This is a genomic window from Vibrio sp. 10N.261.51.A4, assembly GCF_041471945.1.
GTDB lineage: Bacteria > Pseudomonadota > Gammaproteobacteria > Enterobacterales > Vibrionaceae > Vibrio > Vibrio crassostreae_C.
Map to the genome: position 1 here is coordinate 1 of NZ_JBFRPJ010000008.1, position 57671 is coordinate 57671.

The 57671-nt window shown below is 45.1% G+C and carries 54 protein-coding genes and 1 pseudogene (1 of these 55 running past the window's edge); 9 read left to right on the forward strand and 46 right to left on the reverse strand.

Annotation, left to right across the window (positions count from 1 at the left end; all coding sequences use genetic code 11):
- Positions 1-92: 92 nt before the first annotated feature.
- On the reverse strand, positions 93-1646 hold the full coding sequence (guaA, locus tag AB4384_RS02945) for a glutamine-hydrolyzing GMP synthase (protein WP_017059729.1): 1554 nt from the start codon (positions 1644-1646) through the stop codon (positions 93-95).
- A gap of 378 nt (positions 1647-2024) precedes the next feature.
- The gene (guaB, locus tag AB4384_RS02950) at positions 2025-3488 is read right to left on the reverse strand and encodes an IMP dehydrogenase (protein ID WP_017062496.1); all 1464 of its coding nucleotides are present in this window, start codon (positions 3486-3488) and stop codon (positions 2025-2027) included.
- Positions 3489-3732: 244 nt separating this feature from the next.
- Between guaB and xseA the strand changes: the two genes are divergently transcribed.
- Positions 3733-5079 carry an exodeoxyribonuclease VII large subunit gene (gene xseA, locus AB4384_RS02955; protein ID WP_372128858.1) on the forward strand — a complete coding sequence of 449 codons (1347 nt, stop codon included), beginning with the start codon at positions 3733-3735 and terminating at the stop codon, positions 5077-5079.
- Between the two features lie 111 nt (positions 5080-5190).
- On the opposite strand, the gene ureG is transcribed toward xseA, so the two are convergent.
- From ureG to trmJ, 34 genes and pseudogenes are all read right to left on the reverse strand, one after another.
- A complete protein-coding gene (gene ureG / locus AB4384_RS02960; protein WP_004735125.1) occupies positions 5191-5832 on the reverse strand; it encodes an urease accessory protein UreG in 642 nt (213 codons plus the stop codon).
- Between the two features lie 48 nt (positions 5833-5880).
- Positions 5881-6561, reverse strand: coding sequence for an urease accessory protein UreF (locus tag AB4384_RS02965; RefSeq protein ID WP_372128859.1), 681 nt, complete (start codon positions 6559-6561; stop codon positions 5881-5883).
- A gap of 42 nt (positions 6562-6603) precedes the next feature.
- Positions 6604-7200: a HupE/UreJ family protein gene (locus AB4384_RS02970; RefSeq protein WP_372128860.1), complete on the reverse strand. Its 597-nt coding sequence runs from the start codon at positions 7198-7200 to the stop codon at positions 6604-6606.
- Between the two features lie 235 nt (positions 7201-7435).
- On the reverse strand, positions 7436-7888 hold the full coding sequence (ureE, locus tag AB4384_RS02975) for an urease accessory protein UreE (protein WP_017062501.1): 453 nt from the start codon (positions 7886-7888) through the stop codon (positions 7436-7438).
- A 77-nt stretch (positions 7889-7965) separates the two neighbouring features.
- Positions 7966-9669: an urease subunit alpha gene (gene ureC, locus AB4384_RS02980; RefSeq protein ID WP_010440581.1), complete on the reverse strand. Its 1704-nt coding sequence runs from the start codon at positions 9667-9669 to the stop codon at positions 7966-7968.
- A gap of 39 nt (positions 9670-9708) precedes the next feature.
- The gene (locus AB4384_RS02985) at positions 9709-10044 is read right to left on the reverse strand and encodes an urease subunit beta (RefSeq protein ID WP_017062503.1); all 336 of its coding nucleotides are present in this window, start codon (positions 10042-10044) and stop codon (positions 9709-9711) included.
- An 11-nt stretch (positions 10045-10055) separates the two neighbouring features.
- Positions 10056-10358 (reverse strand): urease subunit gamma, encoded by a 303-nt coding sequence (gene ureA, locus AB4384_RS02990; protein WP_004735119.1) that lies wholly within the window; start codon positions 10356-10358, stop codon positions 10056-10058.
- A gap of 133 nt (positions 10359-10491) precedes the next feature.
- On the reverse strand, positions 10492-11439 hold the full coding sequence (locus tag AB4384_RS02995; protein ID WP_102394412.1) for an urease accessory protein UreD: 948 nt from the start codon (positions 11437-11439) through the stop codon (positions 10492-10494).
- A complete protein-coding gene (gene urtE, locus AB4384_RS03000; protein WP_239940666.1) occupies positions 11436-12131 on the reverse strand; it encodes an urea ABC transporter ATP-binding subunit UrtE in 696 nt (231 codons plus the stop codon). Before urtE ends, AB4384_RS02995 begins: the two co-directional genes overlap by 4 nt.
- 1 nt (position 12132) lies before the next feature.
- The gene (gene urtD, locus AB4384_RS03005; protein ID WP_017056203.1) at positions 12133-12975 is read right to left on the reverse strand and encodes an urea ABC transporter ATP-binding protein UrtD; all 843 of its coding nucleotides are present in this window, start codon (positions 12973-12975) and stop codon (positions 12133-12135) included.
- The gene (gene urtC, locus AB4384_RS03010) at positions 12972-14144 is read right to left on the reverse strand and encodes an urea ABC transporter permease subunit UrtC (protein ID WP_017062507.1); all 1173 of its coding nucleotides are present in this window, start codon (positions 14142-14144) and stop codon (positions 12972-12974) included. Before urtC ends, urtD begins: the two co-directional genes overlap by 4 nt.
- Before the next feature lie 10 nt (positions 14145-14154).
- Positions 14155-15783, reverse strand: coding sequence for an urea ABC transporter permease subunit UrtB (gene urtB / locus AB4384_RS03015; protein WP_372128862.1), 1629 nt, complete (start codon positions 15781-15783; stop codon positions 14155-14157).
- Positions 15784-15943: 160 nt separating this feature from the next.
- Positions 15944-17230: an urea ABC transporter substrate-binding protein gene (gene urtA / locus AB4384_RS03020; protein WP_004735113.1), complete on the reverse strand. Its 1287-nt coding sequence runs from the start codon at positions 17228-17230 to the stop codon at positions 15944-15946.
- Positions 17231-17524: 294 nt separating this feature from the next.
- On the reverse strand, positions 17525-17752 hold the full coding sequence (locus AB4384_RS03025; protein WP_372111261.1) for a zinc ribbon domain-containing protein: 228 nt from the start codon (positions 17750-17752) through the stop codon (positions 17525-17527).
- A gap of 36 nt (positions 17753-17788) precedes the next feature.
- Positions 17789-18777 (reverse strand): annotated as a pseudogene (locus tag AB4384_RS03030) (sensor domain-containing diguanylate cyclase).
- 289 nt (positions 18778-19066) lie between these two features.
- The gene (locus tag AB4384_RS03035; protein WP_372111264.1) at positions 19067-19969 is read right to left on the reverse strand and encodes an alanyl-tRNA editing protein; all 903 of its coding nucleotides are present in this window, start codon (positions 19967-19969) and stop codon (positions 19067-19069) included.
- Positions 19970-20100: 131 nt separating this feature from the next.
- Positions 20101-21582 (reverse strand): ribosome biogenesis GTPase Der, encoded by a 1482-nt coding sequence (gene der / locus AB4384_RS03040; RefSeq protein WP_017062511.1) that lies wholly within the window; start codon positions 21580-21582, stop codon positions 20101-20103.
- Between the two features lie 158 nt (positions 21583-21740).
- The gene (gene bamB, locus AB4384_RS03045) at positions 21741-22901 is read right to left on the reverse strand and encodes an outer membrane protein assembly factor BamB (RefSeq protein ID WP_372128863.1); all 1161 of its coding nucleotides are present in this window, start codon (positions 22899-22901) and stop codon (positions 21741-21743) included.
- Positions 22902-22911: 10 nt separating this feature from the next.
- Positions 22912-23526: a YfgM family protein gene (locus AB4384_RS03050; RefSeq protein WP_017062513.1), complete on the reverse strand. Its 615-nt coding sequence runs from the start codon at positions 23524-23526 to the stop codon at positions 22912-22914.
- A 79-nt stretch (positions 23527-23605) separates the two neighbouring features.
- Positions 23606-24874 carry a histidine--tRNA ligase gene (gene hisS / locus AB4384_RS03055; protein ID WP_017062514.1) on the reverse strand — a complete coding sequence of 423 codons (1269 nt, stop codon included), beginning with the start codon at positions 24872-24874 and terminating at the stop codon, positions 23606-23608.
- Positions 24875-24944: 70 nt separating this feature from the next.
- On the reverse strand, positions 24945-26066 hold the full coding sequence (ispG, locus tag AB4384_RS03060; RefSeq protein WP_009848294.1) for a flavodoxin-dependent (E)-4-hydroxy-3-methylbut-2-enyl-diphosphate synthase: 1122 nt from the start codon (positions 26064-26066) through the stop codon (positions 24945-24947).
- A 7-nt stretch (positions 26067-26073) separates the two neighbouring features.
- A complete protein-coding gene (gene rodZ / locus AB4384_RS03065) occupies positions 26074-27030 on the reverse strand; it encodes a cytoskeleton protein RodZ (protein WP_017062515.1) in 957 nt (318 codons plus the stop codon).
- Between the two features lie 440 nt (positions 27031-27470).
- Complete coding sequence (locus tag AB4384_RS03070; protein ID WP_017062516.1) at positions 27471-28613, reverse strand: bifunctional tRNA (adenosine(37)-C2)-methyltransferase TrmG/ribosomal RNA large subunit methyltransferase RlmN; 1143 nt, start codon at positions 28611-28613, stop codon at positions 27471-27473.
- Positions 28614-29054: 441 nt separating this feature from the next.
- Positions 29055-29489 carry a nucleoside-diphosphate kinase gene (gene ndk / locus AB4384_RS03075; RefSeq protein WP_016797173.1) on the reverse strand — a complete coding sequence of 145 codons (435 nt, stop codon included), beginning with the start codon at positions 29487-29489 and terminating at the stop codon, positions 29055-29057.
- A 106-nt stretch (positions 29490-29595) separates the two neighbouring features.
- The gene (pepB, locus tag AB4384_RS03080) at positions 29596-30891 is read right to left on the reverse strand and encodes an aminopeptidase PepB (RefSeq protein ID WP_017062517.1); all 1296 of its coding nucleotides are present in this window, start codon (positions 30889-30891) and stop codon (positions 29596-29598) included.
- 206 nt (positions 30892-31097) lie between these two features.
- Positions 31098-31298: a Fe-S cluster assembly protein IscX gene (gene iscX, locus AB4384_RS03085; protein WP_004740335.1), complete on the reverse strand. Its 201-nt coding sequence runs from the start codon at positions 31296-31298 to the stop codon at positions 31098-31100.
- A gap of 134 nt (positions 31299-31432) precedes the next feature.
- Entirely contained in the window at positions 31433-31771 is a 339-nt protein-coding gene (fdx, locus tag AB4384_RS03090; RefSeq protein ID WP_010440525.1) for an ISC system 2Fe-2S type ferredoxin, read from the reverse strand.
- A 20-nt stretch (positions 31772-31791) separates the two neighbouring features.
- Positions 31792-33642, reverse strand: coding sequence for a Fe-S protein assembly chaperone HscA (gene hscA / locus AB4384_RS03095; RefSeq protein WP_372128865.1), 1851 nt, complete (start codon positions 33640-33642; stop codon positions 31792-31794).
- A gap of 22 nt (positions 33643-33664) precedes the next feature.
- A complete protein-coding gene (gene hscB / locus AB4384_RS03100; protein WP_010440522.1) occupies positions 33665-34180 on the reverse strand; it encodes a co-chaperone HscB in 516 nt (171 codons plus the stop codon).
- Positions 34181-34264: 84 nt separating this feature from the next.
- On the reverse strand, positions 34265-34588 hold the full coding sequence (gene iscA, locus AB4384_RS03105; RefSeq protein ID WP_010440519.1) for an iron-sulfur cluster assembly protein IscA: 324 nt from the start codon (positions 34586-34588) through the stop codon (positions 34265-34267).
- Between the two features lie 98 nt (positions 34589-34686).
- A complete protein-coding gene (gene iscU / locus AB4384_RS03110) occupies positions 34687-35064 on the reverse strand; it encodes a Fe-S cluster assembly scaffold IscU (protein WP_004735094.1) in 378 nt (125 codons plus the stop codon).
- A gap of 33 nt (positions 35065-35097) precedes the next feature.
- Complete coding sequence (locus AB4384_RS03115; RefSeq protein WP_010440514.1) at positions 35098-36312, reverse strand: IscS subfamily cysteine desulfurase; 1215 nt, start codon at positions 36310-36312, stop codon at positions 35098-35100.
- A 27-nt stretch (positions 36313-36339) separates the two neighbouring features.
- Positions 36340-36861, reverse strand: coding sequence for a Fe-S cluster assembly transcriptional regulator IscR (iscR, locus tag AB4384_RS03120; RefSeq protein ID WP_010440512.1), 522 nt, complete (start codon positions 36859-36861; stop codon positions 36340-36342).
- A 116-nt stretch (positions 36862-36977) separates the two neighbouring features.
- A complete protein-coding gene (trmJ, locus tag AB4384_RS03125) occupies positions 36978-37706 on the reverse strand; it encodes a tRNA (cytosine(32)/uridine(32)-2'-O)-methyltransferase TrmJ (RefSeq protein WP_017062835.1) in 729 nt (242 codons plus the stop codon).
- Between the two features lie 181 nt (positions 37707-37887).
- On the opposite strand from trmJ, the gene suhB reads away from it, so the two are divergent.
- Positions 37888-38691, forward strand: coding sequence for an inositol-1-monophosphatase (gene suhB, locus AB4384_RS03130; RefSeq protein WP_017062836.1), 804 nt, complete (start codon positions 37888-37890; stop codon positions 38689-38691).
- A gap of 260 nt (positions 38692-38951) precedes the next feature.
- On the opposite strand, the gene secF is transcribed toward suhB, so the two are convergent.
- The 5 genes from secF to queA form a co-directional block, all read right to left on the reverse strand.
- A complete protein-coding gene (gene secF / locus AB4384_RS03135) occupies positions 38952-39899 on the reverse strand; it encodes a protein translocase subunit SecF (protein ID WP_017062837.1) in 948 nt (315 codons plus the stop codon).
- Positions 39900-39913: 14 nt separating this feature from the next.
- Positions 39914-41770: a protein translocase subunit SecD gene (gene secD / locus AB4384_RS03140; RefSeq protein ID WP_081324517.1), complete on the reverse strand. Its 1857-nt coding sequence runs from the start codon at positions 41768-41770 to the stop codon at positions 39914-39916.
- Between the two features lie 20 nt (positions 41771-41790).
- Positions 41791-42120 (reverse strand): preprotein translocase subunit YajC, encoded by a 330-nt coding sequence (gene yajC / locus AB4384_RS03145; RefSeq protein WP_010440492.1) that lies wholly within the window; start codon positions 42118-42120, stop codon positions 41791-41793.
- Positions 42121-42231: 111 nt separating this feature from the next.
- Positions 42232-43368: a tRNA guanosine(34) transglycosylase Tgt gene (gene tgt, locus AB4384_RS03150; protein ID WP_017056177.1), complete on the reverse strand. Its 1137-nt coding sequence runs from the start codon at positions 43366-43368 to the stop codon at positions 42232-42234.
- Between the two features lie 190 nt (positions 43369-43558).
- Positions 43559-44611 (reverse strand): tRNA preQ1(34) S-adenosylmethionine ribosyltransferase-isomerase QueA, encoded by a 1053-nt coding sequence (queA, locus tag AB4384_RS03155; RefSeq protein WP_372128866.1) that lies wholly within the window; start codon positions 44609-44611, stop codon positions 43559-43561.
- Between the two features lie 334 nt (positions 44612-44945).
- On the opposite strand from queA, the gene AB4384_RS03160 reads away from it, so the two are divergent.
- Positions 44946-45392 (forward strand): CBS domain-containing protein, encoded by a 447-nt coding sequence (locus AB4384_RS03160; RefSeq protein ID WP_372128867.1) that lies wholly within the window; start codon positions 44946-44948, stop codon positions 45390-45392.
- A gap of 66 nt (positions 45393-45458) precedes the next feature.
- Here AB4384_RS03160 and AB4384_RS03165 read toward each other — a convergent pair whose 3' ends face one another.
- Positions 45459-46364: a hydrogen peroxide-inducible genes activator gene (locus AB4384_RS03165; protein WP_017062525.1), complete on the reverse strand. Its 906-nt coding sequence runs from the start codon at positions 46362-46364 to the stop codon at positions 45459-45461.
- Positions 46365-46574: 210 nt separating this feature from the next.
- Here AB4384_RS03165 and AB4384_RS03170 point away from each other — a divergent pair, with 210 nt between their 5' ends.
- From AB4384_RS03170 to AB4384_RS03190, 5 genes are all read left to right on the forward strand, one after another.
- Positions 46575-47183: a peroxiredoxin C gene (locus tag AB4384_RS03170; RefSeq protein WP_017062526.1), complete on the forward strand. Its 609-nt coding sequence runs from the start codon at positions 46575-46577 to the stop codon at positions 47181-47183.
- 298 nt (positions 47184-47481) lie between these two features.
- Entirely contained in the window at positions 47482-48225 is a 744-nt protein-coding gene (locus tag AB4384_RS03175) for a copper homeostasis protein CutC (RefSeq protein WP_102320717.1), read from the forward strand.
- A gap of 99 nt (positions 48226-48324) precedes the next feature.
- Positions 48325-49254, forward strand: a complete 930-nt coding sequence (locus tag AB4384_RS03180) for a LysR family transcriptional regulator (protein WP_102320718.1) — start codon at positions 48325-48327, stop codon at positions 49252-49254.
- Between the two features lie 128 nt (positions 49255-49382).
- The gene (locus AB4384_RS03185; protein WP_050653343.1) at positions 49383-49934 is read left to right on the forward strand and encodes a porin family protein; all 552 of its coding nucleotides are present in this window, start codon (positions 49383-49385) and stop codon (positions 49932-49934) included.
- A 148-nt stretch (positions 49935-50082) separates the two neighbouring features.
- The gene (locus AB4384_RS03190) at positions 50083-50574 is read left to right on the forward strand and encodes a hypothetical protein (RefSeq protein ID WP_102320719.1); all 492 of its coding nucleotides are present in this window, start codon (positions 50083-50085) and stop codon (positions 50572-50574) included.
- 9 nt (positions 50575-50583) lie between these two features.
- Here the strand turns inward: AB4384_RS03190 and phoU are convergent, their stop codons facing one another.
- The 4 genes from phoU to AB4384_RS03210 form a co-directional block, all read right to left on the reverse strand.
- Complete coding sequence (gene phoU / locus AB4384_RS03195) at positions 50584-51282, reverse strand: phosphate signaling complex protein PhoU (RefSeq protein ID WP_009848270.1); 699 nt, start codon at positions 51280-51282, stop codon at positions 50584-50586.
- Positions 51283-51356: 74 nt separating this feature from the next.
- Positions 51357-52175 (reverse strand): phosphate ABC transporter ATP-binding protein PstB, encoded by an 819-nt coding sequence (gene pstB / locus AB4384_RS03200; RefSeq protein ID WP_009848269.1) that lies wholly within the window; start codon positions 52173-52175, stop codon positions 51357-51359.
- Positions 52176-53885, reverse strand: a complete 1710-nt coding sequence (pstA, locus tag AB4384_RS03205) for a phosphate ABC transporter permease PstA (RefSeq protein WP_372128874.1) — start codon at positions 53883-53885, stop codon at positions 52176-52178.
- Between the two features lie 111 nt (positions 53886-53996).
- On the reverse strand, positions 53997-56213 hold the full coding sequence (locus AB4384_RS03210; protein WP_102320720.1) for an ABC transporter permease subunit: 2217 nt from the start codon (positions 56211-56213) through the stop codon (positions 53997-53999).
- Positions 56214-56413: 200 nt separating this feature from the next.
- Between AB4384_RS03210 and ppk1 the strand changes: the two genes are divergently transcribed.
- Positions 56414-57671, forward strand: the 5' portion of a protein-coding gene (gene ppk1, locus AB4384_RS03215) for a polyphosphate kinase 1 (protein ID WP_372128869.1). 839 nt of this gene lie beyond the right edge of the window; 1258 of the gene's 2097 nt are visible here — the first part of the coding sequence; the start codon lies at positions 56414-56416; its stop codon lies beyond the right edge, outside the window.

Sequence of the window (57671 nt, forward strand, 5' to 3'; positions counted from 1 at the left end):
CACATTTCAGGACGGGACATCGAAAAGAAAAAAGCCCCGAACTGAGTTCGAGGCTTAAGATCTTAATCAAAGCTGGTTAAATCTCTAAGAGATTATTCCCACTCGATAGTTGCTGGTGGCTTACCAGAAATATCGTAAACAACACGTGAAATGCCGTTAACTTCGTTGATAATACGGTTAGAAACCTTACCTAGGAAGTCGTATGGTAGGTGTGCCCAGTGAGCAGTCATGAAGTCGATAGTTTCTACGGCACGTAGAGATACAACCCAATCGTACTTACGGCCATCGCCCATTACGCCAACTGAACGTACTGGTAGGAATACCGTGAATGCTTGAGATACTTTGTGGTAAAGGTCAGCAGCGTGAAGCTCTTCAATGAAAATAGCATCTGCGCGACGCAGTAGATCACAGTACTCTTTCTTGATTTCGCCAAGAACACGAACACCTAGACCAGGACCCGGGAATGGGTGGCGGTAAAGCATGTTGTATGGAAGACCAAGCTCAAGGCCGATCTTACGTACTTCATCTTTAAACAGCTCACGTAGAGGTTCAACAAGACCCATTTCCATATCATCAGGAAGGCCACCAACGTTGTGGTGAGATTTGATTACGTGTGCTTTACCTGTCTTAGATGCTGCAGACTCGATTACGTCTGGGTAGATAGTACCCTGAGCAAGCCATTTAGCATTAGATAGTTTCTTAGACTCTTCATCGAAGATATCTACGAATACGTGACCGATGATTTTACGCTTAGCTTCTGGTTCAGCTTCGCCTTCCAGAGCTTTAAGGAAACGATCTTCTGCATCGACTTTGATGATGTTTAGGCCGAACTGGTCACCAAACATATCCATAACTTGCTCAGCTTCGTTTAGACGAAGAAGGCCGTTATCAACAAATACACATGTTAGTTTGTCGCCGATAGCGCGGTGAGCAAGCATCGCAACTACAGATGAATCAACACCACCAGAAAGACCAAGGATAACTTCGTCGTCACCTACTTGTTCTTTAATACGTGCAACTGCATCTTCAATGATTGAAGCTGAAGTCCACAGACCTTCACAACCACATACGTTAAGAACGAAGTTCTCAAGCATTTTCAGGCCGTTTTTAGTGTGTGTTACTTCTGGGTGGAATTGAACACCGAAGTACTTCTTCTCTTCGTTTGCCATTGCAGCGTATGGGCAAGTGTCTGTTTCAGCGATCTTTGTGAAATCAGCTGGAATCTCAACTACTTTGTCGCCGTGGCTCATCCAAACATCTTGAGTAGACTCAAGGTCAGCGAAAAGTGCAGATTCGCCAGTCACTTGTACCGCTGCGTAGCCGAACTCGCGCTCAGTAGACGTTGCTACTTTACCGCCAAGTTGCTCAGCCATAGTTTGCATGCCGTAGCAGATACCGAATACAGGAACACCTGAATCAAATACGTACTGAGGTGCACGTGGAGAGTTCTCCTCCGTTACACTTTCAGGACCACCAGATAGGATGATGCCGTCTGGATTGAATTCACGAATATCCGCTTCTTCTACGTCCCAGCTCCAAAGTTCACAGTAAACACCGATCTCACGAATACGACGAGCTACTAGCTGTGTGTATTGAGAACCGAAGTCTAGAATTAGAATACGTTGGTCATGAATATTTTTAGTCATTGTAAGCAGTCTTATTGGCTATGTGATAAAACGGAGGTGAGTTTACTCACCTCTGATTAACTCTTCAAGAAATAAAGCAAACGTTTTCGTTAGATATCTTTAACCACGTGTTTTGAGAAAATCGGACTTTTAACAAAACAGGCGGTAGATATAATAGCAATCACAGTAAGTAAGTGTTCAGGAATAGCGTAGGAAAAAAGCCTGAGAACGAGGCTGCTCTATTCGACAAAGAGTTCTGATAAGTAGTTATTCTACAATCAAAAATTCTAACGAAGTTATCGAGGTTTTTAACAAGCTAGGATGACCAGTTATTTACTACGATTGGTATATTAATGTGCCGACTAAATCAGCACATTATTCAAACGTTTGGACGTATTATTAACCTAAACGGTAGTTAGGTGCTTCTTTCGTGATTTGAACATCGTGTACGTGAGATTCTTTCATGCCCGCACCAGAGATACGAACAAACTCAGCTTTAGTACGCATGTCTTCAACAGTTGCAGAACCCGTTAGGCCCATGCTTGAGCGTAGACCGCCCATCTGTTGGTGAACGATCTCTTTTAGACGACCTTTGTATGCGATACGACCTTCAATACCTTCTGGAACAAGCTTGTCTGCAGCGTTGTCAGATTGGAAGTAACGGTCAGAAGAACCTTGAGACATAGCGCCAAGAGAACCCATACCACGGTAAGACTTGTAAGAACGACCGTTGTAAAGAATAACTTCACCCGGTGCTTCTTCAGTACCCGCGAACATTGAACCAACCATCACACAAGATGCGCCAGCAACGATAGCTTTACAGATATCGCCAGAGAAGCGGATACCGCCATCTGCGATTACTGGAATACCGTATTCGTTAGCTACTTCAGCTGCGTCTGCGATTGCTGTTACTTGAGGAACACCAACACCAGTAACGATACGAGTCGTACAGATTGAACCCGGGCCGATACCTACTTTAACCGCACTAACACCCGCTTCGATAAGAGCACGAGCGCCAGCGCCAGTTGCTACGTTACCACCGATGATTTGTAGATCAGGGTATGCAGCGCGAGTTTCGCGGATACGGTTAAGTACGCCTTCAGAGTGACCGTGTGAAGAGTCGATAAGTAGAACGTCTACGCCAGCTTCAACTAGAGCAGCAACGCGCTCTTCGTTACCAGCGCCAGCACCAACAGCTGCACCTACACGTAGGCTGCCGCGCTCATCTTTACAAGCGTTTGGTTTACGTTCTGCTTTGTGGAAATCTTTTGCAGTGATCATTCCAGTAAGTTGGAAGTCATCATTTACAACAAGAACTTTTTCAACACGCGCTTCGTGCATTTTCTCTTGAACTTCTTCACGAGTTGCACCTTCTTTAACAGAAGCAAGGCGAGCTTTAGGTGTCATTACTACATCAACTTTCTTAGAAAGGTCAGTAACAAAGCGAACGTCACGGCCAGTAATAATACCAACAAGTTCGTTTGTTTCAGTAACAACAGGGAAACCGGCAAAGCCGTGTTTTTGGGTAAGGGCTACAACATCAGCGATTGTCGCGTCAGGGCTTACTGTTACTGGGTGAGAAACCACACCAGCTTCGTAAATTTTAACCTGGCGAACCATTTCAGCTTGCTGCTCGATTGACATATTCTTATGAATAAAGCCAATACCACCTTCTTGCGCAAGGGCAATTGCTAGGCGTGCTTCCGTAACAGTATCCATCGATGCAGAGATCATTGGGATGTTTAAAGAAATGTTTTTCGTTAACTGAGTGCGAAGATCAGCTGTGTTCGGAAGAACGGTTGAGTGTGCTGGGACGAGTAAAACGTCATCAAAAGTTAAAGCTTCTTTTGCGATTCGTAGCATTTGCAATATCTCACAACAAAGGTGTTAAAAGGAGTAAACCCAACTTTATCGTTTCGCATAATAAAGTTATTTGGATTTGATATTGCAGACGGATTATACGCACGGCGAAATCGCTTGGCTACACATTTTTGTACTTTTAATTTGCATTTACCCCCTTGCTATGTATTATATTGCCGCTATCTTCCATACTCACGCCCTGTGAGATTCCAAGAAAGACCTTCCTTCAAGGAAAGATAGTGCTTCTATGACTAATCCAAACATCTTTACTGTTTCTCGCCTCAACTCAGAGGTTCGTCTCCTATTAGAAAACGAAATGGGAATAGTCTGGCTCGTTGGTGAAATCTCAAACTTCTCTGCACCTGTATCTGGTCACTGGTACCTCACGCTTAAAGACTCTCGCGCTCAAGTTAAGTGCGCCATGTTTCGTGGCAATAACCGCCGTGTCACCTTTAGACCTCAAAACGGCAATCAAGTATTAGTTAAAGCTCGTCTGTCTCTTTATGAACCACGCGGTGACTACCAACTTATCATCGAAAGCATGCAGCCAGAAGGTGACGGTAAACTTCAGCAAGAGTTTGAAAAGCTGAAGATGAACCTTGCCGCTGAAGGGCTGTTCGCTCAATCGAGTAAGCAAGCTCTTCCTGAGCATCCAAAGCGCGTTGGTGTTGTCACCTCTAAAACCGGCGCCGCTCTCTACGATATCTTGGACGTACTTAAGCGTCGTGATCCTTCGTTACCTGTGGTGGTTTACCCGACCATGGTTCAAGGCGAAGAGGCGGCAATTCAGATTGCCCAAGCGATTGGACGTGCCAATGAGCGTAATGAATGTGATGTGTTAATCGTCGGCCGTGGTGGCGGCTCACTGGAAGACTTATGGTGCTTCAATAACGAGATCGTTGCTCGCACAATTGCAGCAAGCCAGATCCCGATTATCAGCGCAGTTGGCCACGAAGTTGACGTCACTATCGCCGATTTCGTCGCAGATATGCGTGCTCCAACGCCGTCAGCTGCTGCAGAATTGGTTAGCCGTGACAACAGTCATAAAGAGCAAGCTTATGCCTCTAAACGTGCTCGCTTGGTGAGTGCGATTCGTCATGTGTTAATCAAACAAGCACAATCCACTCAAACGTTAAAATACCGCTTGGAGAAACAGCACCCGAGCTACCAACTGCAAAAGCAGAGTCAGCAGCTTGATGACCTAGACATGCGTTTGCGTCGTGGTATGACTCAATACCTAAAACAACATGCACAGCGTGTTGAACGTAAACAGCACCAACTTCAGTTGAACTCACCAGTGAAGCGCCTTGGTGAACAAAAACTGCATCTGCAACGTTCAGAGCAAAAGCTATTAGATGCGATGGATAAAACACTGCTAACCACTCGCCATCAGCTCGCTATGGCTGCAGAGAAGCTAGAAACCGTTAGTCCACTGGCAACCCTAAAGCGTGGCTACAGCATTACTCATTCCGCATCGAGCAAGACAGTATCATCAATTAACGATGTCGAAGTCGGTGAAGTGATCACCACTCAAGTTGAAGACGGTGTGATTGAATCGCAAGTGACAACAAGAGTCGCTAAGAGTGAGCTTTAGGTTCGACTAGAGCGTTGAAAATCATTTAAAACCAGAAAGCCCTATCGATAATCGACAGGGCTTTTGTATATCTACTGGCTGTAAAAGAAAACAACCTGATTCAAACCTTACTCACGACTCCGTCGTAGAAGGCTCCTTCATGGTCAGCATCCCTTCCGTCACAATAAAGTTGATGATGAAATCTAAACCTTGGCTCTCTTTGAGGTTGGTGAACACGTATGGCTTAGTTGGTCGCATGCGTTGAGTGTCTTGCTCCATCACTTCAAGTGACGCGCCAACATACGGTGCTAAATCGATCTTGTTGATGACTAACAGATCGGATCGTGTAATACCCGGACCACCTTTACGTGGGATCTTCTCCCCCTCAGCTACATCAATCACGTAGATGGTAAGATCGGCTAATTCAGGGCTGAACGTCGCACTCAAGTTATCACCGCCACTTTCGACGAATACCACATCGAGGTTCTTATGCAGCTTGGCAAGCTCTTCTACCGCAGCTAAGTTCATCGACGCATCTTCACGGATCGCCGTGTGCGGACAGCCACCCGTTTCAACACCAATGATACGATCCGGTTCTAGCGCTTCTGCTCGCGTGAGTATCTTGGCATCTTCTTGCGTGTAGATGTCGTTGGTTACCACGGCAATGTTGAGCTTGTCGCGAATCGCTTTACAAAGCACCTCTAACAGAGCTGTTTTACCAGATCCTACTGGGCCGCCAATACCAATTCGAAGGGGTTGCTTATAACTTTCCATTGTCTACTTCCTTATATTCTTTTCTTGCTACCTCGTTCGCGCTGACCGCTACGAACGAAATAGTCGTGTGTATTGTGTTTCGTGCAGTGAACTTGCTAATGCCATTGATGGCGAAAAACTGCCTACCATCCAATCTTCTATCGCGTGGGCCTTTTCGATCACCTCAGGAAAGGTGTTGGTGATATTAATCAATGCCAACTGCCCGTCGGTTTGACCTAAAGGCACCAGTTTCACGCCTGCGGTAACGATATTTTCAAGCCAGCTCCATAAGTAACCTTGCTTGAGGCTTTCTAAATCAATGCCCCAATACAGAGCCGCCATACACATGCCCAACAATTGGTTTGGGTGACTATCAACAGAGTCCACCAGTGAAATATCGATATCTAAGCGCTTCAACAAAGTATTCAATGCTTGCCCACGCTGTTTCTCTTCCGCTCGCAATTCACTGGTTTCACGGCTTGAGTACAGGTAATTACACCAGTGCTCAATCTCATCGAGTTCACCCTTTTCTAGAGCGTGGTAAAGACGCTCTAATATAGGCAATTCCAAGGTCGCGACACTGGAGTTGACGATGGTGTTGAGCCACTGTTCCATGCTGTTGCGATCGGTCACCCACCCCGCTTCAACCGCTAACTCTAAGCCTTGCGAATAAGTGAACCCACCAATCGGCAACGATGGACTGATCAATTGAAACAGACGATAGACGGCTACATTTTCTGTTGTGGTCATAATCGTGCCCTCAGTCTTCCAGAATCAAATAAGTTCGAGAGCCTACGCGCCTAACAGCAATAGTGCGCTTGCTGAAGCCACGCCGACTGACAACCATTTAGAGTAAACCGCGCGACCAACAAAAGTACCGATAACCATCAGAGCCAAAGCACTGATACTCATGCCTGTTGCGAACTGAGTCAGGTTGCTCGCGGCTTCAACGCCGTGTGCGTAACCATGGAAAAACAACATAGCAATTGAAGCAACTAATACGCTGTTTACACGCTTGGTTGATGGTGAGAATACATGCCATAAACATAAGCTGACGACAAACAGAGAAGCGATAATGGCAGGCTCAACAATCACAGAGAAACCTAGGGCTTGGCCTGCGATAAGCCCTACCACTAAAGACACCAATCCACCGCCAATCAGAGATGCTTTTGTCTTGGTGGAAAATGACAGTGCGCCAATTAATAAACCGAAAGCGATCAGCATGATCAGATGATCCATGCCAGTCACAGGGTGAGTTAAGCCAGACATAAACGAGTGAGACTCATGAACTGAATGCGCCCCATGTCCTGGGTGAGCGAAAGCCATCGTTGATGTTGTTAGAGAAGCTATTGTGAAAGTACATAAGCCAGCAGCTGTTTTAAAGTTCATCGCGAGTTCCTTGCTTTATACCAATCGTAGTAAATAATTGCTCACCCTAGCTTGCTAAAATGCTCGATAACTGCGTTATAATTTTTGATTGTAGAATAACTACTTATCGAAAAATTATGCCTTGTTCTCAAGCCTTTTTCCTGCGCTATTGTTGATCACTTACTTACTGTGATTGGTATTATTGTTATTAATATCGTTGTTATATAAATCGTTTAGTGAGTCATCAATGACTCGATTAATGATGGTGATGATGTCCACCAGAGCGACCGCCATAAGCACCGCCTTCTGGTTCAAACGGTTGTTTCTCAGTGGTCACTTTCGCGCCTAAGCCTTCAACCATTTCATCTAAAACATGGTCGTGTTGATAACGAACCCAACCCGCTTCCACTTGCAGCGGAACATGACGGTTACCAAGGTGATACGCCACTCGCGTTAACAGGAGCAAGTCTTCACAGTAAACAGTCGAAACGGTTTCTGGTGCCGCTTTCACTTCTACGACTAAACCGCATTTACTTGAGAGTTGTTCGCCACCACGCAAGATATGACCTCGTGGTAGAAACAGTCCGGCATTGCGCCCGTCATCGAGCATCACCTTAAGACGGCTCTTAATGCGGCTATCGATCGGCAGGCTTAAGTAGCCGTCCGGTGCATTTTGTATTTGAGTATTCAGTTGAGTCAGTTCAATCATGCTATTACCTCAATCTCCTTGTGATATTTATAACGTTCAAAATAGGGTCACTAAAATAGGAGCCTTCAGCCTAGCTCTTAAAATAGGAAGTACCGCTGTGCCATTGGCAGCTCTTCTGCAGGCTCACATGTCAGCAGTTCCCCATCGGCGCGTACTTGATACGTCTGAGAATCCACCTCAATTTTTGGCATCCAATCATTGAGCTTCATGTCGGCTTTACTGATATTTCGGCAGTTGCTCACTACACCAATCAAACTCTGCAAACCCAATTGCTTATCGATGTTCTGCGCTTTGGCTTCTTTAGAGACAAACAACATCGATGTGTTCTGACACGCCTTGCCATAGCTACCAAACATAGAGCGATAGTGAACAGGTTGAGGGGTTGGGATAGAAGCGTTTGGATCGCCCATTGGTGCCATGGCAATCATGCCACCTTTCAAAATCACGCTGGGCTTCACACCAAAAAAAGCGGGCTTCCACAACACTAGATCAGCTAACTTCCCTGCTTCGATAGAACCGATTTCATGAGACATACCATGAGTGATCGCTGGGTTGATGGTGTACTTAGCGACATAACGTCTTAAACGAAAGTTATCGCTGTAATCAGAATCTTCTTTTAGGCTGCCACGCTGAACTTTCATCTTGTGCGCGGTTTGCCAAGTTCGAGTTATTACTTCACCCACTCGCCCCATAGCTTGTGAATCCGAAGCGATCATCGAGAACGCGCCTAAGTCATGAAGAATGTCTTCTGCGGCAATGGTTTCACGGCGAATACGCGATTCGGCGAACGCGACATCTTCAGCAATCGATGGTGAAAGGTGATGACAGACCATCAACATATCCAAATGCTCATCGACGGTATTGATAGTGTAAGGACGTGTCGGGTTAGTTGAGGAAGGCAGAACGTTCGGTTCACCTGCTGCGCGAATAATATCGGGAGCATGACCACCGCCTGCACCTTCGGTGTGATAGGTATGAATCACGCGATCACCGATTGCACCAAGTGTCGATTCAACAAAACCCGATTCGTTCAGAGTGTCGGTATGAATCGCAACTTGTACGTCCATCTCGTCAGCAACACTCAAGCAAGTATCGATTGAGGCAGGGGTTGTTCCCCAGTCTTCGTGCAACTTCAAACCCACAGCACCCGCTGCCACTTGTTCACGCAATGCTTCCGGTTGGCTCGCATTGCCCTTACCTAACAAACCAAAGTTCATTGGGAATTGGTCGAGTGATTCCAACATACGGTGCATGTTCCATGGACCCGGTGTACATGTCGTCGCGTTAGTCCCTGTGTTTGGCCCCGTACCACCGCCTATCATGGTCGTAACACCAGATGCTAAGGCTTCTTCAATCTGTTGCGGGCAGATAAAGTGAATATGCGAGTCGATACCACCCGCGGTGAGAATCGAGCCTTCACCGGCTAAAATTTCCGTGCCCGGGCCAATTACTATATCGACGCCCGGCTGAACGTCTGGGTTACCTGCTTTGCCTAAAGCTTGAACTCGGCCGTCTTTGATGGCGACATCGGCTTTTACGATGCCCCAATAATCCAACACAATCGCATTGGTGATCACCAAGTCAGGTGTTTCGGCGCTTGGACGTTGGCTTTGCCCTTGTCCATCACGGATAACTTTGCCGCCGCCGAATTTCACTTCGTCGCCGTATACGGTGTAATCTTTTTCAACTTCTAGCCATAAATCAGTGTCAGCAAGACGCACTCTGTCACCGACTGTTGGCCCAAACATTTCGGCATAAGCCTGTCTGGATATCGTCGCCATGTTCAATCCTTTGTTATTTTCATTATTCCGTGGGAGCGCTTAGAGCTTGCCCATCACCTTTCCTTGGAAGCCATAGATCTCTAACTTACCGGCGTAACGCACTAACTCGACGCTGCGCGACTGACCCGGCTCAAAGCGGGTTGCAGTACCCGCAGGAATATTGAGTCGAAAGCCTTTAGTGACTTCTCGGTTAAAGATCAGCGAAGGGTTTGCTTCATAGAAGTGGTAATGAGAGCCAATTTGGACAGGACGATCGCCAATGTTTTGCACCTTAACGGACGTTGTGTCTCGGCCTTCATTGAGAGTGATGTCACCCGGTGCGGTTTCTACTTTTCCGGGAACGAATCCTGAGTATTGTTTTGTGGAACCAGCCATATTACTTCTCCCTACACGATAGGTTCATGAACGGTCACCAGCTTGGTGCCATCAGGAAAAGTGGCTTCGACTTGTACATCAGGGATCATGGAAGGGATCCCCTCCATAACGTCATCGACAGTAAGAAGTGTGCGTCCAAAATCCATTAATTCTGAAACGGTTTTACCCTCGCGGGCACCTTCGAGAATGGCACTGCTGATCAGTGCGATAGATTCTGGGTAGTTGAGCTTTAAGCCTTTTTGTTTGCGCTGCTGTGCCAGCATTCCTGCGCAGAAGATAAGTAGCTTATCTTTTTCTCTTGGTGTTAATTCCATTTAGCCGCCCGCTGTTAGTGTTGTTTTCTTATTGCTCAAAAACGCATGAGCAGTAAGTGGGATTCAATCACAGCAAGCTTGAAAAAATGTACCTAGGGTCGGAAGTCACCCTAGGTACAAAAAGGGCTAATCGCTAAGTCGCCCAAATCCTAGGTAAATCAGGAGTCGTACCACATAAATGAGAGCGAGTTGCTTGCCATATCTGACCAAAGGCCTGGAGGATATCTTCACTCCAATTACCCAAGGCTCGCACCACAATCAATCCTTCTATCTGAGTCGCGCCCAATATTAATGTGGGTTCACTCGACATTTTTGATGTAACTGATTGCTGTGAAGCTTGCTGTGTAATAGATAAGAGCAAGCTCTGTACCAACTCTAAATCTTGCTTCTCATTTGAAGTGATATAAAAGGTTCCCATCATTGAATAATCAAGTAACCCCATATTTATCATTAACTTATCGCCACCATGAAAATTAAAGCCTTCAGTCAGAAGCCTTTGATTATCAAGATAGATTTCTGTTTTCCCAACGAGATGACCATGCTCGAATCCCTCATTCTGTGCAGGGCGTCCAAAACAGTGCATCTCCCAACCCCAAAACTGTGCACCCTTTTCTAGGCGAATTTCAGTATCTAAACGAACGTGTGCATTCGGGAAAAAGATGTTCTCTTGCGGCATCCATTCCAAGCGTGCATCTTTCTTCACTCGTAGGGTCTGCTTCTGCTTGGCGTACTTGTTGTTTGAGCGATAAAACTTGGTCGCACCGGGTGTGGTGATCAACGCATGCGCACCGCTTTCGATGGTCGCTTCAATATTGAGAGTGTCACCACCTACCACTCCGCCGGGGGGATGGAGTAAATAGGTGTGACACGTTTCCCCATCAGGATACAGGGGGCGTTGCACCGCAAGCGGACCAGACTGCTGACGATTCTTTAATACGGTTTTATCACTGCGGTCGACAAAAGTGAGGTTTAAACTCGCTTGCCAACCATCACGAATATCTTGTTCGATGGTCTCATTCAAAGATAAAGCTTCTACTAAAGAAGCCTTGCTTACTTCATTCGGAGAAAAGAGAGAATTCATACGGTTAGGTACTCCTTTATCAAGGACTCATCGAGCCCTGTCATTTCACCTTCTGCCACTTGGCGTCCACGGTCGATAATGCAAAAACGGTCACCGACCTTTCTTGCAAACGGCAGCTTCTGTTCAACCAACAGAACCGTGAGCCCCATTTTCTCGTTGAGCATGCGAATGATGTCGCCAATCTCTTGCACAATATTGGGTTGAATACCCTCCGTCGGCTCATCCAAGATCAATAGCTTTGGATTAACCACCAGCGCACGCCCAATCGCTAGCTGTTGCTGCTGGCCACCCGATAAATCACCACCGCGACGATGTAGCATCTCTTTTAATACTGGGAATATATCGAAGATGAACTCAGGGATCTTACGGTCGCCCTTTTCGCGAATCGGCAAGCCTACTTCTAGGTTTTCTTGAACAGTGAGCATTGGGAAGATCTGGCGACCTTGCGGTACATAGCCGATCCCTTGGCGTGGACGGTCCTCGGCATCGGTTTTCAAAAGTGACTCACCCGATAAGGAGATGTCACCGCTTTCGACCTTAACCAACCCCATGATGCATTGCAGCAACGTCGTTTTACCGACACCATTTCGCCCCATTAGCACCGTGCATTTACCTTCTGGGATCTGCATATCCAAATCCCACAGCGTGTGGCTCTCACCGTAATATTGATTAACTGATTTAACCTCTAACATCCTATTCTCCGAGATAAACTTGTTTAACTTCAGGGTGAGCCTGCACTTGATCCATAGTGCCTTCAGCCAACACATGACCTTGATGAAGCACGGTGACATGGCTGGCGATAGAACGAACGAAATCCATATCGTGTTCAACGACCACAACCGAGTGCTTACCTGCCAGTGAGTTAAGTAACTCAGAGGTGCGATCCATTTCTTGGTGAGTCATACCTGCCACGGGTTCATCCACCAGCAATAGCCTAGGGTTTTGCATCAATAACATGCCTATCTCTAACCACTGTTTCTGACCGTGAGACAGGTTACCTGCCAAATTCGCCGCTTCGTCTTTAAGGTGAATAAGCTCTAGTACCGAGGTGAGTTTGTCTTTCTGCTCGCCAGACATCACGGCAGTGAAAGTTGCCCACACCGAGCGATCACCTGCCATGGCTAATTCAAGGTTCTGCCACACAGTTAAACATTCAATCACGGTCGGCTTTTGGAACTTACGCCCAACGCCTGCGTTAGCAATTTCAGCTTCGTTCATCTTGAGTAGATTGATGTTCGAACCTAACCACACTTCGCCAGTATCTGGCTTAGTTTTCCCGGTAATGATGTCCATCATGGTTGTTTTACCTGCGCCATTAGGGCCGATGATGCAGCGTAGCTCTCCCTCTTTGATGTAAAGGTTGAGGTCGTTTATCGCTTGGAAACCATCGAAGCTTTTGTTGACGCCTTCGACATACAACAGCACGTTATGTCGAGTATCGATGGCAGGATGAATATCGGGTTTGAGGTAATCAAAGACTTCGTCTCGACGAGTGAACGCCTGAACCGATTCCTTTACGCTATTAAATGTGGTCATGCGATCACCTCCTTGGCCTTGTGCTGATCATCCTTATCTTTATCTTGGTTTTTCCCATTTGATGCCTTGCGCAGCTGCTGCCACTTTTCACTGACAAAGCCAATCACACCTTGTGGGAAGTACATGGTTGAGAGTACGAATAGTCCACCCAGAGCAAACAGCCACACCTCCGGGAACTCAACCGTAAACCAACTCTTGGCGTAGTTGATGATCAATGCACCGACAATGGCACCAAACAGAGTGGCACGACCGCCTAAGGCTACCCAAACCACAATCTCAATCGAGTTAAGAGGAGCAAATTCTCCCGGATTGATAATACCCACTTGAGGGACATATAAAGCCCCGGCAATACCGGCGATAACCGCAGAAAGAACGAAGACCCACAGCTTGATGCCATCGACGTCATAGCCCATAAAGCGAGTGCGTGATTCCGTATCACGAATCGCTAATGCCACACGACCTAATCGACTGGTCACCACCATGCGACAAGCTATGTAGCTGAGAATAAGCGCAATACCAGTCGCGACAAACAGACCTATCTTGACCGCATCACTCTGCAAGCTCAGACCTATGATGTCTTTGAAGTCTGTCAGTCCATTGTTACCACCAAAGCCCATCTCGTTGCGGAAAAATGCCAGCATCAATGCGTAAGTTAACGCCTGAGTCATGATAGAAAGGTAAACCCCTGACACACGAGAGCGAAAAGCCAGATAACCAAACAAGTAAGCCAACGCGCCCGGCACTAGCACCACCATCAAGCAGGCGAACCAGAACTGATCAAAACCCTGCCAGAACCACGGCAACGCAGACCAATCAAGGAACACCATGAAATCTGGTAAGACTGGATCACCATAAACCCCACGGTCACCAATCTGACGCATCAAGTACATACCCATCGCATAACCACCAAGCGCAAAGAAAGCACCGTGGCCGAGGCTCAATATTCCGAGATAGCCCCACACAAGATCGAGCGCCAACGCCAACATTGCGTAGCTCAGGTATTTGCCCATCAGCGAGATAGTGAAAGTCTCGACATGAAGCGGGTGCCCACTTGGTAACATGGTGTTAGCCAGTGGGATAAGAATGACGGCCGCAAGAATGGCAAGGATGGTCAGTTGGCCACCTTTGTCACCACGCATTGCCGAAAGTACAAATGATTTTGACTGCATGATGTTGTCCTTAACCTTCAGCCGCACGACCACGTTGCGGGAAGAGTCCGCGTGGGCGTTTTTGAATAAATAGAATGATGAAAACCAGTACCAGAATCTTGGCGAGAACCGCACCAGCCCATGGTTCTAAAATCTTATTGAACAGACCAAGGCTTAAGCCTGCGACTAGCGTGCCCCATAGGTTGCCGACACCGCCGAATACCACCACCATGAATGAATCAATGATATACGCCTGCCCCATATTTGGACCGACGTTAGTCAGTTGAGAAAGTGCCACACCCGCGACACCCGCAACGCCAGAGCCTAAACCGAAGGTCATCGCATCAACTCGCTCAGAACGAATACCCATCGCACGAGCCATGCCACGGTTTTGAGAAACCGCACGAACCTGCAAACCTAGTGGTGTCTTTTTCAGAACCATTAATAAGCCCATAAACACCAAACCACAGAAGAGAATGATGTAAAGGCGGTTGTAGGTCAGGGACAACATTGGGTTTAATTGAAGTGCTCCAGACATCCATTCAGGCGTGCTCACTGAGCGGTTCAAAGGAGAGAAAATAGAACGAACAGCCTGCTGCAAGATTAAGCTAATACCAAAGGTCGCGAGTAAGGTTTCCAATGGGCGACCATAAAGATGACGAATCACACTTCGCTCAATCGCAATGCCCACTAAGCCAGAAACAATGAATGCCGCTGGAATGGAAAGTATCAGCGCTAGGCCAATATGATTCGGCATCAACAACTGCAATACGTAGGTGGTGTAAGCGCCAATCATGATCAGCTCGCCATGAGCCATGTTGATAACGCCCATCACACCAAAGGTAATCGCTAAGCCAATGCCTGCCAGTACCAATACCGAGCCTAAACTCAAGCCAAAGAATACGGTTTCAACACCTGAGTACAGAGCTTGGCTTTGTTGATAATCGTCCATCGCACGCTCTGTTGCAGCCAAAATGCTTGGTTCTTGCTCACCGTTAAGTAGTTGGTTCAGTGTTTTTAGAACGACTGAATGCTTAAAGTCGCCCACTCGTTCAATCGATGTTACTCGAGCTTCAGTTGTTGCACTGTTATCAAGCGAGGTAAAAATAGCTAATGACAAATCCATTAGTTCAGCGACTTTACCATCGGTCTCATTTTCTCTAAGTTCGGATAAACGATCGATGATAGTGGCATCCTTAGTTCCCAGTAGATCGAGAACCGCTTGATAACGCACATCTGGGTTACTGCTATTTAATCCAATAGAGGCAATTTCACCCCGTAAGATCCCGCGAAGTTTGTTGTTTACGCGCACCTTTTTAAACAGCTTAGCATTGTCGATATTGAGAGTTGATTCATCCCATACAGACTGAGCTGAAGTGGCTGTTTTGGTGTTTTGAATGAGATAGAGCTGTTTATAATGTTCGTTTTTTTTATCATTGAAGTAATAGAGATTGCCGTTTAACCATCCATATAAAATAGCTTTCGACACGTCTCCCGTTTGCGTCTCAATCACCCAATCGATAGCTAATTCTTTATCCGATGTTTTCTTACCAACTAGCGCCTTGGTAAAGCTAGCTTCATCCGTTATTCCAGCAAAAGCCAACTGAGCACTGACTGCCATGAGCAACAGCGCTTTAAATACGTTTAATACGTTTTTCATCCCTGCTTCCTTAACCAACCAAGTTAGATATTGTTATTTTTACTTGGAGGATGTGTGGATAGTGGTTATTACCTGAAACGATGAGCCTTCCGTTCGCTTCGCCCGTTAAACAGACGCGTTCTTCCCAAACCGGAAGGCTCAATATTCCTGAATTGACGCTCTAGTTACCGCCAGAACACTTCTTCGTTTCGACGTTAAACGCACCACATGAGAATGGCTTCGACCAGCTAGAGAACAGTTTTGCCGATTCAGGTAAGTAGCTCGACCAAGCATCACCCGCAACGAGTCCAGTGGTTTCCCAAACAATGTCGAATTGACCATCATCTTGGATCTCACCGATCAGTACTGGTTTGGTGATGTGGTGATTTGGTAGCATGGTAGAGTAGCCGCCAGAAAGGTTAGGAACAGACACACCAATCAAGGCATCTTGCACAGATTCAGGATCGGTTGTGCCTGCATTAGTGACCGCTTGAGCCCACATGTTGAAGCCAACATAGTGCGCTTCCATTGGGTCATTGGTGACACGCTTTTCACTCTTGATGAACGACTGCCACGTTTCAACGAACTCTTCATTGGCTTCGGTATCAACACTCATGAAGTAGTTCCAAGCCGCTAGATGACCCACCAGTGGTTCTGTGTCCATGCCTGACAGTTCTTCTTCACCAACAGAGAATGCAATAACTGGGATATCTTCAGATGAAATGCCTTGAGCGCCTAGCTCTTTATAGAAAGGTACGTTCGCATCGCCATTCACAGTAGAAACAACAGCGGTTTTCTTGCCCGCTTCACCGAACTTCTTGATGTCTGAAACGATAGATTGCCAATCAGAGTGACCAAATGGCGTGTAGTTGATCATGATGTCTTCTTCTGCGACACCTTTATCTTTTAGGTAGGCTTCAAGGATCTTATTGGTTGTACGTGGATAAACGTAATCGGTACCTGCAAGTACCCAGCGCTCGACTTCAAGCTCTTCCATCAAGTAATCCACTGCTGGGATCGCTTGTTGGTTTGGCGCGGCACCGGTGTAGAAAACGTTTTTAGAAGACTCTTCACCTTCATACTGTACTGGGTAGAAAAGGATGCTGTTGAGTTCTTCAAAGACAGGTAGCATGGATTTACGTGATACCGACGTCCAACCACCGAACACCACATCCACTTTCTCTTTTTCGATAAGCTCACGCGCTTTCTCAGCAAATAGCGGCCAGTTTGACGCAGGGTCAACCACGACAGGCTCTAGCTTCTTACCAAGCAAACCGCCCTTTTTGTTCTGCTCTTCGATGAGCATTAGCACGGTATCTTTTAGCGTTGTCTCACTGATCGCCATGGTGCCAGAGAGTGAGTGTAGAACACCGACCTTGATGGTCTCATCAGCAGCAAACACTGTTGCAGAAGAAAATGAAAGTGTTGTACACAGTGCAGCTAGCGATAAATTGAACACCTTGTTCATGATATTACTCCATAATTGTATTTTTGTTATTCAATTACAGAGTTACAATAAGAGTGCCAAACTTATAAACCAATGAAATTATTTATAAGTAATTGTATTAATAGAATTTAAAAGAAACTCACACCAATAGAGTGCATAGCAATCATGTAACTATGTTTCATACTGGTGCAGTGACGGTGGGAATGAACCAAGATGACACATTCCTGTTCTTCAGATACAAAAAAGACCCAACACTTTAGTATTGAGTCTCTGGTATAACATCACCGATGGTCGTTCAAACCATGTAGTTTAAGGCTATTCCGCTGTTTTAAATTCGAATTTTACTCTCGACTTAGATTTCAACTCGTTGCAATCACCGTTGCAAAAATAGCTCGCCGTACCACAGGCTTGAAGCTTCTCAAGTTGGCTGCTGCACTCAGGGCAAAACCCAACTTTAGTAAAGTGAGCCTGACAACTTTCACAATGATACTTGCCATCCCAAGCTAGCTCAGACTGGCACTTAGGGCAGATATTTTCACTCATTAGCATTTCCTAATTCACTACTATTTTTACAATCTACTACCGCTGAGACTTCGCTTGCTTGATTTGGTACATGTTCTTATCAGCTTGTGCGATCAACTGGTCTAATCCTTGAGGATCTTTCTCACAAGACAACCCAACACTCACTGAGAACTGCACATCATTGATATAAAGCGCTTGTTGCAGTGCTTTCTCTAAGCTGTGGTAGAAGCTAACAACGCTTTCTTGATCATCAAAGCAAGAGAACACCACAAACTCATCGCCACCATAACGGCCTATCTTGGCACATGCTGTGGTTGCCTCATCAAGAACTTCGGCAACCGCCAACAGCACATCGTCACCGAAACTGTGGCCATAGGTATCATTTATCGATTTGAACTTATCGACATCAACAAACAAACACGCCATCACCTTTTCAGAAAAGCATCGCTTGGCCAACACTTTCTCCGCTTCATTAAACAATGCGAGACGATTCAAGCAATGGGTTAAAGAATCTCGATTAGCGAAAAAGTTTAGCTGGTTCTCCAGCTCAAACTTCTCTAGTGCTACCGAATACAGGGAAGCCAGTAGCTCTAAGATCTCGAGCTCAAATTCATGTGGTTCAGAGATGTACTGGCTATAAATAGCGAAGGTAACCAACACATTACCGCGCGACGAGATAATGGGGACCGACCAACAGGCATGTAAATTCGCTTGATTGGTTAAGACCAGAAAAGGTGCCCAGTTTGGGTGTGCATTTATGTTGGAGACCATCACTGCTTTCTTAAGCGCAGCTGCCTCGCCACAAGAGCCTATCCCCGCACCAATTCCTATCCCTTCAATCTGTTGATTGTAAAAATCAGGCAGGTTTGGGGCATACTCAAGGTGTAACGTTTAGACTCTGAGTTGAGCAGTAAAATTGAAGCCATGCGCTGCTCGGTAAGCTGAATAATCTTGTGATTTAAATCTTTGCGATCCATCCCAAGCGCAAGCTTCCGCAGCAAACTATTGACGGCTCGATGACCTTCTAATAAAAATTGTTGTTCCATTCACTAAGGCTTTCAATTGTGTAATCGGGTACAGCTTGTTCTTATGCAAGCTTGTTATTGGTTAATAATAGCACACTAAATTAGTACGACACACAATCGAAGATCATAGGTTGATCTTTCGCTTTATCTATTTTGATCAGCGATCTACCCCAAAAAGAATATTTATATCACCACACACCGAAAGCATAAGTTACATGTGCTGCATTTCAATTTCAAATAGTCATTTATATCAAAAGTGACATGTAAAAATAAAATAAACAGCACAAGCCATTTCGATCTGTAGTCTAAATCATCGAATTACATGCGTCAGCATTTCAATGTTTTGGCCATCTAGCTGGGTCAGCTTAACGGACAGCGCACCAAGTTCTGAGGTATTTCCAATGTGTGTGCCACCACAAGGAATAGTGACCTGAGTATCTGCGTCAAGCTGCCACTCCCAGTAACGAGAGTCTGTTAACGCCTCGCCTTCTAGTCTCATCGCAACTGGCGTCGGCTCTGCAAGCCAGCCCGCAAGCATTTGGTTGATATCAGCTTCGATGTCATCAAGATTTGCTAGCATGTCTGCAACGTTCAAACCGCGCTTCTTCAGGGTTTTGCCTAAGCGATACTTATCGGTACACAGCTCTGGAGTCACAAAGCTCGTCACTTGTGCATAACTATTGAAGTCGTAACTGCCAAGCGGATCTTTTCTGTCCGCATCTTTACGCCAGTAGCTCTCAGCCAATACTTTATTCAAGGCTAGGAAAGCGATGTGGCCAGCACTGTGACCACGGCTCAAACTGGCTTGGTACTCTTTATCAACCGACAACACGACTTCGTCGTTAACCTTAATCATAGAAGCAGATGTAGGTAGCTGGTGGACAACAACAAACGCCCACCCTTCCGTATCACGCTTAACAGGGATATCTGCTGCGATATGAAGCTTGCCAGTAGATTGTTCTATAGCACCAACAAGGCAGTCTTCAACGGGAAATTGCACGTCACCAACATTCACAAAGCCTTGGTCTGCAGGGTGATCGGGCCAAATATGACTCACTGGGTGGAAAGGTGTTACGTCGGCAATCAGGTAAGTTTTGCTGTCGTCGCTTTCAACGTACTGCGCTTTAGCATTGAGCTGCCAAGCCTGATGACAAAATTGAGTGATGGTTGGTGTGATTGCTGACACAGGTGTAATCAAATCGCTAGTAGTCATATCGTTCTTCTTCTGGAATCTAGTCTGATTCGTTGAGCCATGATGATAAAAACGTATTGTTATGGCTTAACGTGAATTTTGCTTAAAAAAATACCCGAGACAGGCTCGGGTATCAAATCTATTGGAAAGGTTTACTTACGACCTTTAACCATGCTCATCATACGCTTACGTTTACGTTCTTGAGAAATTGTCAGCTTGTTTGTCTTAGCTTCAAATGGGTTCTCGCTGTTCTGGAATTGAATGCGAATAGGTGTACCCATGATTTCTAGTGAACGACGGTAGTAGTTCATCAAGAATCGTTTGTATGAATCTGGCAAGTTACGAACTTGGTTGCCGTGGATAACGATAATCGGTGGGTTGTAGCCACCAGCGTGCGCGTATTTCAGTTTCACACGACGGCCACGAACCATAGGCGGTTGGTGATCATCAGTCGCCATCTTCATGATACGAGTTAGCACAGAAGTACCAACACGAGTAGTCGCTGACTTGTAAGCTTCTTGTACAGACTCAAACAAGTGACCAACACCTGTACCGTGAAGTGCAGAGATAAAGTGAATACGTGCGAAATCAACGAAGCCTAAGCGACGGTCTAGCTCTTTCTTAACGCGTTCTTTAACGTCGTTATCTAGGCCATCCCACTTGTTTACGGCAATAACAATTGAACGACCAGCGTTCAACGCAAAGCCTAGCAAGCTTAGATCTTGATCAGAGATGTTTTCGCGAGCATCGATAAGCAGCAATACAACGTTAGCATCTTCAATCGCTTTCAGTGTTTTAACCACTGAGAACTTCTCTACCGTTTCGTTGATGTTTTTACGACGACGAACACCCGCAGTATCGATTAGAACGTATTCACGCTCGTCACGCTGCATTGGGATGTAGATAGAGTCACGAGTCGTACCTGGCATATCGTAAACAACCACACGCTCTTCACCAAGAATACGGTTCGTTAGCGTTGATTTACCTACGTTAGGACGGCCAATGATCGCTAGTTTGATCGGTTGATCTTGAAGACGCTTGAATTCTGCTTCAGCTTCTTCTTCTGTAAATTCAACCTGCTCTTCTTCTTCGTCTTCAAACTCAGTTAAGTCGCTTACTTCGCCATTCTCAGCTTTTAGCGCTTCTGCGAATGGGTTAAGAGCAAGGTCAATAAGTGCAGTAACACCACGACCATGCGCCGCAGCGATTTGGTACATGTCTTCTACACCTAGTTGCCAGAAGTCAGCACTTGCAGCATCAGGGTCGATACCATCAACCTTGTTTACTACTAGCATTGAAGGCTTTTCTAGTTGACGTAGGTGCTTAGCAATCGCCACGTCTGAAGGTGTTAGACCCGCACGGCCATCTACCATAAATAGAACGACATCAGCTTCATCAATCGCCGCTAGCGACTGTTCAGCCATTTTAGTTTCAACACCTTCTTCAGTACCGTCGATACCGCCAGTGTCAATAACAATAAAGTCATGCTCGCTAAAATGAGCATGACCGTATTTACGGTCACGCGTTAAGCCAGGGAAATCCGCAACCAATGCATCACGAGTTCGAGTCAATCGGTTAAATAACGTAGATTTACCTACGTTCGGACGCCCTACTAGAGCAACAACAGGTACCATAACAACCTCTACAATTTCTTCTCTAAATGTAGTTATAGGTAAGCACTTGTTCGCAAGTTTAAACTCTTACCTATAACCACACGGTTTATTAATTTTTAACAACAAAACGGCTCCTGGCTGTTACCAACCAGGAGCCGACTGTGAATTATATCACGCTTTTATTGGCTAATCGTTAGTTTCTTTACATCGCCATTGCGAGTCGTCACTAAGTAGCCTTCAGGCAGTTCAATTGGTGCAACCGCAAAGCCGCTATCATCGACAAGCTGTTGAGCAACAAACTCACCCGATGAACGATCCAACCAGTGCAGATAACCTTCAGTATCACCCACGACTACATAACCATTAATAATAGCAGGTGCTGTCAGTAAGCGGTTTTCTAACAATGGAGTGCTCCACAGTTCAGTACCACTACGCGCATCAACCGCAACCACATGGTCTTTGTCGGTAACAACGAACAAACGGCTACCATCACTTGCTAAATCAATCGCTGATGAGTAGTTACGTTTCCAAATTGGCTTACCAGAACGAAGGTCGATAGCAATCAGCTGACCATTGATACCTACGGTATACAGGGTGCCACCAAGAACAATTGGAGATGCATCAACATCAACCAAACGATCAATTTCCGTTGCACCTTTTGGTGTGCCTACTGGCTGTTGCCAAATAAGCTGACCACGATCAACGATAGCCGCAGCTAGACGACCATTTGCTGTACCCCAGAATACACCACCAGAAACTGCAACAGGCGAGCTATCGCCACGCAGTGTTAGGCTTGGTACTTCCGTACTGATGGTCCATTTTTGTTCACCGCTTGCTTGATCTAACGCGATCAACATACCGCGACTGGTATGAACAATGACCATGTTGCTATCAGTTGCTGGGGATGCAAGCACCTCGCCATTGACTGATACACGCCACAGCTCTTCACCGGTCGATTCTTCCAGTGCGATCACTTCGCCATTTTCAGAACCAACAAAAACTTTACCGTAAGCCGCCGTTAAGCCACCCGATAAACGAGCCAATACGTCTTTCTCAAGATCGACTTTCCACAGCGCTTTACCTGTATCAGGATCAAGCGCTTTAACCATACCTTCACGGCTTGCAACAAACACTTTGTCGTAAGCCAATTCTGGCGTTAGTTTTGAAAAGTAGTGACCAACACCATCACCAACCGACGCAGACCATTCCTGACTAGGAGTGAACTCGCTGTTTACCGTTGGGACTGGAGCCATGATTACGGTGTCTTCTTCACCCGCACAGCCAGCTAGTAGGCCAAGAGCAATCGCACACAACGCCGCTTTTGGAAACATCTTCTTCATTCAAAGCGCCTTATTTAGCTAGGTCGTCAAGTTTGATTTGAAGCGTTTGGCTAGCGTCAACAGCTTGCTGTGCTTCTGTGTAAGCACTGTATGCTGCGTCTGTGTCGCCTTTACGAAGTGAGATATCACCACGCAGTTCAGCAACACGGCCTTTCCAAGATTCATCTGTCATAGCAGCAAGATCAGTCAGTGCTGCGTCAAATTCACCTTGCTCAGCTTTAATACGTGCAACACGGTAAGTAAGTAGTGGCGCAAGTGCCGCGTCCTTAGTTGCCGATTTTGCCCACTCGAGCTGTTCAAGTGCCGCCGCTAGATCGCCTGCTTGTACTTGTACTTTTGCTAGTTGCATAGCAGCAAGTACTGAGTACTCAGCATCTTTGTTTGCGTCGATGAAAGCTTGAATATCAGATTGAGCATCAACACCCTTAACATCAAGAGCTGAAATTACAGAGGTGTAGCTTTCTGAAGCTGCTTCACGCGCTTCAACTACTGAATCTTGGTAATAGCGCCAGCCAAATAGACCACCTAAACCAATAACCGCACCAAAGATTACGGCTTTACCGTTCTCTTTCCACCAATCTTTAATGGCTTCAACTTGTTGCTCTTCGCTATCGTAAAGTTCCACTTCCTGTCCTCTTTAATTCTTTAAACGCCAGCATAGTGCTGACGTTAGTATTCATTATGAGCGTTTGCTCAATGGCTAATTAGATTAGCGCAGCAACTTTCTCTGCAACTTCCGTTTGAGACACGGTTTCTTGCTCGCCGCCAACCAGATCTTTTAGCACAACTGTATTGTCAGCAACTTCGTTCTCACCAAGTACCAGCGCCACAACAGCACCTACTTTGTCAGCACGTTTGAATTGCTTCTTGAAGTTACCACCACCGAAGTGGTTCATTACACGCACGCCTTCAACGGTGTCGCGTAATTGATTCGCTAACTGCATGCCCGCGATCATAGTACCTTCGCCAGCAGCAACTACGTATACATCAACGCTACGACGAACTTCTGTTAGCTCTAGCGTTTCCATCATAAGAACCAAACGCTCTAGACCCATTGCGAAGCCAACTGCATTGGTTGCTTTGCCGCCTAGTTGCTCAACAAGACCATCGTAACGACCGCCGCCACATACTGTACCTTGAGCACCAAGGCTGTCTGTGATCCACTCAAATACAGTGCGGTTGTAGTAATCTAGGCCACGTACTAGACGCTCATTAACTTGGTATTCGATACCAACAGCGTCAAGAAGTTCACACAAACCAGCAAAATGTTGCTTCGATTCTTCACCTAGATATTCAGATAGTCGAGGTGCGTCACCTAAGATAGCTTGAACATCAGGGTTCTTAGTATCAAGTACACGTAGAGGGTTAGTGTGCATGCGACGTTTGCAGTCTTCGTCAAGCACATCAATGTGTTGCTCAAGGAAAGCCACTAACGCAGTGCGGTAGCTAACGCGATCTTCTTGAGAACCGATTGAGTTCAGCTCTAGGCGAACGTGCTTGTCGATGCCTAGCTCACGCCATAGACGTGCTGTCATCATGATAAGTTCTGCGTCAACGTCTGGACCGTCTAGGCCAAACACTTCAACACCACATTGGTGGAATTGACGGTAACGACCTTTTTGAGGACGCTCGTGACGGAACATAGGGCCCATGTACCATAGGCGCTGTTCATCACGGTTGATAAGGCTGTTTTGAATACATGAACGAACACAACCTGCTGTGCCTTCTGGACGCAGCGTTAGGCTATCGCCATTGCGGTCGTCAAAGGTGTACATCTCTTTAGAAACAACGTCTGTCTCTTCACCAACTGCACGGCTAAATAGGTTTGTTTCTTCAACGATAGGCATACGTACTTCGTTGTAACCGTATGCACTCACCACGTTTTTAACTGCGCTTTCTACTTTCTGCCACAGTGGTGATTGAGTTGGAAGGCAGTCGTTCATGCCTCGAATTGCTTGAATATTTTTAGCCACAGTATTTATTCCGTAATTTCTCACGACCAGGTGTTAGTGCGAATAGACAATCACACCCCATCGCGTTGTATTAATCTTCTAAGTTTTCTACATCAATGCGATTTGCTTTATCAAGCACTGACGCTTTTGCACGAATCTTAGCTTCAAGTTTGTCGACAAGGTCATCGTTGTCGAAGCGCTCTTTCTGACGCTTACCGTCTTCGTAGAAGGCACTCTTACGAGCACTACCGGCTAAACCTAAGTGAGACACTTCTGCTTCACCAGGGCCGTTAACCACACAACCGATGATTGACACATCCATTGGAGTAATCACGTCTTCTAAGCGTTCTTCAAGGGCATTAACGGTGTTAATAACATCGAACTCTTGACGAGAACAGCTCGGGCACGCAATGAAGTTGATGCCACGCGAACGAATGCGCAAAGATTTAAGAATATCAAAGCCAACTTTGATCTCTTCAACCGGATCAGCCGCTAGCGAGATACGCAGCGTATCGCCGATACCTTCAGAAAGAAGCATACCTAAACCTACCGCTGACTTCACAGAGCCTGCACGCGCACCACCCGCTTCGGTAATACCAAGGTGGAGAGGTTGATCAATCTGCTTAGCCAGCAAACGGTAAGAACCGACAGCAAGGAATACATCAGAAGCCTTCACGCTGACTTTGAATTGATCAAAGTTCAGACGGTCTAGGATATCTACATGACGCATTGCTGATTCAACAAGCGCTTCTGCTGTAGGTTCTGTGTATTTCTCTTGGATCTCTTTCTCAAGAGAACCGCCGTTAACACCAATACGAATCGGAATATTCATATCACGTGCACAATCAACAACTGAGCGGATACGGCTTTCGTTACCGATGTTACCTGGGTTGATACGCAGACAGTCAACGCCGTATTCCGCCACTTTAAGTGCGATACGGTAGTCGAAGTGAATATCAGCAACCAAAGGAACAGAGACCTGCTGCTTGATTAGCTTAAAGGCTTCAGCTGCATCCATAGTCGGTACAGATACGCGAACGATATCAGCGCCAACTTTTTCCAGAGCTCTAATTTGAGCAACGGTCGCGGCTACATCTGTTGTTCTTGTGTTGGTCATGGATTGCACAGCAATTGGTGCACCATCACCGATCGGCACATCACCCACATAAATACGGGTTGATTTGCGACGAATAATAGGAGATTCGTGTTGCATATTAACTCTAAGGTAAGGTTATTCTAGCTACTTTGCCTGAAGTATACCCAGAAAGGTCGACAGGTTCACTTGCAAATGTCATTGATACGCCTTCTGGCGCACCTAGAATCACTTTATATGGCGCAGTTCCTGATAGATTTAACGACTGACCTGCTTTTTTGATGCCAGTCGACAAGGTTTTACCCGTTGCATCTTTTACTTGGATCCAGCAATCAGCGGTGAACTGCATCACTAGTTCGTTAGCCACAGCTTCAGGAGCCGTGCTAGCTTCAACCGTTTCTGCATTCGCAGCAGCTTCAGCAGTTGGTTCAGTCTCTGTTGTTTGTTGTGCAGAAGTTTCGTCAGCTGGAGTAACAGCATCTGAACTTTCTTCCGCATCGCTTATCGCAGCAAGGCCTTCAGCACCTTCAACAACAGAAGCACCCGCTTCGTTTTGTTCAGCTTCAATCACTTCCAAAGAGGTGAATTCAGGGGCAAGTGATTCTTCTACCGCTAGCTCTTCTGAGCTTTCAGTATTCGCTAAAGATTGAGATAGGGTGTCTTGCTGTTGGTTCTGCCACCACCAAAGTGAGGAGATACCCGCAATGACCGCAAAAATGCTCCAAGTCAGGATCATAATACGGCTGTTGTGCTTCTCGGTTTTGGTCTTACGAGAAAAACTCAGCATTTCTTGCTCTTGATGCTGAGCATCACCGGCATGATGCAGCGCACTCAATACGACTTTTTCGTCAAGATTGACGTATTTCGCGTATGAACGAATATAGCCACGCATAAACGTCGCCACTTGATCTGACTCGAATTGGTTTTCTTCAATTTGTTGGATCAGAGTAACGCGAAGTTTCAAGCGATCAGAAATCTGCTTTTGCGTTAAACCAAGAGATTCTCGTTTGTTCTTAAGCAGCGTTCCCGCTTCCAAAGCTGGAGCTACGTTTTCTTGCGCTTGTGTATCTTGTTCTGTGTTCATAGAGAGTGAACTTCTAAAGTATTATCGCAGGTTGAGGAGAGCGTTTTCTTATTGTCGTTTAAGCTCAATCTAACAACCCACGTTATGTGGAATTTTTCCTGCTATCTAAATCATCAACCCTTAAAGGCGAACATCATTCATTTATTATGGATGACCTTCTCAGGAAGCTAGTTTATCAAGTAGCCAACCTAAATAGACATATTGATGATCAGTAGCAAGCGAGCACTTAAATTAATTTAAGATTAGTTAATCATAAGCTAATGCCATTACAAGGCAAAAACACTTTAAACAAAATTTACCGTCAGCTCATGGTTTTGTCCAAAATTTGACGAAAAATGTAAGAAAGCGTGGGCAAGAAGTCCAAAAAATCAAAAACTGCACCCCAGAAAAGCAACAAGCCAGAAGTAAGACTTCTGGCTTGTTTAGGTTCTAATCGCGTTTTATACCGCTTTTACTTCAATCACACCACCGGCAATCAAGTTCGCTTCAGAGGCTGCTTTAAGCATTTTAGTACGCTTGGTTCTATCAATCACATCACCGACTAACTGACCACACGCGGCATCAATATCATCACCACGAGTCTTACGAACGGTTACTGTGTAGTTGTATTCCATCAGCGTTTTTTGGAAGCGATCAATACGAGAGTTGCTTGGCTTCTTATAAGGCGACCCCGGGTAAGGGTTGAATGGAATCAAGTTGATCTTACAGGGCGTCTCTTTCATTAGCTCAGCAAGTTCACGTGCGTGGTCCATATCATCATTCACATGATCCAATAACACGTACTCAACCGTTACTTTACCGCGGTTAGCATTTGAAGATGCAATGTAACGACGAACAGATGCTAGGAAGTCTTGGATATCCCAACGGTCGTTGATCGGCATGATTTGGCTACGTAGTGCATCGTTTGGCGCATGTAGAGAAATAGCCAATGCGACATCGATGTTGTCTGTCATTTGGTCAAGGCCAGAAACAACACCAGAAGTTGATACGGTTACACGACGCTTAGACAGTGCGAAACCTAGATCATCAAGCATGATTTCTAATGATGGCATTAGGTTCTTCATGTTCAATAGAGGCTCACCCATACCCATCATTACAACGTTAGTAATTGGACGACGACCGGTTTCTTTTTCTAGGCCGATTTCGCGAGATGCGCGCCAGATTTGGCCAACAATCTCTGAAACTTTTAGGTTACGGTTGAAGCCTTGTTGAGCTGTAGAACAGAACTTACATTCAAGTGCACAACCAACCTGTGAAGATACACATAGCGTCGCACGGTCACCATCTGGGATGTATACCGTTTCAACGTCTTGGTCGCCAACGCTCATCGCCCATTTAATTGTGCCATCTGAAGAGTGTTGAGCTTCAGAAACAACAGGTGCAACAATCTCACAGCGACGTTGAAGTTTCTCACGTAACTTTTTGTTGATGTTATTCATTTGTTCGAAGTCATCGACACCGAAGTGATAAATCCACTTCATCACTTGCTCTGCTCGAAACGCTTTCTCATTCAGTTCTTCTGTGAAAAATTTACGAAGACCTTTACGATCAAAATCGAGTAGATTGACTTTAGCTGTGGTCATGATGCCTCTCAATGACGGAACAATAATTAAGGGCGCGAATTGTACAGGCTTTACGCAACTTCAACAAGCATTGTAAAACCCTGTGTTTATTAAGACATTCAAACTTAAGCGATTAAAATTTGAACAATTGTATTTATCGGCCTGAGATTACCCAATTTAAACAAAGATTCCCGATTACACTCCTTCGTCGCTTTCGGGAATGACGTAAATAATCACAAATTGCTCGATAATATTTACCACGAGATGGTTGCTCCAAAGTTCCCCGTCATTCCAGAACTGAGGAACGAAGTATCTGGAATCTCCAATAACAAAAACAGATTCCCGATTACGCTCCTTCGTCGCTTTCGAGAATGACGACTAAATTGATTATCGAGAGCGTAAAATCCACTTACAAAAAAGGCCTCACCGAGGTGAAGCCTTTAGAATAATTTGCAGTGCCGATTATTGAGCTGGGCGTGGGCAAATTTCAGATTCTGGGAAGAAGAATTCGATTTCGCGAGCTGCAGACTCAGGGCTGTCGCTGCCGTGAACTGAGTTGTAACGCATGCTGATTGCGTAGTCAGCACGGATAGTACCGCATGCCGCTTCTTCTGGGTTTGTTTTACCCATAAGTTCACGGTAACGAGCGATAGCGTTTTCGCCTTCAAGCACTTGAACCATGATAGGACCAGAAGTCATAAACTCTTTAAGAGCTGGGAAGAACTCTTTGCCTTCATGTTCAGCGTAGAAGCCACTCGCTTGCTCTTCAGTAAGACGAACCATTTTAGCAGCAATAATTTCTAGGCCTGCTTTTTCGATACGGTGGTAGATTTCACCAACAAGGTTACGCTTAACTGCATCCGGCTTAACAATTGAGAACGTTCTTTCTAGAGCCATAGGGATTCCTTCACTTCATTTTTTTGTTATTAAATACTGAAATTACTGAGATCTTTCGATCTGAGCTTTATGAATGAGCGGCACAAAATACCGCTCACCCTTATTATTATTTTGCTTGGTCGATAAGAAGACGAGCCAGTGTGCGAACGCCCATACCCGTTGCGCCTGCCGCCCACTTGTCACTTGCTGACTTACGGTAAGTACCCGCGCAATCCATATGAATCCAACCTTTTTTGTAATCATCTACAAAGTAAGAAAGGAATGCCGCTGCTGTACTTGCACCCGGTGTGTAATCGCCTGTGCTGATGTTTGAAAGATCAGCAAAGTTTGAAGGCAACATACCACGGTGGAAATCAGCAAGAGGCAGTGGCCATAAGCCTTCTTTCTCTTGGTTTGCCGCTGTTAGCGCTTGGTGAGACAACTCATCATCGAAGCTTAATAGTGCGTGGTAGTCGTTACCTAATGCGTTTTTAGCCGCGCCTGTTAGCGTTGCACAGTCGATGATCAGCTCAGGGCTTTGTGCACTTGCGTACATCAGGCCATCAGCTAGCACTAAGCGACCTTCCGCATCAGTGTTCATGATCTCAACTGTTTTCCCGTTTTTGTAGGTAATGATATCGCCAAGCTTCAATGCGCGACCAGAGATCATGTTCTCTGCGCAACATAGAATAAGCTTGATGCGCTTGTTAAGACCGCGTTCAATCGCAAGACCTAAACCACCAGTAATCGTTGCTGCGCCACCCATGTCAGCTTTCATCGCTGTCATGAATTGGCCTGGCTTGATACTGTAACCGCCCGAATCGAACGTAATACCTTTACCGACTAAACAGGCAAATACAGGTGCGTTTTCATCGCCTGTTGGGTTGAAGTCCAGTTGCAGCATTGCTGATGTACGCTCAGAGCCACGACCTACCGCGTAGATGCCTTCCCAACCTTCGGTTAGTAGATCCTTGTCTTTAACAATCTTCGCTTTAACAGTGCCCGCTGGTGCCACTGACTTGATGTATTCTGCAGCCATTGTCGCAAGTTGACGAGGTGCCACTTCTTCAGCGGTTTTATTGATAATGTCACGCGTCCAGTCAGTTGCGCGAATACGAGCTTCAAGCTCAGTTTGATCGGCTTCTGAAAGTGCATCCCATTCCAATGCATTCTTTTTCTTTGGTCCACGGTAGCCTTGGTAGAAAGCCCAAACGCTTTCTAGATCCCAACCTTCACCACGAAGTGAAACGAATGCGATACCTTGTCCGTCAAGCGTACGACCCGCACGTTGAACTGCGCCTAGATCGTGGCCTTCACCAATGTGAATTGTCGCTCCCGCTTCTGAGAACGATAAAATAGCTCTTGCTCCCCACTGAGGCTGGGCAGCTTCTTGACTTAAAAATACTGACATCTGTGTAGACATGATTTCTCCTTGTCATGAACCACTTCGAGAGTGTGATTCTGATTATTTTTTATTAGCTCACTGATGTTAGCATTATGTAGGAGGAAAATGTCATTTTGATAAAAAAACGGACCATAAGGTCCGCTTTTTTTAGTAAGAATTGTTAACTTGGCTGCGTTTTATATTGGACTGATACCAACCCGCGACCAAATCATTAGACAAGAGGATTAATCCATCTCATCCATCCAGCACAAAATAATAGCCTCTAAGATTTTCTCATTCGAGTGGTTAGGCTCGTCGTCGAACTCTTCAAGGTCTAGCACCCATTGATGCAGATCGGTAAAACGTACCGTTTTAGGATCAGTATCAGGGTACAAATCACATAGCTCAATTGCGATATCTCGCGAATCAATCCACTTCAAGCTCATAACACTTCCTTATATTTATCAGCGACGCTCTGTCACCTTTATGATCTATATTCTAGGCCAGTTTTCTTAGTATGTTTGTCTAAGCAATAACTCTCTCAGTCATCGCTGTATTAGCCATGACTGAGAACAGGTTCTTAATGGTCTTCAGAAGCCAGGTTCAACGTGTACTTTGGAATCTCTACAACAAGATCCGTATCAGCCACTTTAGCTTGGCAACCCAAGCGAGATTCCATCTCTAAGCCCCATGCTTTATCTAGCATGTCGTCTTCTAGATCATCACTCTCTTCTAAAGAATCAAAACCTTCACGAATCACAACGTGACATGTTGTACATGCGCACGATTTCTCACATGCGTGTTCAATACCAATACCGGCCTTCAGTGCAACATCAAGAACCGTCTCACCAGTTTTTGCTTCTAAAACAGCGCCTTCTGGACATAGATCTTCGTGAGGTAAAACAATAATCTTTGGCATGTTTATCTATTCTCTAACTATTAAATATTATCGACTGACTGACCTGACAGTGCAGCACGAATTGATTTATCCATACGACGAGAAGCAAAGTCTTGGCTCGCTTTGTCGGTATTCTTAATTTCTAGTTCAATAGCATCAGCGTTGTCGCCATTACGCACTTCAATCAGTGCTTCAATCGCTTGAACAAGTTGTTGTTTGCCTTGCTCATCAAGTAGCTCGTCACCGTCGGCTTGCATTGCAGCGATAAGGCCTTCGATAACGCGATCCGCTTCTACGCGTTGCTCAGCAAGAGCACGCGCTTGCATGTCTTCTTTTGCAAACGTCATCGAATCTTTCAGCATGCTAGCCACTTCGTTGTCGCTTAGACCGTAAGAAGGCTTAACTTGGATTTCAGCTTGAACGCCAGTGCTCTTCTCCATTGCGGTAACCGATAGCAGGCCATCAGCATCCACTTGGTAAGTAACACGAATATGAGCAGCACCTGCAGTCATCGGCGGGATGCCTTTCAGAGCAAATCGAGCCAGTGAACGACAGTCATCAACCATCTCACGCTCGCCTTGCACGGTGTGTACTGTCATTGCAGTTTGACCGTCTTTGAACGTGGTAAACTCTTGTGCACGAGCAACTGGGATCGTGGTATTACGAGGGATGATCTTTTCGACTAAGCCACCCATGGTTTCGATACCCAGTGACAGAGGGATAACATCCAATAGCAGCATCTCAGAGTCAGGCTTGTTGCCAACTAAGATATCCGCTTGAATCGATGCGCCAATCGCAACCACTTCATCAGGGTTAATACTGGTTAATGGAGTACGACCAAAGAAGCCACCGACCATTTCACGAACAAGTAAGGTACGAGTTGAACCACCTACCATCACGACTTCTAGTACTTCATCCGCGTCAACTTCCGCATCTTTCAGTGCTCGGCGGCACGAAAGCAGCGTTTTCTTAACTAGTGGCTTGATGATCTCTTCGAACTCTTCACGAGTTAAAGAGCCAGACCAACCTAGTGCTTCAACATTAACGCTTTCAGCTTCAGATAAGCCAATCTTCGCTTCTGTTGCTGCGTCTAGAAGAATACGGTTCTGTTCTGCTGTCAGCTCTAACAAGCCCATTTGCTCTTGGAAATGATCCGCAATTAAATGGTCAAAGTCATCGCCGCCTAATGCAGAGTCACCACCGGTTGCTAAAACTTCGAAGACACCTTTAGACAGGCGTAGGATAGAGATATCAAACGTACCACCGCCTAAGTCATAAACAGCGATTACCCCTTCTTTACCTGAATCCAAGCCATAAGCAATCGCAGCTGCAGTGGGTTCATTAAGAAGACGTAACACATGAAGACCAGCAAGTTGCGCTGCGTCTTTGGTACCTGCACGTTGTGCATCATCAAAGTACGCAGGGACGGTAATCACGGCACCAGCCAATTCACCACCTAACGTCGACTCAGCACGTTGACCGAGTGCACGAAGAATATCTGCAGATACTTGAATTGGGTTCTTATTTCCTTGCGCTGTGTTAATCATAGGCAGGCCATTATCACTTTCTTCAAACTGATATGGCAGAGATGGGTATCGCTGTTGAATATCTGACAGTGAACGACCGATTAATCGCTTAACTGAGATAATGGTATTTTTAGGATCAATTTGTGCATTTACACGCGCTTCATCACCAGTGGTGTACGACTCTGACTGATAGTGAACAACGGAAGGGAGAATACTGCGACCTTGTTGATCAACAAGCGTGCTTGCCTCACCACTGCGCACTGACGCAACCAATGAGTTTGTTGTACCTAAATCAATACCCACTGCAAGCTTGTGCTGGTGAGGAGCGGCGCTTTGCCCTGGTTCTGCAATCTGAAGTAGTGCCATGGATGTGTCCTTGTTATACGAACTAGCCGATCAAACGATCTTCAACTAACTCGATTTCATTCTTTAATTTTGCAATAAACTTAAGCTTTCTTACTCGGTCTGCAGCTTCTAACCAAGCTTCGCTGTCGAGTTCTTGTTGGATAGCGCTTAATTGTTGTTTATACATTTTGCTAACCTTTCCTTCAAATGCAAACAAAGCATCTTCAGGATCAGAACTGTCGGCGATATCTTCCAGCTCTTCACGCAATTCCATTTGCTCCATCAGGAACATAGGATCTTGCATAGTCTGCTGCTCACCACGAATATCCTCACCATGTTGAACTAACAGGTATTCAGCGCGGCTGACTGGATTTTTCAACACCTGGTACGCATCATTGATTTGCGCAGCTTTTTGCACAGCCAGCAAGCGATCTCGCTCAGAAGCCGTGGCAAATTTATCAGGGTGGAATTGGCGTTGCAGATCTCTAAACTGAGAAGAAAGAAGGCTACCATCCAGTTGAAACTGAAGTGGTAGCCCAAATAATTCGAAATGATTCATGTAACGGTGGTCCTAAGTTTAGGCTCTTTACTTAGAGCCTAATTTTATTCTTCGCTCATTATAAACGCTCAACGATTGAGGCGTTTATACATTGAAGCTCTCACCACAACCACATTCGCCTTTCGCGTTAGGGTTGTTGAATTCAAAACCTTCGTTTAGGCCTTCTTTTACGTAATCAAGCTCAGTACCGTCTAGGTAAACTAGGCTCTTTGGATCAATGATGACCTTAACACCTGAATGCTCGAACACTTCGTCTTCTTCGTTGAGCTCGTCAACGAATTCCAGTACATACGCCATACCCGAACAGCCAGTAGTTTTTACCGCTAAGCGCAACCCGATACCTTTACCTCGGTTATCTAGGAAAGCTTGAACTCGGCTTGCTGCCGTATCTGTCATGGTGATGGCCATACTACAACCTTGTGTTTTATATAAATTGAGAACTCAGGGGGAGCACAAAGGGTGCTCCCAAATATTACTTTTTTGAAGTGATTACGTTGTAGAAACGATTAGTGCTTCTTTTTGTAATCCGCAACCGCTGCTTTGATTGCATCTTCAGCAAGAATTGAACAGTGAACTTTCACTGGTGGCAACTCTAGCTCTTCTGCGATTTCAGAGTTTTTAATAGCAGCTGCTTCATCAATACTTTTACCTTTAACCCACTCAGTGACTAGTGAGCTAGAAGCGATTGCGCTACCGCAACCGTAAGTCTTGAATTTTGCGTCTTCAATAATACCTTCTGCAGATACTTTGATTTGCAGTTTCATTACGTCACCACAAGCTGGTGCGCCAACCATGCCGCTACCTACACTTGGATCTTCTTTATCAAACGAACCTACGTTACGTGGGTTTTCGTAGTGATCAATTACTTTTTCGCTATATGCCATGATAGTTACCTCGAATCCTCTATTTCCGTGAGATTAGTGATGAGCCCACTCAACAGTGTTCAAATCAATCCCTTCTTTATACATATCCCATAGAGGAGACATGTCGCGTAATTTATTTACTGCTACACGGATTTGTGCAATCGCGTAGTCGATTTCTTCTTCCGTAGTGAAACGGCCGAATGAAAAACGTACTGAGCTGTGTGCCAGTTCATCGTTTAAGCCAAGAGCGCGTAAAACGTATGAAGGCTCAAGACTCGCTGATGTACATGCAGAACCTGATGATACCGCTAAGTCTTTTAAAGACATAAGCAGAGATTCACCTTCAACGAAAGCAAAGCTCACGTTTAGGTTATGTGGTACACGTTGATCTAAGTCGCCATTTACCGTTACTGCTTCTAGATCTTGAACCCCTTTCAATAGACGCTCGCGAAGTGCTAGTGCGTGGTCATAATCTTTCTGCATGTCTTGTTTAGCGACAGCAAAAGCTTCACCCATACCCACGATTTGGTGAGTAGCAAGCGTACCAGAACGGAAACCACGTTCGTGACCTCCACCGTGCATCTGTGCTTCAAGACGAATACGTGGCTTACGACGAACGTACAAAGCACCAATGCCTTTAGGGCCGTATGCTTTGTGTGCAGAAAGAGAGATAAGGTCAACTTTCATCTCTTTTACATCTAGTGGGATTTTACCCGCAGACTGAGCCGCATCAACGTGGAAGATGATCTTGCGTGAACGACATAATTCGCCGATTGCAGAGATATCTTGGATTACACCAATCTCGTTGTTTACGTGCATGATAGAAACAAGAACCGTATCTTCACGCATTGCTGCTTGTAGCTTGTCTAAATCAATGATGCCGTTTGCTTCAGGCTCAAGGTAAGTCACCTCAAAACCTTCACGCTCTAGTTGGCGACATGGATCAAGAACCGCTTTATGTTCTGTTTTACACGTGATTACGTGCTTACCTTTCTTCTCGTAAAAGTGCGCTGCACCTTTGATAGCAAGGTTGTCTGACTCTGTAGCACCTGACGTGAAAACAATCTCACGTGGGTCTGCATTTAGTAGATCGGCAATTTGCTCACGAGCATTATCTACTGATTCTTCTGCCTGCCAGCCGTAACGGTGTGAACGAGATGCAGGGTTACCGAAGTTACCGTCCATCGTCATGCACTGAACCATTTTTTCAGCAACACGTGGATCGACTGGGCATGTAGCTGAATAGTCAAAGTAAATAGGCAGTTTCATTTTCTACTCCAATGTAAAAACTGACCGCTAAGAGCGGGCATTAACACCGTGAGGTGCTGCACTAATCGTTGTAGTGCTCGTATTTTTATGTGCAAAACCATTATTAACCGCAAGATCGATATCTTGACGATCAGAAATCTCTAAAACTTCGTTATCTTTCATTAGCTCACCGAGCGTAATGTCATTTAAGAAGCTGCTGATTCGGGAGCTTAAATCACGCCAAAGAGTGTGAGTTAAACAACGACTACCACCTTGGCAATCTGCTCGACCGTGACACTTAGTTGCATCAACTGATTCGTCTACTGCAGCAATTACAGTTCCGACAGCGATGTCGCTCGCTTCAGCACCTAAACGGTAACCACCGCCAGGACCACGAACACTAGCAACTAAGCCAGCTTTACGTAACTTAGAAAATAGCTGTTCTAAGTAAGATAATGAGATGCCCTGTCGCTCTGAAATATCAGCCAGAGGAACTGGGCTTTTTTGCGAATGCAGTGCTACATCTAGCATAGCTGTTACCGCATATCTTCCTTTAGATGTAAGTTTCATATCACACCGAATCCACATTGTTTATGTGGTTGGAATCTTCCCATACCTGACTAAATTGGTCAAGTATTTAGTTGACTATTTTAGTCAAGTATTCACCCTTAGGGTTTGTGTGGTTTTTATTTGTCGTTTTTGCTCTTCTCAATTGAAGTCAAAATGCCGCGTAGAGTGTTGATCTCTTGCAACTCTGGACGAGCTCGACTGAACAGACGACGTAGTTTATTCATCACCTGACCTGGCTTATCCTTAGAGATAAATTGGGTATCAATGATCACTTTTTCAAGGTGCTCATAGAACATTTCTAGTTCTTCGTGACGAGGGTACTCATCTTGTTGCTGTGGCTGATATTGGCTAGCGACCATATCAAGGTGAGCTACACGCACTTCGTAGCTCAGAGTCTGCACTGCCATTGCTAGGTTTAGCGAGCTGTATTCAGGGTTAGCTGGGATACATACATGGAAGTGGCACTTCTGAAGCTCATCGTTAGTCAAGCCAGTACGTTCACGGCCGAACACTAATGCGACTGGGTGCTTTTGACCTTCAATCGCAAACTTTTGTCCACACTCACGAGGCTCAAGCATTGGCCATTCAAGCGTACGTGAACGTGCACTCGAACCAACCACTAAACCACAGTCTTTTACGGCTTCGTCTAATGTAGAAACGATGGTCGCGTTTTCTGCGATGTCACCTGCACCCGCAGCCAGTGCTAAGGTCTGCTCGTCAACTTCACATTGAGGGTCTACAAGAACTAATTGACTCAAACCCATCACTTTCATTGCGCGAGCTGCTGATCCGATATTTCCCGAATGAGACGTACCAACCAGAACGACTTTTACATTGTCTAACATGCTATATGACACCACTTTAAAAATAATCGCGAGATATTAACACATAGCAAAGTAAAATGGTCAGACCCTTCGCGTAATGTGAAACCAAGAGTTCAAAAAATAACCACTTCCCTTTTGGTAAAACTTTGGTATACTCGCCGCCGCTTTAAATTGTTCTTTAACATCTTGTGGGAAAAACCATATGCATCCAATGCTAAACATTGCGATACGCGCTGCGCGTAAAGCTGGCAACCATATTGCTAAATCTCTAGAAACAACTGATAAGATCGAATCGTCTCTAAAAGGTAACAACGATTACGTTACTAACATTGCTCAAGAAGCTGAGTACATGATCATTGAGACAATCAAAGCATCTTACCCAGAGCACAGCATTATTTCTGAAGAGAAAGGCCTGACTGAAGGTAAAGACTCTGACGTACAATGGATCGTTGACCCACTAGATGGCACCAACAACTTTGTAAAAGGTTTCCCTCACTTCTCTGTATCTATCGCTGTTCGCATGAACGGTCGTACAGAAGTTGCTTGTGTTTATGACCCAATGCTAAACGAGCTATTCACAGCTCAACGTGGCGCTGGCGCTCAACTTAACAACGCTCGTATGCGTGTTACTCAACTAAAAGACCTTCAAGGTACTGTTCTAGCGACTGGTTTCCCATTCAAGCAAAAACAACACTCTGAATCTTTCATGAAGATCATCTCTGGTCTATTCATTGACTGTGCTGATTTCCGTCGTACAGGTTCTCCTGCTCTTGACCTATGTTACCTAGCAGCTGGCCGTGTTGATGGTTACCTAGAACTAGGCCTTAAGCCATGGGATCTAGCAGCTGGCGACCTAATCGCTCGTGAAGCTGGTGCTATCATGACTGACTTCGCTGGCGGTACTGATTACATGACTTCTGGTAATGTTGTTGCTTCAAGCGCACGTGGTGTTAAGTCTATTCTTAAGCACGTTCGTGAGAACGCTAACGAAGGTATGCTGAAATAATTCAGACCTTACGTTAAAGCTCTCTGTTTTAAGGGCGCATAAAAACTCCAAAGCCTCGCTAGATAGCGAGGCTTTTTTGTATCTGCGATTTGAGATACGAAATACGAAATACGAAATACGAAAATGGTGCTCTTAGTGACAGTATATTCAACTCAACTTGCCGATAAGTTACGTTGATCTTATCGACAATAAACAGACGTAAAAAAACCGCTAGTTGCCTAGCGGTTTTTTTGGTTTAGCGAAACTTATTAAGCCAAGGCCTAAGGCATCTCGTCAAACTCTTCACCTTCTTTGTCCACTTGTGGTGGCATTAGGTGTTCACGCGTAATACCTAACTTCATAGCCAGTGCAGATGCAACGTAGATAGAAGAGTAAGTACCAACCGTAATACCCAGTAGAAGTGCAGTCGCGAAGCCGTGAATCATAGCGCCGCCCTGAACGAACAGTGCGATAACTACGAATAACGTGGTACCAGAAGTGATCAATGTACGGCTCAATGTTTGTGTGATTGAGCTGTTCAGTACTTCAGGTGCTTCACCCTTACGCATCTTACGGAAGTTCTCACGGATACGGTCGAATACAACAATGGTATCGTTGAGGGAGTAACCGACCACCGTTAGCAAGGCTGCTACGATGGTAAGGTCGACCTCAATTTGCATTAGAGAAAACACACCCAGAGTGATGATAACATCGTGCGCCAGTGCTAATACTGCACCCGCAGCCAAACGCCATTCAAATCGCACTGATACGTAGATCAAGATACAGATAAGAGAAACTAGAATAGCAAGGCCACCCGCTTCTGTTAATTCGTCACCCACGTTAGGACCAACGAACTCGATACGACGCATTTCAACTTGCTCACCAGTACCATTCTCAATAGCAGAAAGGATTTGGTTACCAAGCGTTTCGCCCGCTACGCCATCACGTGGACGTAAACGAACCATCACATCACGAGCTGAACCGAAGTTCTGTACCGTTGCATCACCAAAGCCTTCGGCTTCTAGTGCACTACGAATATCAGGAAGGTGTGCCGGTTGTTCAAAACCAACTTCAATCAGAGTACCGCCAGTAAAATCTAGACCCCAGTTCAACGATTTCGTTGTTAGGGTGAAGATAGCAGTACCAATCATCAAGATAGAAAAAACAAAGGCAACCTTTGACCAACGCATAAAGTCGATCATTTTGTCTGCTTTTAGAATCTGAAACATATTAATTCCTAGCCTTAGATCGACAGTTTTTTAACGCGTTTGCCGCCATACATCAGGTTCACGATACAACGTGTTCCGACAATAGCTGTAAACATTGAAGTCAAGATACCGATAGACAGCGTTACCGCGAAGCCTTTGATAGCACCCGTACCCACAGCAAATAGAATGATTGCTGTTAGTAGTGTGGTGATGTTGGCATCGGCGATTGTGCTGAATGCGTTCGCGTAACCTTGGTGAATCGCTTGTTGTGGACTGCGTCCATCTCGAAGCTCTTCACGTATACGCTCAAAGATCAGAACGTTCGCATCAACCGCCATACCGACCGTTAATACGATACCGGCAATACCCGGTAGGGTCATGGTAGCCCCCGGAATCATCGACATAATACCGATAATCAACACCAAGTTAGCCATTAGCGCAACGTTCGCAATCAGACCAAAGCTACGGTAGTAAAGCAGCGTAAACAGCATTACAGCAGCCATACCCCAAACCATCGCCATGATACCCATATCGATGTTTTGCTGACCCATAGATGGACCAATCGTACGTTCTTCTACAATCGAGATAGGCGCAATCAACGCACCAGCACGCAGTAGAAGTGCCAAGTTATGAGCTTCAGCCGTTGAGTCAATACCAGTAATACGGAAGTTACGGCCTAGCGCAGATTGAATCGTCGCTTGGTTAATCACTTCTTCGTGCTTACTTAAGATAACTCGACCTTCCGGTGTTTTACGACCGCTGTCTTTGTACTCTGCAAATACCGTTGCCATTAGCTTACCGATATTCTGACGAGAGAATGCAGACATCTTGCTACCACCTTCGCTGTCTAGCGAGATGTTAACTTGAGGACGACCATATTCATCAACACTTGAACTTGCATCAGTAATACTTGAACCGCCTAGGATAACGCGCTTCTTAAGTACCACAGGGCGACCATCACGATCTTGCTTGATTTCGCTACCCGCAGGGGCACGACCAGAAGCGGCAGCGGCTAAGTCAGCACTGCTATCCACTTCACGGAACTCAAGCGTCGCGGTAGCACCAAGAATTTCTTTAGCGCGAGCCGTGTCTTGAACACCAGGCAATTCCACTACGATACGGCTAGAGCCTTGACGTTGAACCAAAGGTTCAGCAACACCAAGTTCGTTAACACGGTTACGTAGAATGGTAATGTTTTGCTCTACCGCATAGTTGCGGATTTCTTGAAGACGAGCCTCTGTGAAGCTAGCAACCAAAGAAAAACGACCATTAGATTCAGAATCTACAAACGTCATGTCTTGGTGCTTAGATTGCAGTAGCGATTTCGCTTCAGCAAGCTGCTCGGCGTTACGTAGAATCACTTCAACCGCATCTTTACCAGATGGGCGAATTGCACGGTAACGGATTTTTTCTTCACGAAGTTCGCTACGGAACGCTTCTTCTTGTTGGCCAACCAGCTTTTGCATCGCAGCGTCCATATCCACTTCCATCAAGAAGTGAACACCACCACGTAGGTCAAGACCAAGCTTCATTGGTGCAGCACCAATAGATTCAAGCCAATCAGGAGTTGAAGCAGCTAAGTTTAAAGCAACGATTACGTCTTCATCTAATGCTTCAGTGATGACATCACGAGCACTAATTTGAGAGTCTGTATCGTTAAAGCGAACAAGAATGGAACCGTTTTCTAGAGCAACGGATTTAGTAGAAAGGTTTTCAGCTTCAAGAGCATTGGTGACAGCATCCAGCGTAGACATATCTACAGAGGCGCCGCGCGCCCCTGTAACTTGAACTGCCGGATCTTCACCGTATATATTCGGAAGTGCGTACAACGCAGCGATGGCGATAGTAAACACCACCATCAGGTACTTCCATAACGGGTAACGGTTTAGCACAGCGAGGATCCTCTAGCTGTTTATAGAGATTTCAGAGTACCTTTTGGTAGCACTGCTGTAACGAAGTCTTTCTTGATAACTACTTCGTTGTTTGCATTCAGTTCGATAGCAACGTAGTCGCTGTCTTCTGCAATCTTAGTGATCTTGCCAATTAGGCCGCCGCTTGTAAGAACTTCATCACCTTTGCCCATAGAAGACATAAGGTTCTTGTGCTCTTTAACACGCTTAGCTTGTGGACGGTAGATCATGAAGTAGAAGATCACAGCGAACATACCTAGCATGATAAGCATTTCGAAACCGCCGCCTGCTGGTGCACCTTCTGCTGCTGCGTGAGCTTGAGAAATAAACATTTAAAACATCCTCTATTTATATTTTCGTAATTGTTTGTCTAATTGGGTCGCATCCCTTTATTTTCAAGCCCCATCACTCGGAAGAGAGATAGGGCTCGCAAAAAAGAAATACTAAGATTCTTTACCTAGTGGTGGCACTTCACGCCCCATTCTTGCGTAGAACTCTGCAACGAACTCTTCAAAGCGGTCTTCATCGATAGACTGACGAATGTCTGACATTACTCGTTGGTAGAAACGCAGGTTATGAATCGTGTTCAGTCGAGCACCTAGGATTTCGTTACAACGATCCAAATGGTGTAAGTACGACTTGCTGTAGTTCTTACAAGTGTAACAGTCACACTCTGAATCTAGTGGTGTTGTATCGGTTTTATGCTTCGCATTACGGATCTTGATCACACCTTCAGTCACAAACAGGTGGCCGTTACGTGCATTTCGCGTTGGCATTACACAGTCAAACATGTCGATACCACGGCGAACACCTTCAACCAAGTCTTCCGGTTTGCCTACGCCCATTAGGTAACGTGGCTTATCTTCTGGCAGTTGAGGACATGTGTGCTCAAGAATGCGGTGCATATCTTCTTTTGGTTCGCCTACTGCTAGGCCACCTACTGCGTAACCGTCAAAACCAATTTCTGTTAGGCCTTTAACGGATACATCACGAAGGTCTTCGTACACGCCACCTTGAACGATACCGAACAGTGAGTTCGGGTTTTCAAGTTTGTCGAAGTGGTTACGTGAACGCTCAGCCCAACGAAGAGACATCTCCATTGAGTCTTTTGCTTCTTTGTGTGTCGCAGGGTAAGGCGTACACTCATCGAAGATCATTACGATGTCTGAACCTAAATCTTTTTGGATTTCCATAGACTTCTCAGCGTCCATGAAGATCTTGTCACCGTTTACAGGGTTACGGAAATGAACACCCTCTTCAGTGATTTTACGCATTGCACCTAGGCTGAATACTTGAAAGCCGCCTGAATCAGTCAGGATAGGACCGTGCCAGTTCATGAAATCGTGCAGGTCACCGTGCATTTTCATGATTTCTTGACCAGGACGTAGCCATAGGTGGAATGTGTTACCTAATAGGATTTCAGCACCTGTGTCTTTTACTTCTTCAGGTGTCATACCTTTAACAGTACCGTAAGTACCTACAGGCATGAATGCTGGGGTTTCAACGGTACCGCGTTCAAACTGAAGTTGACCACGACGTGCGCCGCTATTAGTTTTTTTAAGTTCGTATTTTAATTTCACGAAGCCTCCAATATGCCAGAGAAACAATCTGACTGTTAATTCAGAACCTTAGGCCAAACAAAAGTTCAGTCTAGTGGGTTCTATGAGGAGCGGTCGCGTATTCCTTGCGAGAGATTAGACAGACACCCTGCCCGACTCCTAGCTTACTGCTAGCACCCGTAAATTTTTGTATCGCTTAAACCTGCTTAAATTAGCTCGTTTTCTTATTGATGAACATAGCATCGCCGTAGCTGAAGAAACGGTATTCGCTCTTCACGGCGTGATCGTATGCGTTCATCACATTATCGTAGCCAGCAAATGCACTCACCAACATAATCAGTGTTGATTCTGGCAAGTGGAAGTTGGTAATCAAGCAATCCACCAACTGGTATTCATAGCCAGGGAAGATGAAGATTTCTGTATCACCAAAGAAAGGAACGAGCTCGGTGCCTTTCTTCAATGCATCTTGCGCTGCACTTTCTAGTGAGCGTACTGATGTTGTACCAACAGCAATAACACGGCCGCCACGAGCTTTTGCTGCAGCTACGGCGTCAACCACTTCTTGCGGTACTTCAACGTACTCAGCATGCATGTAGTGATCATTGATGTTATCTACTTTTACTGGCTGGAACGTACCAGCACCAACGTGAAGCGTCACGTAAGCAAACTCAACACCTTTTTCTTTCATGTCAGCCATTAGCTTGTCATCAAAGTGAAGGCCTGCTGTTGGCGCTGCAACCGCACCCGGCTTTTCATTATAGACAGTCTGGTAGCGCTCTTTATCTGCATCTTCATCAGGACGATCGATGTAAGGAGGCAGTGGCATGTGACCAACACTGTTAAGAATCTCTAAAACGCTTTGATCGGATGTGAAATGGATTTCGAATAACGCATCGTGACGCGCCACCATTTCAGCTTCATATTCATCGTTCTCACCAAGGAACAACTTAGTACCCGGCTTTGGTGATTTAGAACAACGAACATGCGCAAGAATGCTTTTCTCATCAAGCATACGCTCAACCAGCACTTCAAGCTTACCGCCTGATGCCTTGCGACCAAATACACGAGCTGGAATCACTCGAGTGTTATTGAAAACAACAAGATCGCCTGGCTCAACCAAGTCTAAAACGTCTTTAAACGAACCATCAGCTAGGTTACCGCTGTTGCCATCTAATTTAAGCAGGCGGCTTGCTGTGCGCTCCTCTTGAGGGTAGCGAGCAATGAGTTCATCTGGTAGGTCAAAGTGAAAATCTGAAACTTGCATTTGTCTAGTCTTGTCTTAGTTGATGAGATTTGTGCCGTTGACGAATCATAAATCGTAGTTGCTGGATAATCGTTACGGTAAGTCAATCGTCACCAGAAACACATCGCAAACACGACTAAAAATTTCGCAGTGGGCTAGTATAGGCACACGAGCCGCAATAGCAAGGTTTACAGCACTGGATTATTGTAAAGAGGCGTAAAATAATGCGACTGATTCACCTCCTCAAACTAAAGAATTAGTTGCATAAAACTCACCCAAGAATGCGTCAGATCTCAGTTATTTTTTGGATAAAAAACTATAGTAATAGCAACAAATAAAAAAGAAGGAGGTTCGTATGATCAAGGTTGAAGATATGATGACTCGCAACCCTCATACCCTATTGCGCTCACACTCACTGGCCGATGCTAAGCACATGATGGAAGCGCTTGATATCCGCCATATACCGGTCGTTGATTCCGATAGGCATCTATTAGGTGTCGTCACACAACGAGACGTTCTAGCCGCTCAAGAATCCAGCCTACAAAACATCCCACAAGCTCAATCTTTTACTCTTGCCACTCCCCTCAACGACATCATGCACAAAAGTGTTATGTCGGTAGAGCCACGTGCAGGATTAAAAGAATCGGCTATCTATATGCAGAAACACAAAGTGGGCTGTTTACCTGTCGTAGAAAACCACGAACTAGTAGGCATTATTACAGACAGCGATTTTGTCACGATAGCGATCAATTTGCTGGAGCTGCAAGAAGAAGTCGAGCCAGAAGAAGTGGAAGTAGAGTAACGATCGGAAGTGATATGAAGAGCGGCCAATTCAGCCGCTCAGAGGGATTGTTGTCGAAGCGGATTATTATAGAAGCTCAGATACCACATCCGCTAATTGATGGAATGTCTCACGACGCGAAGAGCTTGGTCGCCAGACAAGGCCAATATCTCGGTAGGCCTGTTGACCAGGAGGATCGATCACAACAAGATTCTGGTTTTCCAATAAACCGTGGTCGATCGCCATCTGAGGAATAAAGGTAGTACCTAAACCATTCGCGACCATTTGAACCAATGTGTGAAGGCTCGTCGCTGTGAACGGATTTATCTTCTCTTTATCCGTTAACTTACAAGCCGACACAGCATGCTCTGTTAAACAGTGCTCGTTCTCCAACAAGAATACAGATTCGTCGGGCAGGTCATCGTATTTAATCGGAACACGAATACCGTCAGCTTGATTGCGACTTATCACCATACGGAAAGGGTCTTGCCCAACAACTTGGCTTTCCATATTGTCGATATCGACAGGCAGAGCCAGAATCAGTACATCTAAGTCTCCATGACGCAGCGCAGCCAATAGGTTGGTTGTTGTGTCTTCACGTAACAATAAATTAAGCTGAGGAAAGCGTTGGTTGGCCTCTTGTACCAAATCACACAGAAGGAATGGCGCAATGGTAGGGATACACCCGACTCTTAGCTGCCCTTGCATCGCGTCTCCATTACATAGATTTCCAAGTTCGACAAGATCTTGCCCTTTCGCCAATAGCTCTCGACCGTGCTTGACCACCAGCTCACCTGCTTGCGTGAAAACCAGCGGGCTCTTTTTATCTTTCTTCTCATAAAGCGGGCAACCAATGAGTTCCTCTAGGTTTTGAATGCCTTTACTTAACGTAGATTGACTGACGAAACAGCGATCAGCGGCATCACTGAAATGACGAGTTTCGTGAAGAGTAACAAGATAGTGAAGTTGCTTAAGACTTGGCCATTTATTCATGAAATTACTTTGTAATATGAGTAGGATAAGTTACGTAAAGGTCATAAGACCTAAGGACAGGACAAAGAATAAGCTTATCGCTTTTTTCGATTAACTTAATCTATTTAATTCGCTTTTTTCTATAGTACCGATTGTACTATAGTTTGTCGCGTAGAAACGGAGCCCAAACAAAGATGTGTTGGGCCAACTAATTTTTTAGGAGATTCCAAAATGGTACTAGTAGGTCGTCAAGCCCCTGACTTTACTGCAGCAGCTGTTCTAGGTAACGGTGAGATCGTTGATAACTTCAACTTCGCAGAATTCACTAAAGGTAAGAAAGCTGTAGTTTTCTTCTACCCACTAGACTTCACTTTCGTTTGTCCTTCAGAGCTAATCGCTTTCGACAACCGTCTAGAAGATTTCCAAGCTAAAGGCGTTGAAGTAATCGGTGTTTCTATCGATTCACAATTCTCTCACAACGCATGGCGTAATACTGCTATCGCTGACGGCGGTATCGGTCAAGTTAAATACCCTCTAATTGCTGACGTTAAGCACGAGATCTGCAAAGCATACGATGTTGAGCACCCAGAAGCAGGCGTTGCTTTCCGTGGTTCTTTCCTAATCGACGCTGACGGTCTTGTACGTCACCAAGTAGTTAACGATCTTCCACTAGGTCGTAACATCGACGAAATGCTACGCATGGTAGACGCACTAAACTTCCACGAGAAGAACGGTGAAGTTTGTCCTGCACAATGGGAAGAAGGTAAATCAGGTATGGACGCATCTCCAAAAGGTGTTGCAGCATTCCTATCTGAGCACGCTGACGACCTAAGCAAGTAATTATCTCTTAAGCCCGAACTCAACGCGGGTTAATGGTTGGAAGACTCTCTATAAAGAGACATAAAGCATAAGCTAATAGCGCAAAGCGCACCGCCAATCAGTTAAGAAGTAAAGTCCTATTAAAAGCCCGAAGTTAACGCTTCGGGCTTTTTGTTTTCTCCCTAGACTGTTTCTTATATACATAATTGAGGTAGTTCTAAACCCAAACTTTACCTCTATTTTCCTCCGCTACAACCTATTCATGTCCGTATCTAGATTGCTATTATTTCATCAGTATCTTTTTGAACGGATAAACAAGATGAACACCGAAATTGAAGTCTGTATCGATAACTTAGAATCTCTTCATAACGCACTATCTGGTGGCGCGAATCGAATTGAGCTTTGCTCTTCATTGGCACTTGGCGGATTAACTCCAAGCTTCGGAATGATGAAGCAAGCGGCAATAATTTCGTCCGTTCCTGTCTACGCTATGATAAGACCAAGACAAGGCGATTTCATTTTCAATAACGACGATATGCTCTGTATGCTTGAAGATATTGAAGCTTGTGCAAATGCAGGATTGGATGGGGTCGTACTTGGTGTGTTAGCGCCGAACGGAAGTATCGATATGCCAAAAATGCAACAACTGGCTGACAAAGCGCACTCGTTAAAGCTTGGGATTACCTTCCACAGAGCCATCGATCAAAGCTCTGATTTCCAAGCAGCATTAGAACAAATCATTACACTTGGATGCGAAAGAGTCCTGACATCAGGGCTTGCTGCTAATGCTGAGCAAGGTATCGATGTATTGGCTGCAATGGTCAAACAAGCCGATGGACGAATTGATATCATGGCGGGGGCTGGCGTTAACGCTGCGAATGCTAAAATGATTCAAAGCGCTACCCAAGTACCTGCTCTTCACCTTTCAGGTAAATCAACAAGACCGAGCCTAATGGAAAACAACTCGAGTGCTCAAATGGGCAATGATGATATTGATGATTATCAGATCCCAGTGACAGATGCGAGTAAGATATCTGATGTGAGAGCCGCCCTCACCGCTTAGGGCAATAATCGCCAGCATAAATCCAGAGAACCTCGCTGACTAATCTAACTGACTGACGTATATTAGATTTAATAGCGCAGAAAATTTTCATGGATAGATATGGCTAAAGACTTATTCAGCTCTCTTGATTTAAACCTGTTACGAACATTTCTGATTGTTTATCAAGAACAAAACACCAGAAAGGCTGCGGAGCGTTTATTCGTTTCTCAGCCAGCGGTTAGCCAAGCCCTGCAAAAGCTAAGACACCACTTCAACGATGACCTTTTCGTTAAAGTTCATGGTGGCTTACAAGCCACCGCATTTAGCGAAGAGCTAGCGAATGAAATCTCACCTCATTTAGATGGTTTGAAAACCGCAATTAACTCCTCAAATACCTTTGACCCAAAGCAAATTGACAACCCAATAAAAATTGCGTTGTCCCCCGCGGTATTATCATGTTTATCAGGGGTTCTCTACAAAATCATCAAGCATCAAGCTCCAAACTGTGAGTTAGAATTAACTAGCTGGACAACATCCTCAGTTGAAGACATACAAAAAGGAAAGATCTTTTTAGGCGTTGCTTATCAACTACCTAATGTCTCAAAAGAAATTTATATTCAAAAGCTCGTTGAGCTTGATGGACGGCTATTTGTAAGAAAAGACCATCCAGTAAAAAAATCAATTGTCACCCCACAAGATTTGGCTGGCTATGAGATTGCATCACTAATATCACCAGGGTGGAACGATAACTTTAGTCAAGCTTCACGAATATTAGAAACCCACTCGATTCCTCATCGCGTTGGATTTCGTTCTGAAATGGTATCAGCTCTTGTTGATGTTCTGCTTAATTCTGATATGTACATGCCACATTCCAACCTCTTTTCTATCCATAACTATCCCAACCTGAGAGCTATTGATATTGACATCGCGAGCGAACTAAAAATGGTTGGAGTATATAGCCATATCCATACAAAGAATCGTAATAGCCCTCTTCATATGTGGCTCTGCGATGTTGTTCAGCAAGCACTAAACGAACAGATTAATAAGTAGTGCTTATTACAATTATACAAAATACTACTTAGCCTAAAAATAAAACACTGTTTAATATTAGCCCTATCAAAACGGATACTGAACTACGAAGGATCGTGCAGTTAAGTTAACCCTAAATAGAGACTAATATGAAAATTGCACTTACTACCCTAATTTCAGCTTCACTACTTTCTGTTCCAGTTCTTGCAAACAACTTTGACAGCCAACACCGTGTGGGTATCGGTTACAACCAAACTCAAGTAGACGATTGGCTAACCGATGACACAGTTGATTGGGGTAACGGTATCAAACTTGAATATGGTTATGAATTTAACCGTATCGTAGGTATCAACGTTTCTTACGCAACGAATAGCGATGACGAAAACGTTGAAGGTATAAAAGCCGAGATCGATGGTTACAAATTCCAAGTTGATGCTGATATCGGTTATAAATTTGAATTAGATGGCTTCTCTTTGAAACCTTATGGTGTTCTGGGCCTAGCTCGTCAAAGTGAAGATAATTCAATTAGCATCCTAGACAAGAAGTGGACTGAATCATACAACGATACCAGCTTCGTTGTTGGCCTAGGTGGTCGAGCTGAATTCGGGCCACACCTATACACCGACATGCGCTTTGAATTCGCGAGCTACGATGACGTAGATTACGACACATTCTCATGGACTGTCGGTTACCGCTTCTAATAGATTGAAAAAGCCAGCGTCTAAGCTGGTTTTTTACAATCAGTCAATTGCTGGGTTTTAACACCTCATCAAAGTTGACTCACTTTTGAACAATTCTCAAATCAAAATTCATTGCAGCCACGGACGGTTAATTGCTTTAGGTATTTTTATGAAGATAAAAACTTCCCTGCTTTTACTATCTACCCTTTCTACTTCCGTTTCAGCAAGTGCTCTTCATTTATCCCCGGAACTAAAAATTGGCTCTTATCATGGCTTCGGAATGCAGGCGGGCATCACCGATGTGGCAAATTTAGGTGCCGTTTACCTTAGCTATTCTCACCTTTGGTATGACAGCGATCGATATGACGAAACGGTTGATGCGTATCGTGTTGGTATACAAAACATGTTTGGAAGAAACCAAATCCACGGCTTTCAGGCTGAGATTGGTGTGGCAAGTTATGACGGTACAAAAACGCGCTCAGGCGAAGTAGAAGAGAAAACAACACATGGTATAAGCCTCGGTGGTGCCTACGTTTACCAAGCGACACCAATGCTTGGATTACGTGCTGGTGTTGATATGAATATTTTTGATCACAACAAAACCTTTGTGCCTTACGACACAACGGTCAATTTCAATCTTGGTGCCATTATTAGCTTCTAAAGATAAACGCTATTTTAGTGCGTCATCAAGGCTTTGATCGCCGAGGTGACGTACATCTTTACCCTTCACAAAGTAAATAATGTATTCGCAGATATTCTGGCAGCGGTCTCCGACTCGCTCGATCGCACGAGCTGACCACATCACCTGCAAAATATTGGGAATGTTCTTAGGATCTTCCATCATATAGGTCATTAACTGACGAATAACGGCCTCGTACTCCGCATCCAACTTATCATCAAGCTTGTGAACTTCTGCTGCTGCATCAACATCCATACGAGCAAAAGCATCTAATACTTGGTGAAGCATGGTGATTGCCTGACGGCAAAGGGGCTCTAACGAAACATGGAATTTCTGCTCTTTGGTTGAAGGGATCTCAATAGCACCTTGCGCAATTTTAGAAGCAACATCGCCAATACGTTCCAGATCGGTAATCGTTTTGATGATCGCCATAATCAAACGCAGATCTTTCGCTGTCGGCTGACGCTTTGCAATAATTCGAGTACACGCCTCATCAATCGACACTTCCATCGCATTAACTTTATGGTCATCACGAATCACTTTTTTAGCCAATTCAACATCGTCTTTATGAAGCGCCTGCATTGCAAACGAGAGTTGCTGCTCCACTAACCCGCCCATGGTCAATACATGAGTACGGATCGACTCTAACTCGACATTGAATTGCCCTGAAATGTGGCGACCGAAATGCATACTTGCTCCTTGAAAGAAATGAAGAAAGCCATTTTTGTAGAGTGACTTAGCTCTAGATGACACCTTTGTAGAGGTTAGCCATATCTACCAGTAATGTAGTCTTCCGTCTGGTTTTTCAATGGAGACGTAAAAATTGAGTCCGTATCTGAGTACTCGATCAATTTTCCCATATGAATAAATGCAGTATGGTCACTTACACGCGCGGCTTGTTGCATGTTGTGGGTAACAATCACCACTGTGTATTGCGTTTTTAGATCGTTGATCAACTCTTCAATCGTCAAAGTAGAAATCGGATCGAGTGCCGATGTCGGCTCATCTAACAACAGCACTTCAGGCTCAATCGCAACCGCACGAGCGATAACCAAACGCTGCTGTTGACCGCCAGATAAACCAAAAGCATTCTCATGCAACCGATCTTTCACTTCATCCCATAACGCAGCAGCGCGCAGAGAGCGTTCAACCGCATCATCAAGGTCTCGGCTGTTGCTAACGCCTTGTAGCCTCAAGCCATAAACCACATTCTCATAGATAGATTTAGGAAAAGGGTTTGGACGCTGGAATACCATACCCACACGGCGTCGTAAGGTCGCAACATCCACCTTAGGGTGATAGACGTTCTTGCCATGAAGCTTCACTTTCCCGGAAACCTTACAGCCTTCAACAAGATCGTTCATGCGATTAATGCAGCGCAGCAGAGTCGACTTACCACACCCAGAAGGGCCGATAAACGCCGTCACCTGCCCCTTCGGGATCTGCATCGAGATATCATCAAGTGCTTGGCTCTCTTTATAGTAAAGATTTAGCCCTTCGATCGAGATAGCAATTTGCTCATCCTTCAGATTGTGAACATCAAGTGGTGCTTGGTAACCCAAGGTTTCATTAATCGAGAACATCTAATCTTGTCCTAAGGTTCGGTATTTTTCACGCAAGTTATTACGGATATTGATGGCTGTTAAGTTCAACCCAACAATCACCGTAACCAATAAAAATGAAGTCGCATACACTAAAGGTCGTGCCGCTTCGATATTAGAGGTTTGAAAACCAACATCATAGATATGAAAGCCTAAATGCATGAACTTTCTATCTAAGTGTAAATACGGAAACTGACCATCGACTGGCAAGCTAGATGCCAATTTAACAACACCCACCAGCATAAGTGGTGCAACTTCCCCCGCGGCTCTCGCGATTGCCAAAATTAAACCAGTGATAATCGCTGGGCTTGCCATCGGTAAAACAATGCGCCAAAGCGTCTCAAATTGAGTCGCACCAAGCGCTAATGAACCGTGCCTCACTGCACTAGGAATGCGCGTTAAGCCCTCTTCAGTGGTTACGATAACGACTGGAAGCGTCAAGACCGCTAAGGTTAGTGCTGACCAAAGTAGACCCGGCGTACCAAATGTCGGTGCTGGCAATCGCTCTGCATAGAACAACGTATCAATCGAGCCACCAATGGTATAGACGAAAAAGCCTAAACCAAAAACGCCATACACAATCGACGGTACACCCGCCAAGTTAATCACGGCGATACGAATTAAACGTGTTAGTGCGTTGTTTTTTGCGTATTCATGAAGATATATCGCAGCGACTACCCCAAGAGGCATCACGACGATCGACATGAGAATAACCAACAGTACTGTGCCAAAAATAGCAGGAAACACACCGCCTTCAGAGTTTGAGTCTCGCGGATTCTCTGATAAGAACTTCCAAACTTGTTTGCCCCAGTGCCCAACCTTTTCTAGGTAAGACATATTATTCGGGTACCAATAATCCAGAATGTGACTTAGCGAGATCTCGACCAGCTCGCCTGTCATATCCTCAACCAGCAAGCTTTCGACATTAAGCTGCGTTCTAAGGTGCTCAAGCTTAACTTCGGCTTCATCCAACTGGCGATTTAATTCCAGTTTAGTTTGAGTATAGGTTGTAAGGTATTCATCGCTCACTGACTCATTGAGTTCAAGCTTACGCTTTTCTAAGCGCAGGTTTTCCAATTGCCAGCTGATATTGCGTATTTCTTGGTTCACAACACGCGACGTTTCTTTACGTAACGTATCAGCGAACGCCAAACCTTGTTCGAGCTTTTGGTCTATGTTCGAGTCAAAAGTGCCAGAAGCAGTTTTAAAACCCACCGGCTTACCAAAGAAGTAGCCACCTCGACTTCGTTCAATCACAACCCAATCAAGCGGGGTGGTGGGTTCACGTAAGTTAACATCCAGAATAGAAACAAAGTCCGCAGGGTACAGTTCTCTGTTGGCAACTTTGATGCTTAAGCGCTGCATTAGCCCAGTCGACAAATTTTGAGGTGACAAGAGATCATGGACTTGTGGAACTTGCTCTATCGGGATGTATTTTCGTTCATATAACTGACCAACCAATACATCTTGTTTTGATACGGTTTCGTCAAGATCGACCACTAGCGATAAGTCTTTGGAATCAACTTGCCATTGGTACAAAGGTGCGGGCCAAAAATAGGTTAAGCCCTTCCAACCAATCAGCAGCATTAGACCAAGAACAGAAAGCATACTTATGCTCACCGCCCCACCCGTTAGCCAGATCCACGGAGAGCCCGATTTAACCCAAGATAATAATGACTTCAGTTTATTCATCATGATCGACCTTGCTCTTGACGTACTGAAATCAAAGATCCACAAAGATCTTGAGATTCGCTAGCCAAACCACTAAAAGCCATTGATACACATTGAGACAAACCTTTAAAACTACAGCGCACGATATTTATCTCTCAGTCTTTGTCTAACCCACTCAGCAACTGAGTTCACCGCGAATGTAAAGATAAACAGCAAGAGTGCAGCCAAGAACAGCAAGCGGAAATGAGAACCGCCCACTTCTGATTCTGGTAGCTCAACAGCAATCGTTGCCGATAAGGTTCTCATCCCTTCCAAAATATTCCAGTCAAGAATTGGAGTGTTACCTGTCGCCATCAAGACGATCATGGTTTCGCCAACCGCTCGACCTAGGCCCATCATAACCGCTGAAAAGATACCTGGACTCGCCGTCAATAACACCACATAAATAAGCGTCTGCCACGCCGTCGCACCCAACGCTAATGAGCCATCAGATAAATGTTTAGGTACAGAGAAAATAGCGTCTTCAGCAATAGTGAAAATCGTTGGGATGACCGCAAAGCCCATAGCAAAACCAACCACCAGCGCATTGCGTTGGTCAAAGTCGATGCCATAGCTGGCCAAGAAGGTACGAATATCACCACCAAACAATAAGGCTTCAATGTTGCTTCCACCAGCAAACACAGCAACTACTGTAACCACCAATACTGGAATCAATATCAGCGCGTGCCAACCATTAGAGAAGCGACCCGTTACCATCTTCGGTAAACAGAACCAAACAAGTCCAGTCAACAGTGTGCTCAGTGGTAATAACACCATTAATGAGAAGACAGCTGTTAAATGTGTCTCAACGATTGGAGCAAACCAAAGCCCAGCCAAGAATCCGATGATCACGGTCGGAAGAGCTTCCATCAGCTCTATCGAAGGCTTCACGACTCTTCGCATGCGTGGAGACATAAAGTAAGCGGTGTAAATAGCTCCGAGCACAGCAACCGGCACGGCAAACATCATCGCAAACAGAGCGGCTTTGATAGTACCGAATGTGATAGGTACTAAACTGAATTTCTCTTCAAAGTCATCATTCGCCGAGGTTGATTGCCAAACGTATTGCGGTTCAGGGTAACTTTCATACCAGACCTTTTGCCAAAGCGATGAGAATGAGATTTGTGGGTATTCATTATCGACTTTAGCCACACTGATGGTGCCATCAATCAAAGTCGCCAGATGCAGTTCATTAGCAGACATAGCGGCTAGTTGTGGTGATTTATCAAAGGCTCGTTCAAACAAAGACAGCTTTTCACTGGTCGTATAGTGGCTTTGTAATGTGCCGTTCTTATAGAAGCTATAAAAACCCTTTCTATAAGTATCAGGAAGAATAAATTGCACTTGTTCAGCAAGTTGGAAGTCTCGAATATGGGTCAGGCTACGTTTTTCATTTTTGAGTACATCGAACCATTGAGAAACCTGTCCGTCCTCATGCGTAACCAACAACGAGTATGCACCAGAAAGTAAATCGATGCTTTTCACGGAATGTTTCGCATCATTCAAGCTAAGATCAATCACTTCACGAACATCAAAACCGTTATCTGATAGTTTCAAAACAACCAAATCCGATTGTGCTCGTAGGTATAAAGTTTGCCCATCAGGTGTGACAAGCAGTTGCTGTTGCAAGCCCAGCTTATCCGATAGCCATTGGCTCTTCTGAAAAACATACTGACCAGTAAGGTCACTCTGATACCACTTAACCAAGACTCGTTGGTCACTTAACTGCGCGGCAACCGTAATCCCACGTCCATTCTTAGAGAACGCGAATTTGTCGATCGTCGCCCCATTTGAGGGTTCATCATTTAAAAATGGTTCTGGGAGATCGATTTGCTCAATTTTAGGATCGGCTTCACTGCCCTTTTGCAGCACAGGCGCACTATACTCAGGATAGAAAAAAGTAAGGTTGCTTGCACTATCGGCAAAGGCAAACCAGTTTTCTGATGGGGTATTTCGAGAGAAGGCAACAGGATTGGCTAAAACATTTCGCTCAAAGTAAGAGTGTGTATTTTGAGACTCTAAATCCCAAAACTGCACCAAGCCAGATTTTTCGATAGTAAATGCATGCTGACCGTATTCATCAACAGATAAGGCGATAGGCTTTTCTACAGCAACGGTCTTTACGGCTTGGTCTGTCTCTAAACCAGTATCAGAAAACACCGGTAAAATGACCATCGCCAAGTAAACAAAGATCAATACCAGAGCAGCTAGAACACTGACGGCACCACATGTCACTGAAAAACGGACGAGACGATCTTTCAACCATCTTTTTTTGTCACGCTCTTTCAATGAAAATTGGGCTGAAGCCATCTGTTTATCTACCTTTTTTTAGCTACTGACATAATATGTACGTTAGATGACAATTATATTACAAGTTACGTTAAACAACTGAAACTAATAACAAGTTTGTTGACCATATTTCTTAAAGTAAGATCATAGATTTTGTGAATTTTGCCATTCTAATTTAAAGTAATCAGCTCTATAGCCAGTACTCAAGGATTCTCATCTCGATGGAAAAAGACTATGTCACAAAAGAACTTAGCTGGTTATCCTTCAACGAAAGAGTGCTCCAAGAAGCGGCAGATAAGTCAGTTCCCTTAATCGAAAGAGTTCGTTTTTTAGGTATTTACTCGAAAAACCTCGATGAGTTTTACAAAGTCCGATTTGCTGATGTGAAGCGAAAGATCTTACTTCAAGATCCACAGCTAACCTCCAACTCGCCGAAAAGCCTACTAACTCAAATGCAGAGCAAAGCAAGCAAGCTCGATGCTCAATTCCATGAACTGTATAACGACTTGCTACTGGAATTGGCACGCAATCGTATTTTTCTGGTCAACGAACAGCAAATCAGCGAAGAACAAAGTGGCTGGATAAAAAAGTACTTTAAGAAAAAAGTGCTGCCACACTTAACACCGCTTCTCTTGAACGAAGATAGCCAGTTACTCAATATTCTCAAAGACGAACAAAGTTACTTAGCCATCGACATCGAGCGTGAGGCATCTTCTCAATATGTCTTACTCGAAATCCCATCAGAGGCACTCCCTCGATTTGTTAAGTTACCGGAAGCTTCGGGTTCGCAGCGTACAACTTTGATCTTGTTAGATAATATAGTTCGATTTTGTTTGGATGACTTGCTTAAAGGATTCTTTGAGTATGACTCATTGCGTTGCTTTGCGATAAAAATGACACGTGATGCCGATTATGATCTGCAAGAGGACAACGAAAATAACCTATTAGAATCGATGTCATTAGGTTTAGAACAGCGCTTAACGGCACTGCCGATCCGTCTGATCTATGAGTCAGAGATGCCCGCTGAAATGCTCAACTTCTTACAAGTCAGACTTAAACTATCTGACTATGACAGTGTCATTGCGGGTGGTCGCTATCATAACTTCAAACACTTCTCTGAGTTCCCAAGCCTTAATCGACGTGATTTAGTTAATCGTCCACTACCCGCGATTAAGTGCGCGCATTTCAGCCACTACCCTAACTATTTCGAAGCGATCAAAGCTCGTGACATCTTGTTGCATTACCCTTATCACACCTTTAATCACATCACTGAACTCGTGAGGCAGGCTTCCTTTGACCCCAAGGTAACCTCCATAAAAATAAACGTTTACCGTGTTGCGGAAGGCTCAAAACTCCTCAGCTCGATCATCGATGCAGCACACAATGGCAAAAAGGTCACTGTGGTTGTCGAGCTGCAAGCACGCTTTGATGAGCAAGCCAACATTCAATGGACCAAGAAACTTCAAGAAGCGGGTGTAA

Excerpts from the sequence above, each read along its gene's own strand:
- guaA (WP_017059729.1), bottom strand. The coding sequence starts at position 1,646 with ATGACTAAAAATATTCATGACCAACGTATTCTAATTCTAGACTTCGGT.
- guaB (WP_017062496.1), bottom strand. The coding sequence starts at position 3,488 with ATGCTACGAATCGCAAAAGAAGCTTTAACTTTTGATGACGTTTTACTC.
- xseA (WP_372128858.1), top strand. The coding sequence starts at position 3,733 with ATGACTAATCCAAACATCTTTACTGTTTCTCGCCTCAACTCAGAGGTT.
- ureG (WP_004735125.1), bottom strand. The coding sequence starts at position 5,832 with ATGGAAAGTTATAAGCAACCCCTTCGAATTGGTATTGGCGGCCCAGTA.
- AB4384_RS02965 (WP_372128859.1), bottom strand. The coding sequence starts at position 6,561 with ATGACCACAACAGAAAATGTAGCCGTCTATCGTCTGTTTCAATTGATC.
- AB4384_RS02970 (WP_372128860.1), bottom strand. The coding sequence starts at position 7,200 with ATGAACTTTAAAACAGCTGCTGGCTTATGTACTTTCACAATAGCTTCT.
- ureE (WP_017062501.1), bottom strand. The coding sequence starts at position 7,888 with ATGATTGAACTGACTCAACTGAATACTCAAATACAAAATGCACCGGAC.
- ureC (WP_010440581.1), bottom strand. The coding sequence starts at position 9,669 with ATGGCGACGATATCCAGACAGGCTTATGCCGAAATGTTTGGGCCAACA.
- AB4384_RS02985 (WP_017062503.1), bottom strand. The coding sequence starts at position 10,044 with ATGGCTGGTTCCACAAAACAATACTCAGGATTCGTTCCCGGAAAAGTA.
- ureA (WP_004735119.1), bottom strand. The coding sequence starts at position 10,358 with ATGGAATTAACACCAAGAGAAAAAGATAAGCTACTTATCTTCTGCGCA.
- AB4384_RS02995 (WP_102394412.1), bottom strand. The coding sequence starts at position 11,439 with ATGAATTCTCTCTTTTCTCCGAATGAAGTAAGCAAGGCTTCTTTAGTA.
- urtE (WP_239940666.1), bottom strand. The coding sequence starts at position 12,131 with ATGTTAGAGGTTAAATCAGTTAATCAATATTACGGTGAGAGCCACACG.
- urtD (WP_017056203.1), bottom strand. The coding sequence starts at position 12,975 with ATGACCACATTTAATAGCGTAAAGGAATCGGTTCAGGCGTTCACTCGT.
- urtC (WP_017062507.1), bottom strand. The coding sequence starts at position 14,144 with ATGCAGTCAAAATCATTTGTACTTTCGGCAATGCGTGGTGACAAAGGT.
- urtB (WP_372128862.1), bottom strand. The coding sequence starts at position 15,783 with ATGAAAAACGTATTAAACGTATTTAAAGCGCTGTTGCTCATGGCAGTC.
- urtA (WP_004735113.1), bottom strand. The coding sequence starts at position 17,230 with ATGAACAAGGTGTTCAATTTATCGCTAGCTGCACTGTGTACAACACTT.
- AB4384_RS03025 (WP_372111261.1), bottom strand. The coding sequence starts at position 17,752 with ATGAGTGAAAATATCTGCCCTAAGTGCCAGTCTGAGCTAGCTTGGGAT.
- AB4384_RS03035 (WP_372111264.1), bottom strand. The coding sequence starts at position 19,969 with ATGACTACTAGCGATTTGATTACACCTGTGTCAGCAATCACACCAACC.
- der (WP_017062511.1), bottom strand. The coding sequence starts at position 21,582 with ATGGTACCTGTTGTTGCTCTAGTAGGGCGTCCGAACGTAGGTAAATCT.
- bamB (WP_372128863.1), bottom strand. The coding sequence starts at position 22,901 with ATGAAGAAGATGTTTCCAAAAGCGGCGTTGTGTGCGATTGCTCTTGGC.
- ispG (WP_009848294.1), bottom strand. The coding sequence starts at position 26,066 with ATGCAACACGAATCTCCTATTATTCGTCGCAAATCAACCCGTATTTAT.
- rodZ (WP_017062515.1), bottom strand. The coding sequence starts at position 27,030 with ATGAACACAGAACAAGATACACAAGCGCAAGAAAACGTAGCTCCAGCT.
- AB4384_RS03070 (WP_017062516.1), bottom strand. The coding sequence starts at position 28,613 with ATGACCACAGCTAAAGTCAATCTACTCGATTTTGATCGTAAAGGTCTT.
- ndk (WP_016797173.1), bottom strand. The coding sequence starts at position 29,489 with ATGGCTCTAGAAAGAACGTTCTCAATTGTTAAGCCGGATGCAGTTAAG.
- pepB (WP_017062517.1), bottom strand. The coding sequence starts at position 30,891 with ATGTCTACACAGATGTCAGTATTTTTAAGTCAAGAAGCTGCCCAGCCT.
- iscX (WP_004740335.1), bottom strand. The coding sequence starts at position 31,298 with ATGAGCTTGAAGTGGATTGATTCGCGAGATATCGCAATTGAGCTATGT.
- fdx (WP_010440525.1), bottom strand. The coding sequence starts at position 31,771 with ATGCCAAAGATTATTGTTTTACCTCACGAAGATCTATGTCCAGAAGGC.
- hscA (WP_372128865.1), bottom strand. The coding sequence starts at position 33,642 with ATGGCACTACTTCAGATTGCAGAACCAGGGCAAAGCGCCGCTCCTCAC.
- hscB (WP_010440522.1), bottom strand. The coding sequence starts at position 34,180 with ATGAATCATTTCGAATTATTTGGGCTACCACTTCAGTTTCAACTGGAT.
- iscA (WP_010440519.1), bottom strand. The coding sequence starts at position 34,588 with ATGGCCATCACCATGACAGATACGGCAGCAAGCCGAGTTCAAGCTTTC.
- iscU (WP_004735094.1), bottom strand. The coding sequence starts at position 35,064 with ATGGCATATAGCGAAAAAGTAATTGATCACTACGAAAACCCACGTAAC.
- AB4384_RS03115 (WP_010440514.1), bottom strand. The coding sequence starts at position 36,312 with ATGAAACTGCCTATTTACTTTGACTATTCAGCTACATGCCCAGTCGAT.
- iscR (WP_010440512.1), bottom strand. The coding sequence starts at position 36,861 with ATGAAACTTACATCTAAAGGAAGATATGCGGTAACAGCTATGCTAGAT.
- trmJ (WP_017062835.1), bottom strand. The coding sequence starts at position 37,706 with ATGTTAGACAATGTAAAAGTCGTTCTGGTTGGTACGTCTCATTCGGGA.
- suhB (WP_017062836.1), top strand. The coding sequence starts at position 37,888 with ATGCATCCAATGCTAAACATTGCGATACGCGCTGCGCGTAAAGCTGGC.
- secF (WP_017062837.1), bottom strand. The coding sequence starts at position 39,899 with ATGTTTCAGATTCTAAAAGCAGACAAAATGATCGACTTTATGCGTTGG.
- yajC (WP_010440492.1), bottom strand. The coding sequence starts at position 42,120 with ATGTTTATTTCTCAAGCTCACGCAGCAGCAGAAGGTGCACCAGCAGGC.
- queA (WP_372128866.1), bottom strand. The coding sequence starts at position 44,611 with ATGCAAGTTTCAGATTTTCACTTTGACCTACCAGATGAACTCATTGCT.
- AB4384_RS03160 (WP_372128867.1), top strand. The coding sequence starts at position 44,946 with ATGATCAAGGTTGAAGATATGATGACTCGCAACCCTCATACCCTATTG.
- AB4384_RS03165 (WP_017062525.1), bottom strand. The coding sequence starts at position 46,364 with ATGAATAAATGGCCAAGTCTTAAGCAACTTCACTATCTTGTTACTCTT.
- AB4384_RS03170 (WP_017062526.1), top strand. The coding sequence starts at position 46,575 with ATGGTACTAGTAGGTCGTCAAGCCCCTGACTTTACTGCAGCAGCTGTT.
- AB4384_RS03175 (WP_102320717.1), top strand. The coding sequence starts at position 47,482 with ATGAACACCGAAATTGAAGTCTGTATCGATAACTTAGAATCTCTTCAT.
- AB4384_RS03180 (WP_102320718.1), top strand. The coding sequence starts at position 48,325 with ATGGCTAAAGACTTATTCAGCTCTCTTGATTTAAACCTGTTACGAACA.
- AB4384_RS03185 (WP_050653343.1), top strand. The coding sequence starts at position 49,383 with ATGAAAATTGCACTTACTACCCTAATTTCAGCTTCACTACTTTCTGTT.
- AB4384_RS03190 (WP_102320719.1), top strand. The coding sequence starts at position 50,083 with ATGAAGATAAAAACTTCCCTGCTTTTACTATCTACCCTTTCTACTTCC.
- phoU (WP_009848270.1), bottom strand. The coding sequence starts at position 51,282 with ATGCATTTCGGTCGCCACATTTCAGGGCAATTCAATGTCGAGTTAGAG.
- pstB (WP_009848269.1), bottom strand. The coding sequence starts at position 52,175 with ATGTTCTCGATTAATGAAACCTTGGGTTACCAAGCACCACTTGATGTT.
- pstA (WP_372128874.1), bottom strand. The coding sequence starts at position 53,885 with ATGAATAAACTGAAGTCATTATTATCTTGGGTTAAATCGGGCTCTCCG.
- AB4384_RS03210 (WP_102320720.1), bottom strand. The coding sequence starts at position 56,213 with ATGGCTTCAGCCCAATTTTCATTGAAAGAGCGTGACAAAAAAAGATGG.